This is a genomic window from Streptomyces exfoliatus, assembly GCF_000725545.1.
Lineage (GTDB): Bacteria > Actinomycetota > Actinomycetes > Streptomycetales > Streptomycetaceae > Streptomyces > Streptomyces exfoliatus.
Genome location: NZ_JNZP01000002.1, coordinates 340,254 through 390,961, shown reverse-complemented (window position 1 = coordinate 390,961; position 50,708 = coordinate 340,254). Strand labels below are relative to the sequence as shown.

51 protein-coding genes, 1 pseudogene and 1 riboswitch (1 of these 53 only partly in view) are annotated in these 50,708 nt (G+C 72.4%); of the genes and pseudogenes, 34 read left to right on the top strand and 18 right to left on the bottom strand.

Annotated features, from left to right (window positions below; translation table 11 throughout):
• Positions 1-192 precede the first annotated feature (192 nt).
• The 10 genes from clsA (at position 193) to IO20_RS0104920 (ending at position 10,388) form a co-directional block, all read left to right on the top strand.
• Positions 193-801 (top strand): cardiolipin synthase ClsA, encoded by a 609-nt coding sequence (clsA, locus tag IO20_RS0104965; protein ID WP_030545714.1) that lies wholly within the window; start codon positions 193-195, stop codon positions 799-801.
• A gap of 116 nt (positions 802-917) precedes the next feature.
• Positions 918-3,413 (top strand): mannose-1-phosphate guanyltransferase, encoded by a 2,496-nt coding sequence (locus IO20_RS0104960; RefSeq protein ID WP_030545716.1) that lies wholly within the window; start codon positions 918-920, stop codon positions 3,411-3,413.
• 98 nt (positions 3,414-3,511) lie between these two features.
• Complete coding sequence (locus IO20_RS0104955) at positions 3,512-4,441, top strand: DUF881 domain-containing protein (protein ID WP_037634586.1); 930 nt, start codon at positions 3,512-3,514, stop codon at positions 4,439-4,441.
• Positions 4,438-4,770: a small basic family protein gene (locus IO20_RS0104950; RefSeq protein WP_015032176.1), complete on the top strand. Its 333-nt coding sequence runs from the start codon at positions 4,438-4,440 to the stop codon at positions 4,768-4,770. The genes IO20_RS0104955 and IO20_RS0104950 overlap by 4 nt, the downstream gene beginning before the upstream one ends.
• Positions 4,771-4,775: 5 nt before the next feature.
• A complete protein-coding gene (locus IO20_RS0104945; RefSeq protein ID WP_078945802.1) occupies positions 4,776-5,705 on the top strand; it encodes a DUF881 domain-containing protein in 930 nt (309 codons plus the stop codon).
• An 81-nt stretch (positions 5,706-5,786) separates the two neighbouring features.
• Complete coding sequence (locus tag IO20_RS38285) at positions 5,787-6,728, top strand: FHA domain-containing protein (protein WP_078945803.1); 942 nt, start codon at positions 5,787-5,789, stop codon at positions 6,726-6,728.
• A gap of 29 nt (positions 6,729-6,757) precedes the next feature.
• The gene (ftsR, locus tag IO20_RS0104935) at positions 6,758-7,498 is read left to right on the top strand and encodes a transcriptional regulator FtsR (protein WP_030545725.1); all 741 of its coding nucleotides are present in this window, start codon (positions 6,758-6,760) and stop codon (positions 7,496-7,498) included.
• Between the two features lie 65 nt (positions 7,499-7,563).
• Positions 7,564-8,037 (top strand): bifunctional nuclease family protein, encoded by a 474-nt coding sequence (locus tag IO20_RS0104930; RefSeq protein ID WP_017238433.1) that lies wholly within the window; start codon positions 7,564-7,566, stop codon positions 8,035-8,037.
• Positions 8,038-8,229: 192 nt separating this feature from the next.
• Positions 8,230-8,886 carry a MerR family transcriptional regulator gene (locus IO20_RS0104925; RefSeq protein WP_211270341.1) on the top strand — a complete coding sequence of 219 codons (657 nt, stop codon included), beginning with the start codon at positions 8,230-8,232 and terminating at the stop codon, positions 8,884-8,886.
• A 65-nt stretch (positions 8,887-8,951) separates the two neighbouring features.
• Positions 8,952-10,388 (top strand): DNA polymerase IV, encoded by a 1,437-nt coding sequence (locus IO20_RS0104920; RefSeq protein WP_051874234.1) that lies wholly within the window; start codon positions 8,952-8,954, stop codon positions 10,386-10,388.
• A gap of 39 nt (positions 10,389-10,427) precedes the next feature.
• Here the strand turns inward: IO20_RS0104920 and IO20_RS0104915 are convergent, their stop codons facing one another.
• Positions 10,428-10,793: a PRC-barrel domain-containing protein gene (locus IO20_RS0104915; RefSeq protein WP_030209680.1), complete on the bottom strand. Its 366-nt coding sequence runs from the start codon at positions 10,791-10,793 to the stop codon at positions 10,428-10,430.
• Between the two features lie 113 nt (positions 10,794-10,906).
• Positions 10,907-11,005, top strand: a riboswitch (glycine riboswitch).
• A gap of 177 nt (positions 11,006-11,182) precedes the next feature.
• Here IO20_RS0104915 and gcvP point away from each other — a divergent pair.
• On the top strand, positions 11,183-14,068 hold the full coding sequence (gene gcvP, locus IO20_RS0104910; RefSeq protein ID WP_030545734.1) for an aminomethyl-transferring glycine dehydrogenase: 2,886 nt from the start codon (positions 11,183-11,185) through the stop codon (positions 14,066-14,068).
• 139 nt (positions 14,069-14,207) lie between these two features.
• On the opposite strand, the gene IO20_RS0104905 is transcribed toward gcvP, so the two are convergent.
• Both IO20_RS0104905 and IO20_RS0104900 read right to left on the bottom strand, forming a co-directional pair.
• Positions 14,208-14,414 (bottom strand): DUF5999 family protein, encoded by a 207-nt coding sequence (locus tag IO20_RS0104905; RefSeq protein ID WP_030209668.1) that lies wholly within the window; start codon positions 14,412-14,414, stop codon positions 14,208-14,210.
• 332 nt (positions 14,415-14,746) lie between these two features.
• Positions 14,747-15,337 (bottom strand): hypothetical protein, encoded by a 591-nt coding sequence (locus tag IO20_RS0104900; RefSeq protein WP_030545736.1) that lies wholly within the window; start codon positions 15,335-15,337, stop codon positions 14,747-14,749.
• Between the two features lie 483 nt (positions 15,338-15,820).
• On the opposite strand from IO20_RS0104900, the gene IO20_RS0104895 reads away from it, so the two are divergent.
• Positions 15,821-17,320 carry a glutamate-cysteine ligase family protein gene (locus tag IO20_RS0104895; RefSeq protein WP_030545738.1) on the top strand — a complete coding sequence of 500 codons (1,500 nt, stop codon included), beginning with the start codon at positions 15,821-15,823 and terminating at the stop codon, positions 17,318-17,320.
• 175 nt (positions 17,321-17,495) lie between these two features.
• Entirely contained in the window at positions 17,496-18,221 is a 726-nt protein-coding gene (locus IO20_RS0104890; protein ID WP_245684869.1) for a CPBP family intramembrane glutamic endopeptidase, read from the top strand.
• A gap of 73 nt (positions 18,222-18,294) precedes the next feature.
• Here the strand turns inward: IO20_RS0104890 and IO20_RS0104885 are convergent, their stop codons facing one another.
• Entirely contained in the window at positions 18,295-19,104 is an 810-nt protein-coding gene (locus IO20_RS0104885; protein ID WP_030545742.1) for a PhzF family phenazine biosynthesis protein, read from the bottom strand.
• A gap of 386 nt (positions 19,105-19,490) precedes the next feature.
• Between IO20_RS0104885 and IO20_RS0104880 the strand changes: the two genes are divergently transcribed.
• Complete coding sequence (locus tag IO20_RS0104880) at positions 19,491-19,913, top strand: PadR family transcriptional regulator (protein WP_030545744.1); 423 nt, start codon at positions 19,491-19,493, stop codon at positions 19,911-19,913.
• 112 nt (positions 19,914-20,025) lie between these two features.
• Here IO20_RS0104880 and IO20_RS0104875 read toward each other — a convergent pair whose 3' ends face one another.
• Entirely contained in the window at positions 20,026-20,454 is a 429-nt protein-coding gene (locus tag IO20_RS0104875) for a type II toxin-antitoxin system Rv0910 family toxin (protein WP_030545746.1), read from the bottom strand.
• Positions 20,455-20,522: 68 nt separating this feature from the next.
• Entirely contained in the window at positions 20,523-20,747 is a 225-nt protein-coding gene (locus IO20_RS36255; protein ID WP_037634576.1) for a hypothetical protein, read from the bottom strand.
• Between the two features lie 196 nt (positions 20,748-20,943).
• On the opposite strand from IO20_RS36255, the gene IO20_RS0104865 reads away from it, so the two are divergent.
• The 3 genes from IO20_RS0104865 (at position 20,944) to IO20_RS0104855 (ending at position 23,722) form a co-directional block, all read left to right on the top strand.
• Positions 20,944-21,540 (top strand): Clp protease N-terminal domain-containing protein, encoded by a 597-nt coding sequence (locus tag IO20_RS0104865; RefSeq protein ID WP_051874236.1) that lies wholly within the window; start codon positions 20,944-20,946, stop codon positions 21,538-21,540.
• A 41-nt stretch (positions 21,541-21,581) separates the two neighbouring features.
• Positions 21,582-22,580, top strand: a complete 999-nt coding sequence (locus IO20_RS0104860; protein ID WP_030545750.1) for an EamA family transporter — start codon at positions 21,582-21,584, stop codon at positions 22,578-22,580.
• Positions 22,581-22,756: 176 nt separating this feature from the next.
• A complete protein-coding gene (locus tag IO20_RS0104855) occupies positions 22,757-23,722 on the top strand; it encodes a DMT family transporter (RefSeq protein WP_030545752.1) in 966 nt (321 codons plus the stop codon).
• Positions 23,723-23,798: 76 nt separating this feature from the next.
• Here IO20_RS0104855 and IO20_RS0104850 read toward each other — a convergent pair whose 3' ends face one another.
• Entirely contained in the window at positions 23,799-24,470 is a 672-nt protein-coding gene (locus tag IO20_RS0104850) for a pyridoxamine 5'-phosphate oxidase family protein (protein ID WP_211270340.1), read from the bottom strand.
• 35 nt (positions 24,471-24,505) lie between these two features.
• Here IO20_RS0104850 and IO20_RS0104845 point away from each other — a divergent pair, with 35 nt between their 5' ends.
• Entirely contained in the window at positions 24,506-25,840 is a 1,335-nt protein-coding gene (locus IO20_RS0104845) for an aminotransferase class I/II-fold pyridoxal phosphate-dependent enzyme (protein ID WP_078945805.1), read from the top strand.
• 42 nt (positions 25,841-25,882) lie between these two features.
• Here IO20_RS0104845 and IO20_RS0104840 read toward each other — a convergent pair whose 3' ends face one another.
• Positions 25,883-26,893 (bottom strand): DMT family transporter, encoded by a 1,011-nt coding sequence (locus IO20_RS0104840; protein WP_030545758.1) that lies wholly within the window; start codon positions 26,891-26,893, stop codon positions 25,883-25,885.
• Positions 26,894-26,966: 73 nt separating this feature from the next.
• On the opposite strand from IO20_RS0104840, the gene IO20_RS0104835 reads away from it, so the two are divergent.
• A complete protein-coding gene (locus tag IO20_RS0104835; protein WP_030545760.1) occupies positions 26,967-27,869 on the top strand; it encodes a LysR family transcriptional regulator in 903 nt (300 codons plus the stop codon).
• Between the two features lie 66 nt (positions 27,870-27,935).
• Here the strand turns inward: IO20_RS0104835 and IO20_RS0104830 are convergent, their stop codons facing one another.
• Positions 27,936-28,403 carry a pyridoxamine 5'-phosphate oxidase family protein gene (locus tag IO20_RS0104830; RefSeq protein ID WP_030545762.1) on the bottom strand — a complete coding sequence of 156 codons (468 nt, stop codon included), beginning with the start codon at positions 28,401-28,403 and terminating at the stop codon, positions 27,936-27,938.
• 81 nt (positions 28,404-28,484) lie between these two features.
• Between IO20_RS0104830 and IO20_RS0104825 the strand changes: the two genes are divergently transcribed.
• Entirely contained in the window at positions 28,485-29,228 is a 744-nt protein-coding gene (locus tag IO20_RS0104825) for a cysteine hydrolase family protein (RefSeq protein WP_245684860.1), read from the top strand.
• On the opposite strand, the gene IO20_RS0104820 is transcribed toward IO20_RS0104825, so the two are convergent.
• Positions 29,215-29,619, bottom strand: coding sequence for a Rieske (2Fe-2S) protein (locus IO20_RS0104820; RefSeq protein WP_030545766.1), 405 nt, complete (start codon positions 29,617-29,619; stop codon positions 29,215-29,217). The genes IO20_RS0104825 and IO20_RS0104820 overlap by 14 nt on opposite strands.
• 262 nt (positions 29,620-29,881) lie before the next feature.
• Here IO20_RS0104820 and IO20_RS0104815 point away from each other — a divergent pair, with 262 nt between their 5' ends.
• Both IO20_RS0104815 and lepB read left to right on the top strand, forming a co-directional pair.
• Positions 29,882-30,922: an AraC family transcriptional regulator gene (locus IO20_RS0104815; protein ID WP_030545768.1), complete on the top strand. Its 1,041-nt coding sequence runs from the start codon at positions 29,882-29,884 to the stop codon at positions 30,920-30,922.
• A 175-nt stretch (positions 30,923-31,097) separates the two neighbouring features.
• Positions 31,098-31,631 (top strand): annotated as a pseudogene (gene lepB, locus IO20_RS0104810) (signal peptidase I); the annotation flags it as partial.
• A 71-nt stretch (positions 31,632-31,702) separates the two neighbouring features.
• On the opposite strand, the gene IO20_RS41205 reads toward lepB, so the two are convergent.
• The gene (locus IO20_RS41205) at positions 31,703-32,332 is read right to left on the bottom strand and encodes a TetR/AcrR family transcriptional regulator (RefSeq protein WP_030545772.1); all 630 of its coding nucleotides are present in this window, start codon (positions 32,330-32,332) and stop codon (positions 31,703-31,705) included.
• Positions 32,333-32,467: 135 nt separating this feature from the next.
• On the opposite strand from IO20_RS41205, the gene IO20_RS0104800 reads away from it, so the two are divergent.
• The 6 genes from IO20_RS0104800 to IO20_RS0104775 all read left to right on the top strand — a co-directional run bounded on the left by IO20_RS0104800 (position 32,468) and on the right by IO20_RS0104775 (position 36,241).
• Complete coding sequence (locus IO20_RS0104800; protein WP_030209617.1) at positions 32,468-33,148, top strand: DUF6230 family protein; 681 nt, start codon at positions 32,468-32,470, stop codon at positions 33,146-33,148.
• A gap of 139 nt (positions 33,149-33,287) precedes the next feature.
• A complete protein-coding gene (locus IO20_RS0104795; RefSeq protein ID WP_030545775.1) occupies positions 33,288-33,794 on the top strand; it encodes a DUF6114 domain-containing protein in 507 nt (168 codons plus the stop codon).
• Positions 33,791-34,531, top strand: coding sequence for a DUF6230 family protein (locus tag IO20_RS0104790; RefSeq protein WP_051874237.1), 741 nt, complete (start codon positions 33,791-33,793; stop codon positions 34,529-34,531). The genes IO20_RS0104795 and IO20_RS0104790 overlap by 4 nt, the downstream gene beginning before the upstream one ends.
• Entirely contained in the window at positions 34,525-34,920 is a 396-nt protein-coding gene (locus IO20_RS0104785) for a DUF6114 domain-containing protein (protein ID WP_031126883.1), read from the top strand. Before IO20_RS0104790 ends, IO20_RS0104785 begins: the two co-directional genes overlap by 7 nt.
• Positions 34,917-35,543, top strand: coding sequence for a hypothetical protein (locus IO20_RS0104780; RefSeq protein WP_030545779.1), 627 nt, complete (start codon positions 34,917-34,919; stop codon positions 35,541-35,543). The genes IO20_RS0104785 and IO20_RS0104780 overlap by 4 nt, the downstream gene beginning before the upstream one ends.
• Entirely contained in the window at positions 35,540-36,241 is a 702-nt protein-coding gene (locus IO20_RS0104775) for a DUF6230 family protein (RefSeq protein ID WP_030545781.1), read from the top strand. The genes IO20_RS0104780 and IO20_RS0104775 overlap by 4 nt, the downstream gene beginning before the upstream one ends.
• Positions 36,242-36,283: 42 nt before the next feature.
• On the opposite strand, the gene IO20_RS0104770 is transcribed toward IO20_RS0104775, so the two are convergent.
• The 4 genes from IO20_RS0104770 to IO20_RS0104755 form a co-directional block, all read right to left on the bottom strand.
• On the bottom strand, positions 36,284-37,042 hold the full coding sequence (locus tag IO20_RS0104770; RefSeq protein WP_030545782.1) for an anti-sigma factor: 759 nt from the start codon (positions 37,040-37,042) through the stop codon (positions 36,284-36,286).
• The gene (locus IO20_RS0104765) at positions 37,039-37,590 is read right to left on the bottom strand and encodes a sigma-70 family RNA polymerase sigma factor (RefSeq protein WP_281181574.1); all 552 of its coding nucleotides are present in this window, start codon (positions 37,588-37,590) and stop codon (positions 37,039-37,041) included. The genes IO20_RS0104770 and IO20_RS0104765 overlap by 4 nt, the downstream gene beginning before the upstream one ends.
• Positions 37,591-37,708: 118 nt before the next feature.
• Positions 37,709-39,931 carry an MMPL family transporter gene (locus IO20_RS0104760; protein WP_030545786.1) on the bottom strand — a complete coding sequence of 741 codons (2,223 nt, stop codon included), beginning with the start codon at positions 39,929-39,931 and terminating at the stop codon, positions 37,709-37,711.
• Positions 39,932-40,051: 120 nt separating this feature from the next.
• Entirely contained in the window at positions 40,052-40,543 is a 492-nt protein-coding gene (locus IO20_RS0104755) for a MarR family winged helix-turn-helix transcriptional regulator (protein ID WP_030545788.1), read from the bottom strand.
• Between the two features lie 157 nt (positions 40,544-40,700).
• On the opposite strand from IO20_RS0104755, the gene IO20_RS0104750 reads away from it, so the two are divergent.
• The 4 genes from IO20_RS0104750 (at position 40,701) to IO20_RS0104730 (ending at position 45,743) form a co-directional block, all read left to right on the top strand.
• The gene (locus IO20_RS0104750) at positions 40,701-42,329 is read left to right on the top strand and encodes an SDR family oxidoreductase (protein ID WP_051874238.1); all 1,629 of its coding nucleotides are present in this window, start codon (positions 40,701-40,703) and stop codon (positions 42,327-42,329) included.
• Between the two features lie 302 nt (positions 42,330-42,631).
• A complete protein-coding gene (locus IO20_RS0104740; protein WP_030545792.1) occupies positions 42,632-44,005 on the top strand; it encodes a cryptochrome/photolyase family protein in 1,374 nt (457 codons plus the stop codon).
• Positions 44,006-44,124: 119 nt separating this feature from the next.
• Positions 44,125-44,823, top strand: coding sequence for a sigma-70 family RNA polymerase sigma factor (locus IO20_RS0104735; protein WP_078945807.1), 699 nt, complete (start codon positions 44,125-44,127; stop codon positions 44,821-44,823).
• A gap of 263 nt (positions 44,824-45,086) precedes the next feature.
• The gene (locus IO20_RS0104730) at positions 45,087-45,743 is read left to right on the top strand and encodes an alpha/beta fold hydrolase (protein WP_078945808.1); all 657 of its coding nucleotides are present in this window, start codon (positions 45,087-45,089) and stop codon (positions 45,741-45,743) included.
• Between the two features lie 81 nt (positions 45,744-45,824).
• Here the strand turns inward: IO20_RS0104730 and IO20_RS0104725 are convergent, their stop codons facing one another.
• Positions 45,825-46,877, bottom strand: a complete 1,053-nt coding sequence (locus tag IO20_RS0104725) for a MerR family transcriptional regulator (RefSeq protein WP_051874239.1) — start codon at positions 46,875-46,877, stop codon at positions 45,825-45,827.
• A 56-nt stretch (positions 46,878-46,933) separates the two neighbouring features.
• On the bottom strand, positions 46,934-47,638 hold the full coding sequence (locus tag IO20_RS0104720; RefSeq protein ID WP_030545800.1) for an adenosylcobinamide amidohydrolase: 705 nt from the start codon (positions 47,636-47,638) through the stop codon (positions 46,934-46,936).
• Positions 47,639-47,874: 236 nt separating this feature from the next.
• On the opposite strand from IO20_RS0104720, the gene IO20_RS0104715 reads away from it, so the two are divergent.
• A complete protein-coding gene (locus IO20_RS0104715) occupies positions 47,875-48,531 on the top strand; it encodes a fasciclin domain-containing protein (RefSeq protein ID WP_030545802.1) in 657 nt (218 codons plus the stop codon).
• A gap of 27 nt (positions 48,532-48,558) precedes the next feature.
• Here IO20_RS0104715 and IO20_RS0104710 read toward each other — a convergent pair whose 3' ends face one another.
• A complete protein-coding gene (locus IO20_RS0104710) occupies positions 48,559-49,611 on the bottom strand; it encodes a LacI family DNA-binding transcriptional regulator (protein WP_030545804.1) in 1,053 nt (350 codons plus the stop codon).
• A gap of 149 nt (positions 49,612-49,760) precedes the next feature.
• Here IO20_RS0104710 and IO20_RS0104705 point away from each other — a divergent pair, with 149 nt between their 5' ends.
• Positions 49,761-50,708, top strand: partial view of an ABC transporter substrate-binding protein gene (locus IO20_RS0104705; protein ID WP_030545807.1) — the 5' portion only. The gene runs 360 nt beyond the window's last position; only the first 948 of its 1,308 coding nucleotides appear in the window; it begins with the start codon at positions 49,761-49,763; the stop codon falls past the right edge of the window.

Here is a 50,708-nt window from a genome sequence, read left to right as displayed (position 1 = left end):
TACTGCAGGGGGGACCCTGTGGGAGAGTAGGACGCCGCCGAACAATTTTTAGCCTCAACCCCCGGACTCTGTCCGGGGGTTGAGGCATTTTTGCGTTCTGGAGCGGGTGGCGGCCCCCTGTGTGCCGGGGGGGTCGTGGCTGCGGGTAAGGTCAGGGGGCATCGTCCGTACGTTCCCAGCAGGAGGCCCCGGGTGGAGGTCCAGGAGACTCGCGTTCAGACCGACCGGGTCCTCACCATCCCCAACATTCTCAGCATGGCGCGCCTCCTCGGCGTGCCGCTGTTTCTGTGGCTGATTCTCCGGCCGGAGTTCGGCGGGCCCAAGAGTGATGGCTGGGCGCTTCTCGTCCTGATGCTCAGCGGCGTCAGCGACTATCTCGACGGCAAGCTGGCCAGGCGCTGGAACCAGATCAGCAACCTCGGCCGGCTGCTCGACCCGGCCGCTGACCGGTTGTACATCCTGTCCACCCTGGTCGGGCTCACATGGCGGGAGATCCTGCCCTGGTGGGTGGCTGCCGCTCTGCTGGCGCGCGAGGCCATGCTCCTCGTGATGGTCGGAATCCTTCGCCGGCACGGCTACCCGCCGCCGCAAGTGAACTTCCTCGGCAAAGCTGCGACATTCAACTTGATGTACGCGTTCCCGTTGCTGCTTCTCAGTGACGGAACGGGTTGGCTTTCGTCACTCGCTGAAGTTTTCGGATGGGCTTTCGCCGGATGGGGTACAACTCTGTATTGGTGGGCAGGGATCCTCTACGTGGTCCAGGTCCGTCGACTCGTGAAGGCGGATACCTCGGCCGATTGAGCCCGTCCGTCCTGTGCCGAGCAGCGTCGCCGGCAACAACGAGGACCTCTGAGGGCCGCTGAGCGGACAGGTGAAGTCGGCAGGACCGTCGTCTCTTCAAGGAGGACGCTTCCGACATGAAGGCCGTCGTGATGGCCGGTGGCGAAGGAACTCGACTTCGCCCCATGACCTCGAGCATGCCCAAGCCTCTACTGCCGGTGGTGAACCGGCCGATCATGGAGCACGTCCTACGACTGCTCAAGAGGCACGGTCTCAACGAGACCGTCGTCACCGTGCAGTTTCTCGCCTCTCTCGTCAGGAACTACTTCGGCGACGGCGAGGAGCTCGGGATGGAGCTCACGTATGCCAACGAGGAGAAGCCGCTCGGTACAGCGGGCAGTGTGAAGAACGCCGAGGAAGCGTTGAAGGACGACGCCTTTCTCGTCATTTCGGGGGACGCGCTCACCGATTTCGATCTCACCGATCTCATCGCCTTCCACAAGGAGAAGGGCGCCCTCGTCACGGTCTGCCTCGCCCGGGTGCCGAATCCACTGGAATTCGGCATCACGATCGTCGACGAAGAGGGGAAGGTGGAGCGCTTCCTGGAGAAGCCCACGTGGGGCCAGGTCTTCTCTGACACCGTGAACACGGGCATCTACGTGATGGAGCCCGAGGTCTTCGACTACGTCGAGGCGGATGTTCCGGTCGACTGGTCGGGTGATGTGTTCCCGCAGCTCATGAAGGAAGGCAAGCCGATCTACGGCTATGTCGCCGAGGGCTACTGGGAGGACGTGGGCACCCACGAGAGCTATGTGAAGGCCCAGGCGGACGTCCTGGAGGGCAAGGTCCAGGTCGACATCGACGGCTTCGAGATCTCGCCCGGCGTGTGGGTCGCCGAAGGGGCCGAGGTGCACCACGACGCCGTGCTCCGCGGGCCGCTCTACATCGGCGACTACGCCAAGGTCGAAGCCGGTGCCGAGATCCGTGAGCACACCGTCGTCGGCTCCAACGTGGTCGTCAAGAGCGGCGCCTTCCTGCACAAGGCCGTCGTCCACGACAACGTCTACATCGGTCCGCAGAGCAATCTGCGCGGCTGCGTGATCGGCAAGAACACCGACATCATGCGGGCCGCCCGGATCGAGGACGGAGCCGTCATCGGGGACGAGTGCCTGGTCGGTGAGGAATCGATCGTGCAGGGCAACGTGCGGGTCTACCCGTTCAAGACGATCGAGGCCGGCGCCTTCGTCAACACCTCGGTCATCTGGGAGTCCCGTGGTCAGGCCCATCTCTTCGGGGCCCGGGGCGTCTCCGGCATCCTCAACGTGGAGATCACCCCTGAGCTGGCCGTACGCCTCGCCGGGGCGTACGCCACGACCCTGAAGAAGGGCTCGACCGTCACCACGGCCCGCGACCACTCCCGCGGTGCGCGGGCTCTGAAGCGGGCGGTGATCTCGGCGCTGCAGGCCAGTGCCATCGACGTACGAGACCTGGAGAACGTACCGCTGCCTGTGGCGCGGCAGCAGACCGCCCGGGGAAGTGCCGGCGGCATCATGGTGCGGACCTCGCCCGGGGTGCCCGACTCCGTGGACATCATGTTCTTCGACGAACGCGGGGCGGACCTCTCCCAGGGCGGGCAGCGGAAACTCGACCGGGTGTTCGCACGGCAGGAGTACCGGCGGGCCTTCCCCGGGGAGATCGGTGACCTCTCCTTCCCGGCGAGCGTCTTCGACTCGTACACCGGCTCGTTGCTGCGGAACGTCGACACCACCGGGATCGCCGAAGCAGGGCTCAAGGTCGTCGTCGACGCCTCCAACGGAAGTGCCGGGCTCGTGCTGCCCAGCCTGCTGGGACGGCTCCAGGTCGACTCGCTGACGATCAACCCCGGTCTCGACGAGTCGCGGCCCACCGAGTCGGTGGAGAGCCGGCGGGCCGGCCTGGTGAGACTGGGGGAGATCGTGGCCTCGGCACGGGCGGCGTTCGGGGTGCGGTTCGACCCCGTCGGCGAACGGCTCTCGCTCGTGGACGAGCGCGGGCGGATCATCGAGGACGACCGGGCGCTCCTGGTCCTCCTCGACCTGGTGGCGGCCGAGCGGCGCTCCGGACGGGTCGCGCTGCCGGTGACCACGACCCGGATCGCCGAACAGGTCGCCGCCTACCACGGCACCCAGGTGGAGTGGACGACCACCTCGCCCGACGACCTCACACGGGTCGGACGCGAGGAGTCGACGATCTTCGGCGGGGACGGGCGCGGCGGGTTCATCGTGCCCGAGTTCAGCAGCGTCTTCGACGGTGCCGCCGCCTTCGTGCGGCTCATCGGGCTCGTCGCGCGGACCCAGCTCACGCTGAGCCAGATCGACGCGCGGATTCCGCGGGCGCACGTCCTCAAGAGGGACATCGCGACCCCGTGGGCCGTCAAGGGTCTCGTGATGCGCCGAGTGGTCGAGGCGGCGGGCAGCCGCTCCGTGGACACCACCGACGGCGTGCGCGTGGTCGAGGCCGACGGGCGGTGGGTGATGGTGCTGCCCGACCCCGCGGAGGCCGTCACCCATCTGTGGGCGGAGGGGCCCGACGACGCCTCCGCACAGGCCCTGCTCGACGAGTGGGCCGCGGTGGTCGACAGCGCGGGCAACTGACGCGACAACCGTCCGGCGGGGGGGGGCCCCAGGGGGCCTCCCCGCCAGTCGGAGGGGCCATTCGGCGGTAGGTCGTGCGACGTGCGACGATGTGCGGCATGTCGCAGCAGCCCCCCGTTCGGAGCACCGGATCACCGCCGCCACGCCCGGACGCGTCCATGTCGCTGCTGAACAACGTGATCGACCACGCGCTCGACGACGGCTACGCGGAGGCGACCGCGCGGCGCGCTGCCGACGGTGGCGGGCTGCCCCGGAGCCTGCGGACCAAGCTCGGCGTGGCCGGGGGTCTGCTGCTCGCCGCCGCCGTGGTGACCGTGGGCGCGGCCGAGGCGCGGATCTCCGCGCCGGTCGTCGCCAAGGAGCGGCAGGAGCTCATCGACCGGATCGAGGCGGAGACGTCGGCGGCCGATCAGCTGGAGCGCGACGTCGAACGCATCAGTACCGAGGTCGGGGAGCGTCAGCGGCAGGCCCTGCAACAGCACGGCGGTGATCAGGGCGAGCTCGTGGGGCTGCTCTCGGGCGCGACGCCGGTGCACGGGCCCGGGGTGAAGCTCGTCGTCGACGACGCCAAGGACACCGACACCGGTGGCGGCGGGCCGCGTGAGAGCAGTGGCTTCTCCGACACGGGCCGGGTGCGCGACCGGGACATGCAGCGAGTGGTCAACGGGCTCTGGGAGTCCGGCGCCGAGGCGGTCGCCATCAACGGCCAGCGGTTGACATCGCTGTCCGCGATCCGGGCCGCGGGTGACGCCATACTGGTCGACAACAAGCCGCTGGTGCCGCCGTACACCGTCCTCGCTATCGGGGACGGGCAGCGGTTGAGCACCGCGTTCCAGGACAGCGCCGACGGGCAGTACCTGCACGCGCTGGTGGAGAACTTCGGGATCAGGAGCGGTATCTCGGCCGAGGGCGACGTACGCCTGCCGGCCGCGCCGAGCCTGACCGTACGTACCGCAGAGCCGAGGGGGGCCGGGGCGGCGACGCCCTCCGGTCGGGCCACGGCCGACACAGGGAAGGGCACATCGTGATCGCCGTACTGGGCCTGATCGTCGGAGTCGTGGTCGGACTGTTGGTCCGCCCCGAAGTTCCGGCGGTGGTCGAGCCCTATCTTCCGATCGCCGTGGTCGCCGCCCTCGACGCGGTCTTCGGCGGCCTGCGGGCCATGCTCGACGGCATCTTCGTCGACAAGGTCTTCGTGGTGTCGTTCCTCTCGAACGTGGTCGTGGCCGCGTTGATCGTCTTCCTGGGTGACAAGCTGGGCGTGGGCGCGCAGCTGTCGACCGGTGTGGTCGTCGTGCTCGGCATCCGGATCTTCTCCAACGCGGCCGCCATCCGGCGCCATGTCTTCCGGGCGTGAGGCCGATGAGCGAGAACCCTGAGAACGCCGCGAACTCCGAGAACCCCGAGAACCCCGAGAACCCCGAGAACCCCGAGAACCCCCCGAACCCCGACTCCCGGAAGCCCGAGAGTTCCGAGAGCGCCGAGGGTTCCAAGAGCTCCGAAGGTGCCGCCAAGGCCGCGCCCACGACGTCCGGGACGCGGCGCGAGGACGCGCCCGCGCCCGCGGCCGAGCCGAGTGGGCGCCGGAGGCTGGTCTCCGCGCTGTGGCCGCTTCGGGTGACCCGGGCGCAACTCATCGTGGCCCTGCTGCTGTTCGTGCTCGGTCTGGGCCTGGCCATCCAGGTCTCCTCGACCAGCGACAACAGCGCGCTGCGCGGGGCGCGCCAGGAGGACCTGGTGCGGATCCTCGACGAGCTCGACGACCGTACGCAGCGCCTGGAGGACGAGAAGGCGCGGCTGGAGAAGCAGCGCACCGAGCTGGAGTCCAGCTCCGACCAGGCCGAGGAGGCCCGGAAGCAGACCCAGGAGAAGGAGCAGCAGCTCGGCATCCTGGCCGGCACCGTGGCCGCCGAGGGTCCGGGCATCACCCTGACCGTCGGCGATCCCACCGGGGCCGTCGAGTCGGACATGCTGCTGGACGCCATCCAGGAGCTGCGTGCCGCGGGCGCCGAGGCGATCCAGGTCAACGGTGTGCGGGTGGTCGCGGACAGTTATTTCACCGGTAGCGGCAATGACATGCGGATCGATGGAACGAAGGTGGCCGCTCCGTACGTCTTCAAGGTCATCGGCAAGCCGGAGGACCTCGAGCCCGCGCTCAACATCCCCGGCGGTGTCGTGCAGACCCTGGAGAAGGAGCAGGCCACGGCCACGGTGGAGCGGTCGGCGAAGATCGTCGTCGACGCCTTGCGACCCGCGAAGCGGCCTGACTACGCTCAGTCGTCCTCCCAGTGAGAGGGGGACGAGGGGGGTCCCGCGACAAGGGCATGGCGTTGCGGGGGGTCGGCGCACCACAACGGTGGTGCGTGGTGGAAACTGTCCGGAGGATACGGACGTTGTGAAGGTGTCCGGGTCGGCAGGTGTGATGGATCTCGGTTCGTCCTGCCCCACGGGCGGGTCTGTTTCGGTCAAGGGGAATCGCCCGTGAAGTTGTTTGCGAAGTTGTTCGGCAAGAGCGCACGCGAGGACGGCGGCAACGCCAGGCACCGCGCGCCGCGCCATGCCCAGAGTGAGGAGCAGGGCGGCGAGCGCCCGCTCTTCCGCGACGAGGTCGAGGGTCAGGGCGGTGACATTCCGGGCACTCCGGGCGCGTCGTCTGTTGACCCCGCCGGGGCCGCCCGCATAGGTTTCGGAGAACCATCAACCTCAGGTATGGGTGGAGGGTTTACCTCTGATCCGTACGCGACACAGACCTCGGCGGGGCAGCCGCGGCAGGAGGATGCGTCCATGCCGGTGTGTACGAGGTGCGGTCACCGCAACACGGCGGACAGCCGCTTCTGCTCCCACTGCGGCACGCCGCTGCGGGGCGGGGCCGCCGCCGAGCGTCCGTCGGAGACGACGTCCACGATCTCCATCTCGGGCCTCGAGGCCTACGACGCGGAGGTCACCGGCCAGACCCAGCTGCCCGCGCTCTCTCCCGAGGCGCTGGCGGCCGTCGAGGCCCTGCCGTTGGGTTCCGCGCTCCTCGTGGTGCGCCGTGGGCCGAACTCGGGCAGCCGGTTCCTGCTCGACAGCGAGCTGACGACGGCCGGCCGTCACCCCCAGAGCGACATCTTCCTGGACGACTTCACGGTCTCCCGGCGGCATGTCGAGTTCCGGCGGGGCCAGGACGGCAGCTTCACCGTTTCCGATGTCGGCAGCCTCAACGGCACGTACGTCAACCGTGAGCCGATCGACTCGGTCGTTCTGTCCAACGGCGACGAGGTGCAGATCGGCAAGTACCGGCTGGTCTTCCACTCGAGCCGGCGGGGCGTCTGACGCCTCGGAGAAGCCTTCAGGGAAGGTCCATGCTGCGAACACCGACGGGCGGCGCCGGAACCGGCGCCGCCGCGGGCGACAGGCTGGTCAGCATCGGCACGGTGCTGAACCAGTTGCGCGACGAATTTCCCGAAGTGACCATCTCCAAGATCCGGTTCCTGGAGGCCGAGGGGCTCGTGGAGCCCCGGCGTACGGCCTCCGGGTACCGGAAGTTCAGCCCGCAGGACGTGGAGCGGCTCGCCCAGATCCTGCGGATGCAGCGGGACCACTACCTTCCGCTGAAGGTCATCCGCGAACACCTCGACGCCCTCGCCAGGGGAGAGCAGATCAAGCTCCCGGCCCCGGGGCGCCGGTCCAACCTGCTCGAGGGTGCCTGGGAGCAGGACGCGGAGCCGCCCACCGCCGCCCGGATCGGGCGCGCCGAGCTGCTGGCCGCGGCCGAGGTCACCGAGACCGAGCTGGCGGAGTGGGAGTCGTACGGGCTGATCTCCGAGGCGGACAGCGGCGGCTACGACCCCGAGAGCGTGACCGTCGCGCGGCTTGTCGCGGATCTGGGGAGATTCGGTCTCGAACCCCGGCACCTGCGGGCCGTCAAGGCGGCCGCGGACCGGGAGGCCGGACTGATCGAACAGGTCGTCGCGCCGCTCCGCCGGCACCGTAATCCGCAGACCAGAGCGCATGCGGAGGCCACCGCCCAGGAGCTGGCCGCGCAGTCGGTGAGGCTGCACGCGGCCCTCGTACAGACCGCTCTGGGCATCCGTCTCCAGTGACGTCCAGGGCGGCCTTGGAGGGGCCCGACTATCCAAACCGGTCGGGCACGTCCTAGGGTTGCTGTGTGAACGAGCTCGACGTTGTGGGTGTCCGGGTGGAAATGCCCTCCAACCAGCCGATCGTGCTCCTGCGTGAAGTGGGAGGCGATCGGTACCTCCCCATCTGGATCGGACCGGGGGAGGCGACCGCGATCGCCTTCGCCCAGCAGGGGATGGCCCCGCCGCGGCCGCTGACGCACGACCTGTTCAAGGACGTGCTGGAGGCTGTGGGACAGGAACTCACCGAAGTCCGCATCACGGATCTGCGTGACGGGGTCTTCTACGCCGAACTGGTCTTCGCCAGCGGCGTCGAGGTGAGTGCGCGGCCGTCGGACGCGATAGCGCTCGCCCTTCGGACCGGAACGCCGATCTTCGGCAGTGACGGTGTGCTGGACGACGCCGGTATCGCGATTCCGGACGAGCAGGAGGACGAGGTGGAGAAGTTCCGCGAGTTCCTCGACCAGATCTCACCGGAGGATTTCGGGACCAACAGTCAGTGACGCGGAGCGACGCGGCCGCGCGCCGTTCGCGGGGTGCCGTCAGAGCATTCGAGTAGCCTTTCCCCGGCGAGAGATACGGGAAACCACTCTCAGGGTGATTATCACTCGGCGTGCCGAGTGTGGCGATCGTTGACGCACCCCGAGTGACTGCCTACCTTCGTGTGGGCAGGTCAAGGACGGAGGGTCGGCGTGATGAGCAGCGCGGACGGTACGGCAGGGAGCTCGCTCGGACGCGCGTCCGGAGAGAGCGGCCCGTATCCGCTTCACGGCAGTGTGGGCGACTTCGGTACGGGCACCGGTGCGGGCACCGGACTGAGCGGCACAGAACCGGGCGAGGGCCCGGGCGCGGCGGGCGAGGTGGTCGGCTACCGGGGCCCGACGGCCTGCGCCGCGGCCGGGATCACCTATCGCCAGTTGGACTACTGGGCGCGTACGGGGCTCGTGGAGCCGAGCGTGCGGCCCGCCTACGGGTCGGGGACACAGCGGCTCTACAGCTTCCGCGACGTCGTCGTGCTGAAGATCGTCAAGCGCTTCCTCGACACCGGCGTGGCCCTGCAGAACATCCGGGCCGCCGTGCAGCATCTGCGCGCGCGGGGCTTCCGCGATCTGGAGCGGATGACGCTCATGAGCGACGGGGCCACGGTGTACGAGTGCTCCTCGCCGGACGAGGTCGTCGACCTGCTCCAGGGTGGCCAGGGCGTCTTCGGCATCGCCGTCGGCGTGGTCTGGCGGGATGTCGAGGCGGCGCTCTCGCAGCTGCACGGGGAGCGGGTCGACACGGGCGAGACGCTCGTGGGGCACAACCCCGGGGACGAGCTGGCCAGGCGGCGGCGGGACAAGGCGGTCTGAGGAGCCTCTCGCTCCTCGATGCGTCCCGTGCGGCGTTGTCAGTGGCGTAAGGCAGCATCGGATACGTGAGAGCCGCGCCGACGATCCTGCATCTCGACATGGATGCGTTCTTCGCCGCCGCCGAGCAGGCGGCGAAGCCCAGCCTGCGCGGAAAACCCGTGATCGTCGGCGGTCTCGGTCCGAGGGGCGTGGTGGCCACCGCGTCGTACGAGGCGCGCAGGTTCGGAGTGCACTCGGCCATGCCGATGGGGCAGGCGCGGCGGCTCGCACCCAACGCGGCCTTCCTCGTCCCGCGCTTCTCCTTCTACCGGTCGATCAGCGAGCAGGTCATGGAGCTGCTCGGACGGCTCTCCCCGCTCGTGGAGCCGCTCAGCCTCGACGAGGCGTTCGTGGACCTGGAGGCGGGTGAGGTGGCCGACGACAGCCTGAGCGCCCGGGCCGCCGGGGAGCGGCTGCGCGTCGAGATCCTCGCGGCGACCGGTCTGACCGGGTCCGTGGGGCTCGCCGGGTCCAAGATGATCGCGAAGATCGCCTCAGAGGAGGCCAAACCCGACGGGCTCGTCCTGATCGAACCCGGCACCGAGCGGGAGCTCCTCGGGCCGCGGTCGGTGCGGATCCTGCCGGGTGTCGGCCCGGCGACCGGGGAGCACCTGCGGCGGGCCGGCATGACCACCGTCGCCGACCTCGCCGAAGCGGGCGAGGACGAGCTCGTACGGCTCCTCGGACGGTCGCACGGGGCCTCCCTGTACCGGATGGCCCAGGGGTACGACGATCGGCCCGTGGTGGCCGAGCGGGACGCCAAGTCGGTGTCCGTCGAGGACACCTTCGACGTGGACCTGCACGACCGCGTGCGGATCAGGACCGAGGTGGATCGGCTCGCGGAGCGGTGCGTGGGCCGGCTGCGGGCCTCGGGGCACTCGGGGCGGACCATCGTCCTGAAGGTGCGGCGGTACGACTTCTCGACCCTGACACGGTCCGAGACGCTGCGGGGCCCGACGGACGACGTGGTCGTGGTGCGCGAGGCGGCGGGACGGCTCCTGGAGGCGGTGGACACGACGGGTGGCGTGCGGTTGCTCGGGGTCGGGGTGAGCGGGCTCGCGGACTACACGCAGGAGGACCTGTTCGCGCAGGCGGAGGCCAGGGCGGAGGCGGAGGCCAGGGCGGAGGCGGAGGGCCAGGCCGGCGATGCGGGGGAGGTCGCCGTGGCCGCGGCCGAGACCTCCGTCGTGCCCGAGCCCGCGGTCGAGCCCGAGGCCGAGGGGGCGGTGGAGCGGCACTGGGCGCCGGGGAACGACGTACGGCACGCCGTGTACGGGGCGGGGTGGGTGCAGGGCAGCGGGGTCGGGAGGGTCACCGTGCGGTTCGAGGAGCCGACGTGGTCGGAGCCGGGGCGGGTGCGGACGTTCGCGGTGGACGATCCGGAGCTGGTGCCGGGGGAGGCGTTGCCGCTGGTGGACAGGGGGGTCGACGCCGGGGGCGTCGGGGTGGCCGGAACGGGGTGAGCCCGGCCCCTGGGGGCCGGGCTCGTGGTGGCACGGGTCCTACTGGCCCGCCAGGCGGCCGAAGTCCGTGTCCGGGGTGTCCGTGGGAGGTGGGGGCAGGGTCAGGCTGTAGTGCCGGTAGAGCTGGAGTTCCTGCTCGGGGGAGAGGTGGCGGCCCACGCCGAAGTCGGGGGCGTCCTTGATGAGCGCCCGTTCGTACGGGATGTGGAGTCCGTCGGCGAGCAGCTCGCTCGGGTCCAGGGGGACGAAGGCGTCCCGGCTGAAGAGGCCGGTGCGGACCGCCGCCCACTCCGGGATGCCGGTCGCGTCGTCCAGGTACACCTCGTCCACGGTTCCGATCTTGTGTCCGTTACGGTCGAACGCCTTGCGGCCGATCAGGCTGCGCGGATCGATATCGGTCTGCACGGTCCCTCCAACTGGTCGCAACTGCTCTACACCCCTACGAAAGTGCACATCTGGGATGTCGGCCACTTGAGCGATGGGAGCCGCAACCTCGCTGGTAGGCTGGCTGTGGCTGTCGACCCTGTGCGGGAGAGTCCCCGGAGAAACCTTCCGGTGGACGCCGAAGGAGCAAATCCTCCCCGGAATCTCTCAGGCCCCTGTACCGCACGGACGAGGTCACTCTGGAAAGCAGAGCGGTGTCCGACGGCATGCGCTCTCACCGACGGTGAAAGCCGGCGTGCCGCGAGGCGTGCCGGTGAAACTCTCAGGTTGAGATGACAGAGGGGGAGGCCGTCCGGGTACCCGCGCCGTGGTGCCCCTCGCAGGTCGTGACGACCAGGAGGCCTCCGTACATGACCGCCAACCGTATTCCGCTCTCCGAGCTCGAACAGGGCATCCCGTTCGAGCAGCGGCACATCGGGCCCGACGCCGAGGCGCGCGCCAAGATGCTCGCCCAGGTCGGCTACGGCTCGCTCGACGAGCTCACGGCCGCCGCGGTGCCGGACGTCATCAAGAACACCGAGGCGCTGGACCTGCCGGCCGCGCGCACGGAGGCCGAGGTCCTCGCCGAGCTGCGTACGCTCGCCGACCGCAACCAGGTCCTCGCGCCGATGATCGGCCTCGGCTACTACGGGACGTTCACCCCGCCCGTCATTCTCCGGAACGTCATGGAGAACCCGGCCTGGTACACCGCGTACACGCCGTACCAGCCGGAGATCTCCCAGGGCCGCCTCGAGGCCCTGCTGAACTTCCAGACGGTCGTCGCCGACCTCACCGGGCTGCCGACCTCCGGCGCCTCCCTGCTCGACGAGGGCACCGCCGCCGCCGAGGCCATGGCGCTGTCCCGCCGTGTCGGCAAGGTCAAGAACGGTGTCTTCCTCGTCGACGCCGACGCCCTGCCGCAGACGATCGCCGTCATCGAGACGCGCGCAGAGCCGACCGGTGTCGAGGTCGTCGTCGCCGATCTGAGCGAGGGCATCCCCGCCGAGGTCGCCGAGCGCGGTGTCTTCGGCGTGCTCGTCCAGTACCCGGGCGCCTCCGGCGCCGTCCGCGACATCAAGCCGCTGGTCGACGCCGCCCACGAGCTCGGCGCCATCGTCACCGTCGCCGCCGACCTGCTCGCGCTCACCCTGCTCACCTCGCCCGGCGAGCTGGGCGCGGACATCGCCGTCGGCACCACCCAGCGCTTCGGCGTCCCGATGGGCTTCGGCGGTCCCCACGCCGGCTACATGGCCGTCCAGGACAAGCACGCCCGCTCCCTGCCCGGCCGACTGGTGGGCGTCTCCGTCGACGCCGACGGCAACCGCGCGTACCGCCTCGCCCTCCAGACCCGCGAGCAGCACATCCGCCGCGAGAAGGCCACCAGCAACATCTGTACGGCGCAGGTGCTGCTCGCCGTCATGGCCGGCATGTACGCCGTCTACCACGGCCCCGAGGGCCTCAAGGGCATCGCGCGCCGCACCCACCGGTACGCCGCGATCCTCGCCGCGGGTCTGACGGCCGGAGGCGTGGAGCTCACCCAGGGCGCCTTCTTCGACACCCTCACCGCCCGCGTGCCCGGCAAGGCCGACGCCGTCGTGGCCGCGGCCCGTGAGGCCGGTGTCAACCTCTACCGCGTCGACGCCGACCACGTGTCCATGTCGTGCGACGAGACCACCGGGCGAGCCCAGCTCGCCGCCGTGTGGGGAGCCTTCGGCGTCACCGCCGACGTGGAGGCGCTCGACGCCGCCACCGAGGACGGGCTGCCCGCCGGTCTGCTGCGCTCCGACGCGTACATGACCCACCCGGTCTTCCACGCGCACCGCTCCGAGACCTCGATGCTGCGCTACCTGCGCAAGCTCGCCGACCGCGACTACGCGCTCGACCGCGGCATGATCCCGCTCGGCTCCTGCACGATGAAGCTGAACGCGACGACGGAGATGGAGGCGGTGACCTGGCCCGAGTTCGGTCAGATGCACCCCTTCGCCCCGGTCGACCAGGCGCAGGGCTACCTCACGCTCATCACCGAGCTGGAGGAGCGCCTCTCCGAGGTCACCGGCTACGACAAGGTGTCGATCCAGCCCAACGCCGGTTCGCAGGGTGAGCTGGCCGGTCTGCTCGCCGTCCGCGCCTACCACCGCGCCAACGGCGACCTCCAGCGCACGGTCTGCCTCATCCCGTCCTCAGCGCACGGCACCAACGCCGCCTCCGCGGTGATGGCCGGCATGAAGGTCGTCGTCGTCAAGACCGCCGACGACGGCGAGGTCGACGTGGCCGACCTGCGCGCCAAGATCGAGCAGTACCGCGACGAGCTGTCCGTGCTGATGATCACCTACCCGTCGACGCACGGCGTCTTCGAGGAGCACGTCGCCGACATCTGCGCCGAGGTGCACGACGCCGGTGGCCAGGTGTACGTCGACGGCGCCAACCTCAACGCGCTCGTCGGTCTGGCCAAGCCGGGCCACTTCGGCGGCGACGTCTCGCACCTGAACCTGCACAAGACCTTCTGCATCCCGCACGGCGGCGGCGGTCCCGGCGTCGGCCCGGTCGGCGTCCGCGCCCACCTCGCCCCGTACCTCCCGAACCACCCGCTCCAGCCCACCGCGGGCCCGGAGACCGGTGTCGGCCCGATCTCGGCCGCCCCGTGGGGCAGCGCCGGCATCCTGCCGATCTCGTGGTCCTACGTGCGTCTGATGGGCGGCGAGGGCCTCAAGCGCGCCACCCAGGTCGCCGTGCTCGCGGCGAACTACATCGCCAAGCGCCTGGAGCCGCACTTCCCGGTGCTCTACACCGGCCCGGCCGGTCTCGTCGCGCACGAGTGCATCGTGGACCTGCGTCCGCTGTCCAAGGCGACGGGCGTCACGGTCGACGACATCGCGAAGCGCCTCATCGACTACGGCTTCCACGCGCCGACGATGTCGTTCCCGGTGGCCGGCACGCTGATGATCGAGCCGACCGAGTCCGAGGACCTGACCGAGCTGGACCGTTTCTGCGACACGATGATCGCGATCCGGGCCGAGATCGAGAAGGTCGCCTCCGGCCAGTGGCCCGCCGACGACAACCCGCTGCACAACGCCCCGCACACCGCGGCCGCGCTGGGCGGCGAGTGGAACCACGCGTACACCCGCGACGAGGCGGTCTTCCCGGCCGGGGTCTCGGCCGCCGACAAGTACTGGCCGCCGGTGCGCCGGATCGACGGTGCCTTCGGTGACCGGAACCTCGTCTGCTCCTGCCCGCCGATGGACGAGTACGACAACTGAGCATGACGGTGGCCCCGGGTCGCCTTCAGGCATGAGGTGAGGGCCGGTCCGGAGATCTTCTCCGGGCCGGCCCTCGGCGTCTCTCGGGTGTCCCTCGGATGTCTCGCGCTGTCCCTCGTACGGTGACTGCCCCGTGCCCTCAGGCGGCGGTCGCCACCTGCCCCGCCGTCAGCGGCCGGTGCGGGGCGATGATCTGCCCGTCCGGCAGCAGTTCACCGGTGTCCTCGAAGAGCAGGACGCCGTTGCACAGCAGGCTCCAGCCCTGCTCCGGGTGGTGTGCCGTCAGTCGGGCCGCCTCACGGTCGGCGGAGTCGGCGGTGGGACAGGCGGGCTGGTGCTGGCACATGGGTGGGTTCTCTCGCTGCGTCGTAGTGGATGTCCTGCGGCTCTTCGCGCTCATCGCCGCCCCCGTAGGTCGGTTCGGTCCGGTCCCAGTCTTGCCCCATGGACGGCCTTCCGCAGGTATTTCGCGGCAGCTCGTCCTTTCCTGGGAAGACGCATCACCCGCAGGGGCGGTTCAGGTCAACTGCACCGTCCCTTCGGGTGGTTCGGGGTGGTCCCAGCGGGCTAGTCCGTCCGGGAGGAGTGTTCGGGCGAGGCGTTCGACAGGGTGTGCTCGGACAGCAGTGCACCCCGTGACCCGGACGGGTCACGGGGCGGTGGTGCGCGGGGGGTGGATCAGGCGGGCGCCGCCGAGCCCAGGAGGGGCGGCGGCGCGAGACGCATCCGGAGGACGGGCAGGAGATCGGCGGCCTGGTACGCGTGGTGGGCCGCGATCCCCGGCGGCGCGGGGGCGAGCGGCACCATCAGGTCGGCCGCGCCCGGGGTGGTCGTGGCGCCGTGGTCCCCGGGCTCGGCGTGCAGCCAGAGGGTCTGCATGTACAGCTCGGGCACCGAGAGCAGCCGCGGCTGGTAAGCGGTGGGCAGCCCCTCCGCCTGGAGCAGCGCCCGCTCGGTGGCGACGACGTAGGGCCCCTCGAAGAAGTGCGAGAAGGACCAGCCGTCGGGGGTGAGCATGGTGTCCGCGGCGGCGATGGCTCGGCCCCCGCTCCTGATCAGGAAACGCCAGCCGATGAGCCGGGTGCCGGGCGTGTGCCCCGGTGCCGCGGCGACGCCCAGGACGTGGACGGGCAGGGGGAGTTCGGGGCTCAGTGGTCCCTGCGCTGCCCGCAGGGCGGGGGTTCGCGCCTCGCGGACGGCGGTCGGCGAGCCGAGGGCCGCGAGGACACTACGGAGGGCCGGCGCGGGGGCCGGGGAGTTTCGGAGCATGGTGGGTCGCCTCTCGCTCAGGAGACACGGTGACGCGTGGGCAGGTACGACGGCGCTGTCGGCGGCGGGGCCGGAGGTGGGGCCGTAAGGGGCCGTGGCCGGGCGCCAACACTCTGCCTCGTCCGCGGAGTTTATACGACACGTGTTCACACAGTGTTTCCGCTAGACGTCGCCCATATTCCTGGCAAGGCGTCATCGAGCCGTAAAACATGGGGCGTAGAAGCGGAATCGTACGGGTCGCACCGTCCTCACCTGCGTATTCCTCGCGCAGTCGGACGGCTGAATTGCGACCCGGGTTTCCCGGACAATAGGACATTGGTATATGTCGTTTGTCCTTGCCTTCGGGGTGTGCCGGTGGGGTACCGCATCAAGCCTATCCTCCGACAGCCTTCTTCCGCAGGCGTTGTGGATCAGCGGGGTGGGCATCATCGTCCGTGACGCGCGGCCGTCATGGCGGCTGCCCACTCGCGGAGGGACGCTTCGATGGGGGACAAGGTCGCGGCCGACGGGTTCGGCCCGTCCGACCGGCAGCAGTACCGGAGAAAGCTCCAGCAGTGTCTGGCGGGGCTCGCGAGACTCCTGGCGGAGAAGCGGTTCGACCGTCCGCGCAATCTCATGGGCGTGGAGATCGAACTCAATCTCGCCGGTGCCGACGGGCTGCCGCGCATGCTCAACGCGCCGGTGCTCGAAAAGATCGCGAGCCCCGATTTCCAGACGGAACTCGGAATGTTCAATCTCGAAGTGAACATCGCTCCCCACCAGCTCGACGGGCGTGTATTCGACCGGCTCGCCGAGGAGATCGGAACCGGAATCGGATATGCCGACCGCAAGGCCGCGGAACTCGACGCGGGGGTCGTCATGATCGGCATACTCCCCACGCTCACCCAGGACGACCTGGTCTTCGAGAACCTGTCGGCCGCCGACCGCTACACGCTGCTCAACGACCAGATCCTCGCGGCGCGCGGCGAGGACTTCACGCTCGACATCCACGGTGTCGAACGCCTCCTGTGCACATCGGAGTCGATCGTGCCCGAGGCGGCCTGCACCTCGGTCCAGCTCCACCTCCAGGTCACGCCCGCCCGCTTCGCCGCCGTGTGGAACGCCTCGCAGGCGGTGGCCGGCGTCCAGATCGCGCTCGGCGCCAACGCGCCCTTCGTCTTCGGCCGCGAACTGTGGCGGGAGTCGAGGCCGCCGCTCTTCCAGCAGGCCACCGACACCCGCCCGCCCGAGCTGCAGTCCCAGGGCGTCCGGCCGCGCACCTGGTTCGGGGAGCGGTGGGTCGACTCGGTGTACGACCTCTTCGAGGAGAACCTCCGCTACTTCCCCGCGCTGCTGCCGATCTGCGACGAGGAGGACCCGCTGCTCGTCCTCGACGAGGGCGGGGTGCCGCGCCTCCAGGAACTCGTCCTGCACAACGGCACCGTCTACCGCTGGAACCGGCCCGTGTACGGCTGGGTCGACGGCGTCCCGCACCTCCGCGTCGAGAACCGGGTGCTGCCGGCCGGGCCGACCGTCACCGACGTCATCGCCAACGCGGCCTTCTACTACGGGCTCGTGCGTTCGCTCGCCGACGACCCCAGGCCGATCTGGAAGCGGATGGCCTTCGAGGACGCCGAGGCCAACTTCGACACCGCATGCCGGCACGGCATCGAGGCGGAGCTGCGCTGGCCCCGCTCGGGCCGCACGGGCGGCATCGCGACCGTCCCCGCGGTCCGGCTGGTCCTCGACGAGCTGCTGCCGATGGCCGCGGCCGGGCTCGACGGCTGGCACATCGAGCCCGCCGACCGGGACTTCTACCTCGGGGTGATCGAGCAGCGCTGTCTGCGGCGGGTGAACGGTGCCTCCTGGCAGGCCGACACCTTCCACCTGGCGCTGGATTCGGGCCTCGACCGCGCGGCGGCGCTCGCGGCGACCACCCGCCGCTACCGGACCCTCATGCACGCGGGCGAACCGGTCCACACCTGGCCGGTGGGGATCGACTGATCTCGCTTCCCGGCGGCGTGGGCGGGGCGGCGGCCGATCATGACACAGTGGTCGGGCCGCAGCGGCGGCGTCCGTCCGCGACCGGGAAGTGGAGACAGGTGTGGTGTCGGAGCAACGAGTGAGTGATGCCGCCCTGCCCCCCGACGGTCTGCCGCGCCGGGTGTTGCGCTCCGAGATGCTGATCGTCCTGGCGCTCTCGCTCGGCGCGAGCGCGGTGTCGTCGCTCATCAGCTTCACCGGCTCGATCACCAGGTCCGGGCCGCTGAAGGAGCAGGCGGCGTCGCTCAACGGCTCGTACGCGCTGGGTCGGCCGTGGCTCGACCTGTCCTGGCAGCTCTTCGGCATCGCCTCGGCCCTCGTGCCGGTCGTCCTGGTCGCCCATCTGCTGCTGCGCGAGGGTTCGGGGCTGCGGGCCATCGGTTTCGACCGGAGCCGGCCGTGGCCGGACCTCGGGCGCGGGACGGTGGTCGCGGCGGTCATCGGGAGCGCCGGACTCGCCTTCTACCTGGCGGCGCAGGCGACCGGGTTCAACCTGACCGTGGTCCCCGAGTCGCTGCCCGACGTGTGGTGGAAGTACCCGGTGCTGATCCTGTCGGCGATCCAGAACTCCGTCCTGGAGGAGGTCATCGTCGTCGGTTATCTGCTTCGCCGCCTTGGGCAGTTGGGGTGGACGCCGATGGCCGCCCTGATGGCGAGCGCGGTGCTGCGCGGCTCGTACCACCTGTACCAGGGGATCGGCGGCTTCGTGGGCAACGTGGTGATGGGCGTGGTCTTCGTCCTGTTGTACCGGCGCTGGGGCCGGGTCGGGCCGCTGGTCGTGGCGCACTCCCTCCTCGACATCGTGGCCTTCGTCGGTTACGGGTTGCTCGCGGGCAGGGTGGGCTGGCTGCCGACGGTGTGACGCGGCATGGGTGAGGGGCCGTACGGCGATTGCCGTACGGCCCCTTCGTGTGTGTGCCGGCGGTCGGGGCCGGTCAGGCGTGCAGCTCGCCCTCGATGACCGTCACCGCGTGGCCGTTCAGCAGGGTGCGCTCGCCGCGCAGGCGCGTACGGACGAGACCCGTACGGGCGCCGCCCTGGAATCCGACGAGGTCGTCGCGGCCGAGCCGGGCCGACCAGTAGGGGGCGAGCGCGGTGTGGGCGCTGCCCGTCACCGGGTCCTCGTCGATGCCGACGGCGGGGAAGAAACCGCGGGAGACGAAGTCGTAGCCCAGCTCGGGGCGTTCGGCGGCGGCGGTCACGATGACGCCGCGCGAGGAGAGGCCCTTCAGGGCGGCGAAGTCCGGGGCGAGCGCACGCACGGTGTACTCGTCGTGCAGCTCGACGACGAGGTCGCCGATGTGGGCGGCCGTGTCGTGGACGGCGAGGACATCGGCGCCGAGCGCCTTCTCCAGGCCTTCGGGGACGGCGACCGGGGCGAGGGACGAGGTCGGGAAGTCCATCGTGATCGTGCCGTCGGTCTCGGCGGTGGCGGTGAGGACGCCGCAGCGGGCGGAGAAGCGGACGGTGCCGCTCGCCGTGCCCGTGGAGTGCAGGACGTGTGCCGTGGCGAGGGTGGCGTGTCCGCACATGTCGACCTCGGTGGTCGGGGTGAGCCAGCGCAGCGCCCAGTCCGCCTCGCCGCCGGCCGGCAGGGGGTGGGCGAAGGCGGTCTCGGAGAGGTTGACCTCCGCGGCGACCTTCTGGAGCCACGCGTCGTCCGGGAAGGAGTCGAGGAGCACGACTCCGGCCGGGTTTCCGGAGAAGGGCTGGTCGGTGAAGGCGTCGACGATTCGGATGCGCATGGCGCCGTACGTTACCGGGCGCGGACTTCGGCGGAACAAGGCCAATCGGGGGGCACTGGACCGGGCCGATGCCCCGTGGCCCCCCGTTCCGGTAGGTCGGCATGCTTGCTCGGTGAACAGTTCCGATATATCGTTGAGGCATCGCGACCGTTCAACGATGTAATCCCGATGGAAGGAGCGTTGCGATGCGTTCACACGGACACGAGTACGGAAACGGACACGGAGCCGGCCGTGGAGGCTGCGGCCCCGGCCCCCGTGGTGACTTCGAGGGGCGGCGTGCCGCGTTCGGTCCTTTCGGCCCGGGTTTCGGCGGCGGGCCCCTCGGTGGCGGACCCTTCGGGGGGCGTGGCCACGGCGGGGGCCGGGGAAGGGCGCGGCGCGGTGACGTGCGCGCCTCGATCCTGGCGCTCCTGAAGGACCGCCCGATGCACGGCTACGAGATGATCCGCGAGATCGGCGAGCGGAGCGACGGGGCCTGGAAGCCCAGCCCCGGCTCGGTCTACCCGACCCTCCAAATGCTGGAGGACGAGGGGCTGATCACCAGCGCGAGCGAGGGCGGCAAGAAGCTCTTCACGCTCACCGACACCGGACGCGCCGAGGCCGAGGGCGGGCCCGACGCCCCCTGGGAGGAGGCCGGGCGCGGGGTCGACTGGGAGGCGCTGAACGAGGTGCGTCAGGCCGGTTTCGGTCTGATGGAGGCCTTCGGGCAGGTCTGGAAGAGCGGCACTCCCGAGCAGCGTCAGAAGGCGGTCGCCGTGATCGGCGAGGCCCGCAAGAAGCTGTATCTGATCCTGGCCGACGAGGACTGATCCTGGCCGACGAGGACTGAGCCGTGTCGGCGGCGACCGAGCCGTGTCGGCCGGTACCTGGTGTGCGGATGAGGGCCCCGTGGTCGCCGCGGGGCCCTCATCCGCGCCCGCGTCAGGTGACCAGGTCCGAGAGCTTGCGCAGGGACTCCGTCAGCGCCGCCGTCGCCGAGTCCTTCAGCTTGCCCGCCATCAGGGAGACGGCCGCCCCGGTGAACCCGCCGTCGATCCGTACGGTCGTCGCCTCCCCGTCCGGCGTCAGCGAGTAGCGCGTCGTGACGACGACGCCCATCGGGCCCTTGCCCTTGATGGCGAGGGCCCGCTCGGACTCCAGCTCCTCGACGGTCCAGAGCACCTCGGCGGGGAAGCCCATCAGCTTCATGTTCTCGGTGAAGGTGGCGCCCGCCTCCAGGGCCTCCGGGCCGCCGTTCGGGAAGCTGGTGTGGGTGGCGTTCCACTCGCCGTACGAGGGGAAGTCCGTGAGGCGCGCCCAGACCTTCCCGGTCGGCGCCTCGATCCGTGCCTCCGCGCTGACTTCGGCCATGAGACCACCCCTTCACGCGTGCCCACTGGTTCCGGTGTCGCGGAACGTAGCCGGGCGGCCGTGAACATTCAATACTGATGAACCGTCAGTTCTGCGGTGGTCGGTCCCGCGCCGTCCCCGATCCACCAGATCTCGGCCGCGTCGAAGCTGTCGGAGGCCCGGGGCGCCCCGTCCTCCTCGTGGCAGTGGAACGCGGCCCAGAACAGATCGGCCGGCAGTGCCTCCCGGGGTGCGTACACCCGGTAGACGTACTGCCGCCCGTCGAGCGCGAGCAGAGCCACCATCCAGAACACGACCGGAGGACGTACGGGGAAGGGGCTTCGGTTGCGTGAGGGGCGCAAAGCAAGGCGGCGCGCGCCCCACGGGCGCAACGCGCGTGATCTCATCCGTAAGGAGGAGGAACCGCGCGCGCGTGCCCAACTCCGGTGGGATGCGGACATGCTTCTCCCCGGCGATGCTCCGGACGCCAGGGCCTGATGAGGTGGGAGGGTGCACCATCCCGTCCCGATTCCCCAGCCGTACCGGCAGCCCGTCGCCCCGCGCGCGGAGCTCGCGCACCTCCTCACACCGTCCCTCATGACGGTGCTGGCGGGCGCGCGCCGCAGAGCCCTCCGGGACGGGGACCGTCAGATCGACACCGCCCACCTCCTCCACTCGCTCATCGAGTCCGACCCCGAGGCCGGCGCCGCCTTCGAAGGCGGACACCAGCTCGCCCGCGTCCTCGGCTACCTCGCCCAGCGGTCCATCGGCTACGGCCTGCGCTGGCAGCGCTCGGTCGAGGAATCGGGTGCCGGGCGCCCGCTGCCGGCCGTGCACGGGGCGCCGCCGCGGGACGCCAAGGGCTCCGGCTGGTCACCGGCCGCCTCCGCCGCCCTGGAGGAGGCCTTCCGGCGGGCCGCGGAGCGCGGCGACGCCCAGGTCCGCGGCGTCGACCTGCTGGCCGTCATCACCGCCGCCCCCGAGAGCCGGGCCGTCGAGGTGCTGCGCCGCGCGGGGGTCGATCCGGCCGCCCTGGCCGACCGCATCGCCACGATGCCGGAAGGGGTGATTCCGGAGGTCTGCGGCGAGCCGTCTCAACAGGTGTAACGGGGGTTACGCGCCTGACCGCTCCCTGCCATCATGGCCCGATGCACGCGACTCAGGGGAGAAGCGCCGGCCTGGGGATCGCCCTGGTCTCGGCCTGCGCATTCGGTGGTTCAGGAGTGGCGGCCAAGCCACTCATCGAAGCGGGACTCGACCCGCTGCACGTGGTGTGGCTCCGGGTCGCCGGCGCCGCGCTCGTCATGCTCCCGGTGGCCTGGCGCCACCGGGACCTCGTGCGCCGCAAACCCGCCCTCCTCGCGGGCTTCGGACTGCTCGCCGTCGCCGGAGTCCAGGCCTTCTACTTCGCCTCGATCTCCCGCATCCCCGTCGGCGTCGCCCTGCTCATCGAATACCTCGCCCCCGCCCTCGTCCTCGGCTGGGTCCGCTTCGTCCAGCGCCGTCCCGTCACCCGCGCGGCGGCCCTCGGCGTCGTCCTGGCCGCGGGCGGTCTCGCCTGTGTCGTCCAGGTCTGGTCCGGGCTCACCTTCGACCTCGTCGGTCTGCTCCTGGCACTGGCCGCCGCCTGCTGCCAGGTCGGCTACTTCGTCCTCTCCGACCAGGGCGCGGGCGAGGACGGGCAGGCCGACCCGCTCGGAGTCATCGCGTACGGCCTGCTCGTCGGCGCACTCGTCCTCACCGTCGTCGCCCGCCCGTGGGGCATGGACTGGGCGCTCCTCGGCGGCAGCGCCGACATGGACGGCACCGCCGTGCCCGCGTGGCTGCTGCTCGGCTGGATCGTGCTGATCGCCACCGTGCTCGCCTACGTCACCGGCGTCGTCTCGGTGCGCCGGCTCTCCCCGCAGGTGGCCGGTGTCGTGGCCTGTCTGGAGGCCGTCATCGCGACCGTCCTCGCCTGGGTCCTGCTCGGAGAGCACCTGGCCGCTCCGCAGATCATCGGCGGCGCGGTGGTGCTGGTCGGCGCCTTCATCGCCCAGTCCTCGACGCCGAAGGCTCCCGCTGCCGGACCCGTGGCGGGGTCCGCCGCGGAGGGGGACCCGGAGGCCCGGGACACCGAGTTGTCCTCCGGACGGACCGCCCCGTAGGGTGCCGATCATGCATTCGACCGTCCTTCCGCCGCCCGCCGCCTAGCGCGCGCGGCGACTCTCCTCGACGAAGACCGGGCTCGGCCGGGCGACTCCTCGCCCCCGAGCGGTTCGTCGCTGCCCGCGCGCGGAGCCGAGCGACCACCTTTCCCTCCTGTCTTCCACGGAGAAGTCACGTGTCGAACTCTTCGGAATCCGCCCTGTCCGTCGGGCGGAGCCTGCTCTATCTGATCGTCGCCGGGATCGCCTGGGGCACGGCCGGCGCCGCCGCCTCGCTGATCTTCCGCGTCAGCGACATGGGCCCGCTGGCCCTCTCCTTCTGGCGCTGCGTCGGCGGCCTCGTCCTGCTGCTCGCAGCACTGGCCCTGAGGCCCCGGCGCGGTGCCGCCCCGGTGGCCAGGGAGCCGCGCCGTCGGAGGACGCTCCGCGTCCTCGGTACGGGGATCGGGCTCACCCTCTTCCAGAGCGCCTACTTCGCCGCCGTCCAGGCCACCGGCCTCGCCGTCGCCACCGTCATCACCCTCGGTGCCGGGCCCGTGCTCATCGCGGTCGGCGCCCGGCTCGCCATGGGCGAGCGCCTCGGTCGCGGCGGCATCGCCGCCGTCACGGGGGCACTCGCCGGACTCTTCGTCCTCGTCCTTGGCGGCGGGGCCGCGGAGGTACGCCCGCTGGGCGTCGTCCTCGCGGTCGTCTCTGCGGCCGGATACGCGGCCATCACCGTGCTCACCCGTTGGCTCGGCAGGGACGGCGGCCGTACGGACGCCCTCTCCACCACCACCTGGGCCTTCGCCATCGGGGCGGTCGGACTGCTGCCCGCCGCGCTCGCGGAGGGCCTCGTACCGCACACGGACGCGCCGGTGACCGTGCTTCTGCTGCTCGTGTACGTGGCGGCCGTGCCGACCGCCCTCGCGTACGCGCTGTACTTCGCGGGTGCCGCGGTCGTCCGGGCCGCCACGGTCTCCGTGATCATGCTCCTGGAGCCGGTGAGCGCGGCGGTGATCGCCGTCTCGCTGCTCGGCGAGCAGCTCACCGCCGCCGTCGTGCTCGGCACGCTGCTGCTGCTCACCGCCGTCACGGGCCTGGCCTACACCGAGGCGCGTACGGCGGCGGAGCGCAGGCGGGAGGCGGTCGCCGCGGTGTAGGGGGACGTGGCGGTGGAGTGGGCCGGGCGGCCGGGCGATGTCCTCGCCCGGCCACCCGGGTCGTCCTCCGTACGTCTCAGAGCGCGGTCAGGTAGTCCGGCACGGCGACGGCCGGGTCGAGGTCGTCCGCCGGGACCGGCGTTCCGTAGCCGCCGCGCACCGGGACCACGCCGGACCAGTGGGGGAGCGACCGGTCCTCGGGGTCGTCGTTGGGGCCGCCGGCGCGGACCTTCGCCGAGACCTCGTCCAGGTCCAGCCGGATGACGGCCGTGGCGGCCAGCTCCTTGGTGTTCGCGGGGCGCGAGTCGGCGGAGCGGCCGGGGACGACCTGGTCGACGAGCGCGTCGAGTGCCGTGCGCAGTTCCTCGGGGTCGGTCACCTGGTGCGCCGTGCCGTGGGCCACGACCGAGCGGTAGTTGAGGGAGTGGTGGAAGGCGGAGCGGGCGAGCACCAGGCCGTCGACGTGGGTCACGGTCAGGCAGACGGGCAGGCCGGGGGACGCGACGCCGTCGCCGGTGGCGCGCAGGGGCCGGGAGCCGGTGGAGCCGTGCACGTAGAGGCGGTCGCCGACACGGGCGAAGAGCGTCGGGAGGACGACGGGCGCGCCGTCGCGGACGAAGCCGAGGTGGCAGATGTAGGCCTCGTCGAGTATCGAGTGGACCAGTGCCTTGTCGTACGAGGCGCGCTCGCGGGAGCGCGTGGGCACGGTCCGGTCGGTCGGCGTGTACGTGTCGGCGGCGGTGGTCATTGCGTACTCCATTGCACTAGTGCATACTCGTGTTTGTGCTAGGAGAGTATCGGATCGAAGGTCGTCGCGCATCGGACATCGCCGCGAGCGTGGAGCGAGGGGTCGGCACCGGGGCCTTGCAGCCCGGCCAACTTCTGCCGCCCATGCGGGAGTTGGCGGTGATGCTCGGCGTGAACCCCAATACCGTCGCCGCGGCGTACCGCACCCTGCGCGAGCGCGGGGTCATCGAGACCGACGGGCGGCGCGGCAGCCGGGTGCGGCCGCGCCCCGCCACGACCGCGCGCGGCTCGATCAGGGTGGAGGCCCCGGAGGGGGTCCGCGACGTGAGCAACGGCAGCCCCGACCCCGCCCTGCTGCCGCCCCTCGGCGAGGCCTTCGCCGAGGTGGCGCGGCGGTACGCCGAGAAGCCCGGCATGTACGGGGAGGCCCCGCTCGACGAGGAGTTCGGACGGCTCGCGCGCGCCGCGTTCGACGCGGACGGCGTCCCCGACGGGCCCATCGGCGTCGCATCGGGCTCCCTCGACGCCGTCGAGCGCGTGCTCGCCGTCCACCTCCGGCCGGGCGACGCCGTGGCCGTCGAGGACCCCGGCTGGGGCAGCCTCCTCGACCTGGTGCCCGCGCTCGGGCTGCGCCCCGTACCCCTCGCCGTCGACGACGAGGGACCGCTGCCGGCGGAGGTCGAGCGCGCGATCCGGCAGGACGGGGCACGGGCCGTCATCGTCACCGACCGGGCGCAGAACCCGACGGGCGCCTGTGTGACCGACGCCAGGGCACGGGAGCTGCGCCAGGTCCTCGACAGGCATCCCGGCGTCCTGCTCATCGAGGACGACCACGGGCACGGCATCGTCGCGCAGCCGCTGCACCCGCTGGCCGGAGGAACCGACCACTGGGTGCTGGTCCGTTCGGTCGCCAAGGCCTACGGGCCCGATCTGCGCATCGCGGCCTTCACCGGTGACGCCGAGACCGTGGACCGGGTCCTGGGGAGGCAGCGGCTCGGCCCCGGCTGGGTCAGCCGCCTGCTCCAGCAGACGGTCGCGCACCTCTGGGCCGCGGAGGCGGTGGACCCCGCCGTCGTCGCGCGTTCGTACGGGAAGCGGCGCGACGGACTCGTGCGGGCCCTGGCCCGGCGGGGCGTCGAGGCCCACGGGCGGGGCGGCATGAACGTATGGGTCCCCGTCCCCGACGAGACGGGCGCGGTGGCCCGGCTCCTCGCCTCGGGCTGGGCGGTGGCGCCGGGCGCCCGCTTCCGGATGAACGCCGGGCAGGCCGTGCGGCTCACCGTCTCCGGACTCGCCGTCGCGGACGTGGAGCCGCTGGCCGACGCGGTCGCGCGGGCGGTGGGGCCGGTGGTGGCGCGGAGTTATGGGTAGGGGTGGTGCCGGTCCGGTGGTCGGGCCGGCCCGTCCCCGCAGTCAGGCCTTGGCCCCGGACCGTTCCCGTGATGCCGTGGCGGGGGCGGCGGCCGGTTCCCTCGGCGGCGGGTTCGTGGTGGCGCGGCGGGAGGTGCGGGTCTGGGTGAGGGCGGCGCCCGCGAGGACCACGACGGCGCCGAGCGGGGTGTTCCAGGTGATCTGCTCGTCGAGGAGGGCGACGCCCGCAGCCGTGGCGATGACGGGAACGAAGTACGTGACCATGGAGGCCGTCGTCGGGCCGACCTCCGCGACCACGCCGTACTGGAGCAGCATCGCGTACCCCGTACCGAGTGCTCCGAGCGCGATCACGGCCAGGAGCGGCATCAGCTCCACGGACTCGGGGGCCGAGGTGAACAGGGGTGTCACCACGGCCAGTTGCAGGGCCGCGAGCCCTACCTGGGAACCGGCGAGCGAGAGGTTCGAAGCTCCGGTGCCGGTCAGCGTCCTACGGACGTAGATCCAGCCGACCGCGTAACTGAAGGAGGCGAGCAGAGCCAGCGCGGTGCCCGTCACGTCGAGTCCGGAGAACCCCTGCCACGCGCCGAGGACGGTCAGCACCCCCATGAAGCCGATGCCCAGGCCGGCGGCGCGGACCCGGGTCGGGCGGTCCTCGGACAGGGCGACGAGGGAGAGCAGCATGCCCCACAGCGGGGTCGTCGCGTTGCAGATTCCCGCCAGGGTCGACGAGATCGTCAGCTCCGCGTACGCGAAGAGGGAGAAGGGCAGCGCGTTCAGGAGGAAGGCCGCGACCGCCAGATGACCCCAGACGCGAGCGCCGCGCGGCAGCCGGTCGCGCTTCACCACCAGGGCGACCGCGAGCACCGCCGTACCGAAGAAGAGCCGGCCGAAGGCGACCTGGAGCGGCGCGAAGCCCTCCGTACCCACCTTGATCAGGAGAAAGCTGAAGCCCCAGATGAGGGCCAGTACGCCGAAGCGGACGCGCCAGTCGAGCAGACGTGAGGTGAGGGCGGTGGGCGAAGCGGAGGGCGAGGGCGGCGATGCGGGGCTCATGCACTCAGGGTGACGGTCCCGATCTCGTAGAACAAGCGAGAATTCCTCGACCCTTCCCCTTAGTATCGCTTACATGTTGAACCTCGAGCGCCTGCGCACCCTCGATGCCGTCGCCCGGCACGGCTCGGTCAGCGGCGCGGCCGACGGACTCCACGTCACCACCTCGGCCGTCTCCCAGCAGCTCTCCAAGCTGGAGCGCGAGGTGGGGCAGCAGCTGCTCTCCAAGCACGGCCGGGGCGTGCGGCTCACCGACGCGGGGACGCTGCTCGCCGAGCACGCCGCCCGGATCCTCTCCCAGGTCCAGCTGGCCCAGGCCGACATCGAGGCCCAGCGCGGCCAGGTGGTGGGCGAGGTACGGGCGGCGGCCTTCCCGACGGCGGCCCGCGGCCTCTTCCCGGCCGCGCTCACCACCCTGCGCGCGGGGCATCCCGACCTCCGGGTCCGCACGGCGGAACTGGAGCCCGAGCAGGGCGTACGCGCGGTACTGCGCGGCGACGCGGACCTCGCGATCGTCCTGGACTGGAGCAACAAGCGCGCGCCGGTCCCCGGCGGGCTCGAACGGGCCCATCTCCTCGACGACTTCGCCGACGTCGCCCTGCCCGCCGGGCATCGGCTGGCCGGGCGGGAGGCGGTGGACCTGGTGGACTTCGCCGACGAGGAGTGGGTGTCCTGGCCCGAGGGCGAGTTCTGTCACGACTGGCTGATGTTCACGCTGCGCTCGCAGGGCATCGAACCGCGCATCGGGCACCTGGCGGGGGAGCACCACACCCAGCTGGCGCTCGTCGCCGCCGGACTCGGGGTCTGCGTGACGCCCCGGCTCGGCCGTCCGGTGCCCGACGGGGTCGTCTTCGTTCCCGTACGGCAGCAGATGCGGCGCCACATCCACGCCACCTGGCGCGCAGACGCGGGACGCCGCCCCTCGGTGCGCGCGGTCGTCGCGGCGCTCCGGGCGGCGGCCGGGTCGCTGGCGGGCTGAGGAGGGGGCGGGTTCGGTCGGGGCGGCTCGGTGGTGCCGGGGCCGGTGGCGTCGGGGTGGCGCCCGTCAGAGTCCGGCGAGCTTGCGGAAGTCCCAGGAGGCGACGGCGTCCGGGGTGAGCCGCATCCAGGCGTGCCGGCCGTCGTGGGGCATCGTGTCCAGGCCGAAGTTCTTGGCCGCGAAGAGCTGCTCGGGCGCGTCGAGTTCGGGGCACGGCTCTCCGGTGCGCGGGGCCTCGCCGACGAAGGTGACCGTGCCCGACAGCTCGACGCCGCGCAGCTCGCCGTACTCCTCGCCGTCGTCGACCACGATCGCGACCCTCGGGTCGGCGCGCAGCTCCGCCCAGCGGCGGCTGCGTGTCAGCGAGTACAGCCACAGCGAGGAGCCGTCCCAGGCGAACCAGAGCGCGCTCACGTGCGGGCGTCCGTCGGCCGACACGGTCGCGACCCGGCAGGTGCGCTGTTCGGTGAGGAAGGAGTCGAGCTCGGCCGGGGTCATCATGATCCGGCGTCCATGGCGCTGTGCGACGGTCATCGTCCGCACCCTTCTGGATTTCTGATGAGACGTCAGAAAGCATGGGGGGCCATGCGCGTGCGTGCAAGGGGAGGGACGGTCATGGGGCAAGGGCGAGAGTCGGCGTCGGGTTCGGGTTCTGGATCGGGTTCGGGTGCGAGGTGGAGCTCCAAGGAGCGCATCGGGGAGCTGATCCGGCCGGACGGCGGTGTGGTGCTCCTCACCGTCGAGTGTCAGCAGGGCGTCGTCGGTCCCGACAGCGCGCTGCCCGAACTGGCCGCCGTCGCCCGCGCGTCGGGAGCCCTGCGGAACGTCGCCCGGCTCGTGGCCGCCGCGCACGGGGCGGACGTCCAGGTGATGCACGCCGTCGCCGAGCGGCGCCCCGACGGACGGGGCGCCAACAGCAACGCCCGGCTCTTCCGGGCCGCCGCCCGGCTGCCCGTACAGCAGCACAGCGGGAGCACGGCGGTACGGATCGCCGAGCCGATCCAGGTCGCCGACGAGGACCTCGTCGTGCGGCGACTGCACGGCCTCTCGCCGCTCGCCGGCACCGACGTCGACCCGCTGCTCCGCAACCTCGGCTGCCGGACGCTGATCGTCACCGGCGTCTCCGCCAACGTGGCCGTGCCCAACGCGGTCTTCGACGCGGTGAACCTCGGCTACCGGGTGGTCGTGCCCGGGGACGCCATCGCGGGGGTGCCGGCCGACTACACGCCCGCGATGATCCGCCACACCCTCGCCCTCGTCGCCACGATCACCACCACCGACGAGATCCTGGGCTGCTGGAAGTTCCCCAGGCGTTCCGGCGCCACCGGTGCGGCAGGGGGTGCCGTCAGCCGAGGCTGATCTCCTCGCCCACCACCTGGATCGGCTCCGGCGGCAGCGGGGCGGGCGCCGGTCCCGACTTGACGCTGCCGTCCGCGATGTCGAAGTGGCTCTGGTGGCACGGGCAGACGATGACGCCGTCCTTGACGCTGCTCACGGCGCAGCCCGCGTGGGTGCACTTCGAGGAGAAGGCCAGGAACTCGCCGGCCTTCGGCTGGGTGATCACCAGGCCCTTGTCGGCGAGGACCTTTCCGCCGCCCACCGGGATGTCACCGGTCCGCGCGAGCGTGCCGCCCCCCTCCGGCGCCGGGCCCTCGTCGTCGGTGCCGCCGCCCCCGCACGCGGTGAGCGCCGCCGCGAGGCCCGCCCCGCCCGCCGCCGCGACCACCGTCCGGCGTGCCACTCCGCTCATGTGCTGCCCCTCTTTCCTCGGTGCGCCCGATGCGCGCGGTGTGCTCGACCGAGGCACTGGGCGTGCCCGATGTGGCCGCGTGCTCGGCGCGTGGGTGTGTGGCATCCGACGGTACGGCTGTGACCTGTGTCCCGTTCACAGGATCGGGTCTTCGGTCGCCTTACAGTTCCCAGTAGAGTGTCGGAACTTGGACAACCTTCGATGAAAGTGTCCAGCTCCGGTGAACCCGGGGCGCGATGCTGCCGGAACGGAGGCGACGCGCATGCCGGCACGGTCCGTCAGTGCCCATCACGTACGGGCCGTGCTGCTGGGCGCCGAGCGCCACGGGCTCGCCACCGGCCCCCTCCTCGCCCGCGCCGGCCTCGACCCCGAGCTCGTCGGGGCGACCCATGCCCGCGTCCCCGCCGAGCAGTTCGGCGAACTCGTCAGGATGCTGTGGGCCGCCCTCGACGACGAGCTCATCGGCTTCGGAGGTGCGCCCAGCAAGGTCGGGACGTTCGCGATGATGGCCCATGTCGTGGTCCACGGGAGCCGGGACCTGCGCGAGGCCCTCCGGCGCGCCCAGACGTTCTACTCCCTCTTCCCGGCCGGGCCGCGCTTCCGACTGCTGGAACCCGTCCCCGGTGTGACCGGGGGTGACGGCGCCGACGAGGCCCGGATGGAGTTCGACGTCTCCGGATACGACGACCCCCTCCACTTCGGGGCCGAGTCCACCGTCCTCGTGGCCCACCGCTTCGCGGGCTGGCTCATCCGGCGCCGTATCGGCCTGCGCCGGGTCGAGTTCGTCCACCCCGAGCCCCGGCACGCCCGCGAGTACGCCCTCCTGTTCGGGGCGCCCTGCGTCTTCGGCGCCGCGCGTACGGCGGCCGTCTTCGACCGGACCGACCTCGACGAACCCGTGCTGCGGGACGCGGCGGCGCTCAAGGCCTTCCTCCGCCACGCCCCCGTCGACGTGCTCCTTCGTGACGACCACGGCAGTACGGTGACCGGTCGCGTACGGCACCTGATGGCGCGCGCCCTGCCTCCCGGGCCGGTGCCGACGCCCGGGGAACTCGCCGAACGGCTCTCCGTCAGCCCGCAGACGCTGCGCCGGCAACTGGCCGCCGAGGGGGCGACGTACCAGCGCCTGCGTGACCAGGTGCGGCGCGACCACGCCATCGCCGAGCTGGCCGGCGGACGGGTCTCCATCGAACTGCTCTCCCGGCGGCTCGGCTTCTCCGAACCGAGCGCCTTCCACCGGGCCTTCCGGCGCTGGACCGGCGAGACGCCCCGGGCGTACCAGGCCCGCGGCCGATGGTCGTGAACGCCCCCGCCGGCCGCGGCCCGTGGCCGTTCCCCGCTCGCGGTCCTGGTCGCCCGCGGTCAACAACCCCGAGCGGTACGGTCACAGCGGCCGTCCGCCGCCCGTCCTACCGTCCCGCCATGACCGAAAGCGATCGGTCCGGAGCCGCGCGGCCGCCGGACCCCACCCGACGCCGATGACCATGCGCCGGGCGGCCGGTGCCGCCCTCGCCACCGGGTTCCTGCTCTGCCTCGTCGCGGCCGTGGCCGTGACGGCCCTCGGCGTCCGGATCGACGGAACCAGCATGGCGCCCACCCTCCACCAGGGCGACCGGATCCTCGTCGCGCCGGGCTCCGCCGGCCAGGTGGGCCGGTTCGACGTGGTGCTGCTGCGAGCCACCGGGAAGGAGACCCTCCTGGTCAAGAGGGTGATCGGCCTGCCGGGCGACCGGGTCGCCATCGTCTCCACCCCCGAGGAACCCTTCCTGGTCCTGCTCCAGAAGGGCGGTGAGGGCCCCGTCTACCGGGTGGTCGCAGGCCAGTGGGAGGACCGGGCCCGCCGTACGGGCGCGTGCTGCGGGCCGGACGGCACCCGGTCGGCACGGTCCGGACTGCGGGCCGTGCCGGAGGGCTCCTTCTTCTACCTGGGCGACAACCCCGACCTCTCGGACGACTCGCGGACGTACGGCTGGGGCGACATCGCGCGGGTCGAGGGCCGGGTCGGTGTCCGCGCCTTCCCGGTCTCCGCGTCACCGGACATCGGCAACCGGCCCGTACTGGAGGAGTACCGGGGTCCCGGCCCTCAGGATCTCCGGTTCCCTGATCCCGGTGGCGGCGGGAGCTTCTCGCGGCCGGTGCTCAGTGCGACCCGGACCACGGTGTCCGCGATGCGGCGGGCCGACTCCCCGGGGGACGAGGCGGACTGGACGATGTGACTCGCGGTCAGCCGGACCGCCGCGTCCACGGCCAGTTCGCGCGCCACGGGATCGACGGTGGGCCAGGCCTCCGTGACGTACGCGTCCGCCATCGCCGTCGCCGTGTCGAACGCCGCCGCGGAGCGGGTCGTGAGGTACGAGAGGAGTCCGTCCTCGCCGGTGCTGGTCAGCATCGCCCTGATCAGCGGGTTCCGGGCGGCCAGGGTGAGGGTGAAGCCGACGGCCGCCTCGACGGCGGCGCCCAGGTCGTCCCGGTGGGCGTCCAGGCCCTGCTGGATGCCGACGAGACAGCGCTCCAACTCGCGCTGGAAGAGGGCCTCGCCGATCGCCTCCTTGGAGGGGAACTCCGTGTACACGGTCTGGCGGCTGACCCCGACCGCGCCGGCCAGGTGCGCCATGCGCAGCTTGTCGAAGCCGCGGTCGGCGACCGCCTCGTACGCGGCGTCCAGGAGGCGCTCGCGCAGCAGTGTCCGGACCGTCTCCCTGAAGCGTGGCATCGGCCAAGCCTAGTCCAGCCGGAATTCGACCCAGGATTGTCAGAAGTGTTGACACTTATGATGAGAGTGTCCAATTCTCGAACATGAAGCCGCAAAGTGTCATTCGGCCGGTGCGGCACGACGGTTGGAGATCACATGCAGGAAGAGACCAGAGGGGTCACCCGCTGGCGCAGATCGGCGTTCCTCGCCGTGCCCGCCACGGCGGCCGTCGCCGCCATGGCCACGGCCATGGTGCAGGGCGCGCTCGCCGCGAACCTCTCGCTGACCAGCGTCCCCTTCACCCTCAGCTCGAAGACCGTGGCGGCCCCGCAGGGCATCGGCGCGGTCATGCACACCATCGACGCCGGCGGGGCCAAGGGGGCCGCCGAGGTCGGCATCGCCAAGGCCGGCCTCGACGGCATCTGCGTCCACGCCGTCCAGTCCGTCAACCTCCCGGTGATCGGCAGCCTCGGCACCTGGTCACTGAACATCTCCTCGCCCGCCGCGGCGACCCCGCTCACCAGCGACCAGCTCGTCGCGGGCGCGGGACTCCAGGCCAACAAGCTGGTCCTGGACGCCCAGTCGCTCAAGGCCGCCACGGCCACGCTCAACGCGAGCGACGCCACTCCGAACGTCATCGGCGCCGCCGCCGACGGCGCCGGCATCAAGGGCACCGGCATCACCGACGGCACGCCCGGCCAGTTCGGCCTGGACGCCACCGGCGGCCGGACCGACATCAAGAACCTCAACGCCGACGCCAACGGCGCCACGATCTCCGGCGCGATCACCCTGCCGGACCTCGCCATCGCCATCGCCCACGGCGACAAGGCCTGCTGAGCCGGGCGGCAGCAGCACCGCACGCACCGACGGTGCCACCAGGGACCGGCGGCCCGTGCCGGGGGGAGCGCCCCTCCGCGCGGGCCCCGGTCCCACCCGCAGGAACCCTTCCTCTCCGACTCCCGCTGTGAGGCCCCTCATGACCACCGATCCGCCGCCCGAGCCGAACGCCGTGTCCGACCCGGCCGACCCGCCCGGCCGCCCCGGCGGCGCGCGGGCCGCCTTCCGCCGCTGGCGCCGTACCCGGCCGTTCTGGGCGACCGTCTGGACCGGGCTCGGCGGCTTCGTCATCTTCTTCCTGCCGATGGCGCCGCTCGGCAAGATCCTCCAGGTCGGCGTCGGCGGGATCGCGGGCATGGCCGGCGGTGTCGTCCTGATGGCGATGGCCCTGCTCATGCTGCTGTTGCCCGGTCAGCGCCACTCCGCCGGCGTCATCGCGGTGATCGCGGGCGTCGCGTCCTTCCCGCTGTCCAACCTCGGCGGCCTCTTCGTGGGCATGGTCCTCTCGGTCCTCGGCGGGTCCATGGCCTTCGCCTGGCTCCCCGAGAAGCCCGCCAAGCGGCGCGGCCGCCGCATGCGCCGTGCCGGGACGGCCGCCGAGGCGCCCTCCGCACCCGCCGCGTCCCTGGGGAGCGGATCCGTATGACGATGCGTACGACCGGCATGCGTGCCGCTGCCGACTGGAACGCCCGGATGATCGCCGAGGCGGCCGACGGCACCCGCCGTGGCACCCGCTGGGGGCGCGGCGCGTTCACCCTGGTGCCCGCCGCCCTCGCCGTCGGCGCCCTCGCCACCGCGATGACGCAGGGCGCGCTCGCCGCCAACTTCAGCGTCACCGGACAGCCCTTCACGCTGACTTCCAACGGGGTCGCCGGCAGCGGCTTCGGCGCCATCGTCAACACCCCGGCCGTCGGCCGCCCGGACGGCACCACGACCACGACCACGGCCATGGCGCGCGTCGGTTTCGCCAGCGCCGGGCTCGCCGGGCTCTGCGGAATCGTCCACCAGACGATCGCGGGAGTCCCGTACTCGCTGCTCCTGACGGGCGGCCAGAAGGTGACGGCCACCCCGCCCGCCGCCTTCACCACCGACATCGACGCCTCGAACCTGTACATCCAGGCGACCGAGCTCCAGGCGTACGGGCCCACCACCCTGCAGAACGCCGTACTCGGCCAGTCCGCCGACCAGGTCACCGTGGCGGGCAAGCCGCTCACGGGCGCGCTGCCCGGCGGGTTCGGGCTCGGTTCCGCGGGCGGCGAGGGCGGCAGCTCCATCAGACTGCACGGACTGAACGCCACCGCCTACGACGCGGAGATGGCCGGGGCGCTCGTCCTGCCCGACCTGAAGATCAGGGTCGTCGCGGGAACGGCCACCGCATGCTGAGCCGGCTGAGGTCCGCGTACGGATGGTTCCGGGCCTTCCGCCGCACCCGCCCCTTCTGGGGCGGGGTGTGGCTGGTCGCCGGCGGCTGGACCGTCCTCAAGTTCTCCCTCAGCTCCCTGCAGTTGATCGTGAGCACCGGCTTCGGGGGAGTGGCCGGCTACCTCGTCGGCGGCGGGATGATCCTCTGCGGGCTCGTCCCGCTGGCGCTGCCCGCCCAGCGGTACACCTTCGGACTCATCGGCACGGTCCTCGCGGTCGTCTCGCTCGTCGTCTCCAACCTCGGCGGATTCCTGCTCGGCATGACGCTCGGAGTCCTCGGCGGATCCATGATGGTGGGCTGGGGCGCCAAGCGGCCACGCCGCCGGGCGGCGGTGGAGGTGGAAGGGTGACGCCGGGCGTCGTCCGTACGCGGCCGACCAGGGCGCTCGCCGTGACCGTGGCCCTCGCCCTCGCCGTCGTCACCGCCGTCTGGTCCGGGCAGCCGAGCCGCGCCGCGGGGACGACCGCGGCGGTGGAACCGCTGGGCGTGCCCTTCCTGCCCTCCCCGGACCCCTTGCACGTCACCATCGCCAGCATGGTCGCCGTCTCCATGACCGTCCAGAAGAACGTCACCATCCGGCTCTCCGACGGCACGACGCGCGTCACCAACCAGTACACCTTCACCAAGCTCAAGATCCGCTCGCACATGAACGTGAGCCAGCGGGCCGCCGGGCACACCGTCACCATCGACGTGCCCGGCGAAGGCTCCCTCGGCGGCTACGACAGCGCGGGGAAGCCCGAGACGACCACGATGTGGGGCACCATCTCCAACGTCTGCGTCCGCGTCCTCGTCAAGATCTGCGGGGTGCAGGGCCTGCTCGACTTCTTCGGCTCCCTCATCCCGCTCACGGCGGGCGCCGAGGACTTCGCCGGCGACATCTACGCGATCCGGACGGTCGACGACCACGCGGCCCTCGACTCCACCGACAACCCCGTCCACCTGCCGGGAACCATCACGGTGACCACCCCATGAGCCACGAACGCCGCCCCCCGGAGGGGCGCACCCACTGGCGCCGCTCCCTCGCCGTCGCCCTTCCCGCGCTCCTGGCGGCCGGCGGACTCGGCTCCGCCATGGCGAGCGGCGCACTGGCCGTCGGGCTCCGGATCCAGGACCGGCCCGTCGACTTCACCACCAGCAGCCTGTACGGGACGCAGTACGGCGCCGCCGTCGTCGACCAGGCCGTCGTACGGCCCGACGGCTCCGCGGGAACCGTCCGCGTGCTGCGCATGGGATTCGCGGACGGGGTGCTCAACGGCCTCTGCCTGAGCCAGCGGCAGCAGATCGCGGGAGCCACGTACACGCTGCTGCTCACCCTCGGCGACGACAATCCGGGCTCCTGGGAGATCCGGACCCAGAACACCGTCCTCGACCTGCGGAACGCCACCGGCGTCCTCGACATGGACGGCGTCGTCGACCTCAACACCAACGGAGCCGACGTGAAGACCGTCAAGGACGCGAGCGGCGCGTACGTCCTCAACCCGCTCGGCAGCCCGCAGCACCGGTTCGGCATCCAGGCGCGCTACGCCAAGTTCGACCGGATCGTCGGCACCGCCCAGGACTTCCAGATCCCGGGCCTGCTGACCACTCCCAGGCTCACGCTCTCCGTACGGCCGGGCACGGTCGCCTGCCCGGCTCCGGCCGCGCCCGTGGGGACGCCGGGGACGCCGTAGAGCCGTGGCCGGGGCAGGGGACGTGAGGGGGTGTCTTGTCGATCAGGCCTTCGGCATGGCCATGGTGGCGATCGGCGCCGACGTCGGACGGGGGGAGCCGCCCTCCGGTTCCACGGTGATGCCGATGCCGCTCGACCGGTTCGCGGGCCCCTCCAGAAGGGTGGTCGAGGACGTCGTACCCGAGGCCATCAGGCCGGCCGAGCGCATCGTCCCGGAATCGTCGTACCAGAGCTGGTAGACCTTTCCGGCCGGTGGTGCGGGCATCCCGGCCGCGGCGAACACCGCCCGGTCCAGGGACGGGGCGTGGACGAGCGTGCCCACCACGCCGTCCGCCAGGCGCGCGGTGGAGACCCGGGCGTCGGGCGCCGCGAGCACCACCGCGACGGCCTCGGCGCTCGCCTCGGCCCGGACCGCCCGGTCTCGGGCCTCCTCGGCGCGCTGGTACTGCAGGCCCGCGAGACCCGCGAGCGTCACCGCCCCGGCGAGCGAGGCGGCCAGCGCCCAGCGAGGCAGCCGGCGCGGCCCGCGGCCCGTGCCGAACGCCCGGCCTGCCCCCACGGTCACCGGCGGCAGCTGGCGGACGTCCGCGATCCGGCGCAGCACCTCGGCGCGCAGCTCCTGGCCGACCGGCTCGGCGACGGCGAGACCGAGGCGCGCGGCCGTCTCCGAGAGCTCCCGGACCTCATGGGCGCACGCGGCGCAGTGGGCGAGGTGCCGCTCGACGGCCTCCCGCTCCTCGTCCGTGTCCAGCGCGTCCAGCACGTAGGCGCCGGTCAGCGTGTGCAGCTCACCGCTGGTCATGCCGTCACCCCCAGGCAGTCGCGGAGCCGGATGAGCCCGTCGCGCATCCGGGTCTTCACCGTGCCCAGCGGCAGGGAGAGCAGCTCGGCGACCTCACGGTAGGTCAGGCCCCGGTAGTAGGCGAGGGTGACGGACTGGCGCTGGCGCTCGGTGAGGCCCCGCAGACAGCGCCGTACCCGCTCGCGGTCGAGACGGTTCTCGACCTCCTCCGTCACCTCGTCGTACGCGGGAGTGTGATCGAGGAGGGCGACGCGCCGGGCCCGGTCCGAGGACGCCTGCTCCGAGCGCACCCGGTCCACCGCGCGGCGGTGGGCGAGGGTGAGCGCCCAGTTCAGGACGGAGCCGCGGTCCGGGCGGTAACGCGCCGCGGAGCGCCAGAGGTCGACCATCACCTCCTGGGTGACCTCCTCGGACTGCGCGGGATCACGCACCACCGAGCGGACGACTCCGAGGACGGGTCCCGAGACCTGGTCGAAGACGGCCGAGAAGGCGTCGCGGTCCCCGCGGGCGACCTGGAGCATCAGCGCGGTCAGACCGTCGCCGTCCAGGTCGTCCGGGGGCGAACCCTCGTCGACGCGTGCGCGCTCTCTCACCGGATGTGTCCTCCTGGTCGTCCGCGCCCGTGCGTGCGCCGCTGCCTGTGCCTGCGTGTCCTCGCTTACGCCCCTACTTCGGAGCACCGGCCTCCACGGATTGGTCCGCGCGGCCCCGATCCGCGGGAAGACGGCTCAGGGCTCCCGGCCACCACGCCACCGGGCCGAGGTCCCGGACGAGCGCCGGAACGAGGAGCGAGCGGACGACCAGGGTGTCGAGCAGCACGCCGAACGCGACGATGAAGGCGATCTGCACGAGGAACGCCAGCGGAATGACGCCCAGCGCGGCGAAGGTCGCGGCGAGCACCACGCCGGCCGAGGTGATCACACCGCCGGTGGCGGTCAGCCCGATGCGGACGCCCTCCCGCACGCCGTGGCGCGCCGTCTCCTCGCGGACCCGGGACATCAGGAAGATGTTGTAGTCGACCCCGAGTGCGACGAGGAAGACGAAGCCGTACAGCGGTACCGACGCGTCCGTACCGGTGAAGCCGAGGACGTGCTCGAACACCAGACTCGAAACGCCCAGAGTGGCGGCGAAGTTGAGGGCCACCGTCGCGACGAGGATCAGCGGCAGCACGAGGGAGCGCAGCAGCGCCACCAGGATCAGCAGGATGATCGCCAGCACGACCGGGACGATGAGCGTCCGGTCCCGGGCCGCCGTGCGCTGGGTGTCGTACTGCTGGGCGGTCGAGCCGCCGACCAGGGCGTCCGCCCCGGGCACCGCGTGGACGGCGGTACGGAGCCTGGCGATCGTGTCGCGCGCCGCGTCGCTGTCGGCGGCGGCGGACAGGGTGGCGTCGACGCGGACCCTGCCGTCGACCACGAGCGGCTCGCCGGGGGCGGGGCGGCCCGTGGCGCCGACCGGGAAGGCCGAGTCGACGCCGGGGACGGCCTCGGCGGCCGCGACCACCCGCGTGACCGCTCCGGCGTCCGCGATGATCACCGCGGGGTTGCCCGCGCCGCCGGGGAAGTGGCGGCCGAGGGTCTCCTGGGCGGCGACGGAGGGCGCGTCGTTCACGAAGATCTCGTCGAAGGGCACGCCGCGGGAGTTCAGGGCCGGTGCGAAGGCGGCGCAGGCCAGGAGGGCGGCGAGGGTGACCGCCCACACCTTGCGGGGTGCGCGGTCGACCAGGGCGGCGATCCGGTGCCAGACGGCCGGGCCGCCGGCCGTGGTGGCGGTGGTTGTGGGCTGGGTTGTGGTGGCGGTGGTTGTGGGTTCGGCTGTGGTCGTGCCGGTGTCAGCGGGCGTTCCCGTGCCTTCGGGAAGGGCCTTCGGCCGGGCCGGCCAGTACGCGGCGCGCCCCGTGAGGACGAGGGCGGCCGGCAGGAAGGTCAGGGCGCTGAGGACCGCGCACACGATGCCGATGGCGCCGACGGGCCCGAGCGCCCGGTTGTTGGCCAGGTCGCTGACGAGCAGGGCGAGCAGGCCGAGGGCGACGGTCGCGGCACTGGCGACGATCGGCTCGAAGGAGCGGCGCAGGGCGCGGTTCATCGCGGCGAAGCGGTCCGCGCCGGGCGCGGTGAGCTCCTCGCGGTAGCGGGCGGCGAGCAGCAGGGCGTAGTCCGTCGCGGCACCGATCACCAGGATGGACAGGATGCCCTGCACCTGGCCGTCGACCCTGAGCACCCCGGCGTCGGCGAGCACGTACACGACGGCGCAGGCGAGGCCGAGGGCGAAGACCGCCCCCAGGATGATCATGAGGGGCAGCAGGACGCTCCGGTAGACGACCAGCAGGATGAGCAGCACGGCGATCAGGGCGACCCCGAGCAGCAGCCCGTCGATCCCCGAGAAGGCGCCGGAGAGATCGGCCTGGGTGGCGGCCGGACCGGCGAGATGGACGGTCGTTCCCGGAACCGTGGCAGCCGCCTTCCGGATCGTGTCGAGCGTCGTCGGCAGCTCCTCGCCCAGGTCCGGCTCCAGGGCGACGACGGCGCGCAGCGCCTCGCCGTCCTCGGAGGGCAGCGCGGGGGAGGGCGGGCCTACGATCCCCTCGCGCCCGGTGAGCGAGGTGAGTGCGCGGGTCGCCTCGGCCGTCGAACCGGCGGCCACCGGTCCGCCGTCCCGTGCGGTCCACACCACGATCGCGGGCACGGTCTCGGAGCCGCGGAACGCCTTCTGCTCCTCGATGACACGGGTGGACTCGGCACTGCGCGGGAGGAAGGCCGCCTGGTCGTTGGCCGCGACCTCGCCGAGGCGTCCGGCGAAGGGGCCCAGACCGCCGCCCACGGCGAGCCAGGCGACGAGGAGGACCAGGGGTAGCAGAAGGCGGGTCCTGCGGGCGGCGCTGGGCGGCATCGGGGCTCCGAACTATATCTCAGGCATTGACTATCTCAATGAATGAGAGATTTTCTATCATGCGGGTACCACGGCTCTCCACACCCCTTCGGTTTCAGCCTGCCGGACGGATGCGCCGCTTCAGCGGCGCGGCACGCGCAGGGCTCCGAGCTCGTCGTTCAGCGTGTTCAGGAAGCGCAGCGCGGCCGAGAGCTCGGCCGGGCCGAACTGCTCCCTGGCCCGGTCCGCCGCCTCCGCGAGCGGCATGAAGTACCGCCGGGCCGCGGCCCTCGCCCCGTCCTCGTAACGGATGTGCACGACACGGCGGTCCGCGCTCTCCCGGGTCCTGCGGATGTGTCCCGCCTTCTCCAGGCGGTCGAGGCAGGCCGTGACCGCGCCGGACGTGAGCCCGAGATGCTCCCGCAGCCGCCCCGGCGTCAGCGGTTCCGGGCTGTCCAGGACGACGGCCAGCGCCTGGACGTCCGTGGGGTGCAGGCCCTGCGCCTGCGCGAAACCGTGCACCAGCCGATTGAGCTCGCCCTGGGTCCGGCGCAGCGCGACGGCGAAGCTCTGCAGGTCACCCACGGTGTCCTCGGGGGCGGCGGTGGCGTCTCGGTCTTCATGGCGGGGCACGCGTTCAGCCTATAGACATCGCTCCCGAGCATCCGCCCGGACCGCGCACGGGGAAGCATGACGGGAGAGCCCCGCTCGCTCACTCGCGAGAGCCCCTGCGCGCTCGTGACAGATCCAGGGCGCTCGCGCCAGACCCCCGTACGGAACGGAGCACCCCATGGCGACGCACGACCCCGTGGAGACGCACCCCCGGCCCGCGTCCGACCGTCCGCTCTGCCTCGTGACCGGCGCCGGCGGGTACATCGGCGGCCGGCTCGTCCCCGAGTTGCTCGACGCCGGATTCCGCGTGCGCTGCCTCGCCCGCACCCCCGCCAACCTGCGCGACCACCCCTGGGCGGACCGGGTCGAGGTGGTCCGTGGGGACGTCACCGACGCCGCCACCCTGCGCCCCGCCTTCCGCGACGTGCGGGTGGCCTACTACCTGGTGCACTCCCTGAGCTCCGGGCACGGCTTCGAGGAGACCGACCGGAAGGCGGCCCGGACCTTCGCCGAGGAGGCCCGCGCCGCCGGGGTGCGCCGCATCGTCTACCTCGGCGGCCTCGAACCCGCGGACGTCCCCGAGCGGGAACTCTCCCCGCACCTGCGGTCCCGGGCCGAGGTCGGCCGGATCCTGCTGGCATCCGGTGTCCCCACCACCGTGCTGCGGGCCGCCGTCGTCATCGGCTCGGGCTCCGCCTCCTTCGAGATGCTCCGCCATCTGACCGAACGGCTCCCCGTGATGGTGACGCCGCGCTGGGTCGGCACCCGCGTCCAGCCCATCGCCGTACGCGACGTGCTCCGCTATCTCGTCGGCAGCGCGCGGATGCCGGAGGACGTCAACCGCGCGTTCGACATCGGCGGCCCGGACGTCCTCACCTACCACGACATGATGGTCCGTTACGCGCAGGTCGCAGGACTGCGCCGACGGCTCATCCTGCCCGTCCCCATGCTCACCCCGCGCCTGTCCGGCCTCTGGGTCGGACTCGTCACGCCCGTCCCCGCCTCCCTGGCCCGCCCGCTCGCCGAGTCGTTGCGGTACGAGGTGGTGTGCGCCGACCACGACATCGCCGACCACGTCCCCGACCCGCCCGGCACCCCCATCTCCTTCGACGAGGCCCTCCGGCTCGCCCTGCAGCGGGTCCAGGAGGCCCGGGTCGCCACCCGGTGGAGTTCCGCCTCGTTCCCAGGGGCCCCCAGCGATCCCCTGCCCACCGACCCCGACTGGGCGGGCGGCAGCCTCTACACCGACGAACGCGAGCGGATCGTCGACGCGGGGCAGCGGGAGCTCTGGCAGGTCGTCGAGGGGATCGGCGGCGCGAACGGCTGGTACTCCTTCCCGCTGGCCTGGGCTGTACGGGGCTGGCTCGACCGGCTCATCGGCGGGGTGGGCCTTCGCCGGGGCCGGCGCGACGCCCAGCGGCTCAGGGCGGGCGACGCGCTCGACTTCTGGCGGGTCGAGGAGATCGAGCCCGGCACCCTGCTGCGGCTGCGCGCCGAGATGCGGCTGCCGGGGCTCGCCTGGCTGGAGATGCGGGTCGAGCGGGACGACCTGGGGCGGACCCGATACCGCCAGCGCGCCCTGTTCCACCCGCGCGGGCTCGCGGGGCAGGCGTACTGGTGGAGCGTGTCGCCGTTCCACGCCGTCGTCTTCGGCGGGATGGCGCGGAACATCGCGCGGGCGGCGGAGCGGGCGGCGCACCGCCCGCCCACGGGCACGGCGGACCCCGCCGGGAAGCCCGAGCCCGTCGGCGCTTCCCGCCCGTCAGGGACCGGTCCCACCGGGGACCCGGGACCGCCCCGGGCGTGAGCGGGGCGCCGCAGCCATGATCCGGGCCGTCGGCCACGCGCCGTGGCCGGAGCCCAAGGCCGGGCGGTCCGCGTCCACGGCCGGGCGGCCGGAGTCCACGGGGTGGCGGCCGGCGTTCATGGGCGGGCGGATGCCGTCCACGGACGGGCGGTCGCCGTCCACGCGTCGGCGGCCGCCGACGCATCCGCGGGCCGGTCGCACGCCGAAGGGGACACGGGGCCGCAGCACACGTCTCCCCGCAGCCGCCGGGCGCCCGGCCCCGCACGGCCCGCCCCTGACCCACCCTCCCGAGGAAGCGCGCCATGACCGTCTCCGTCGTCCTCTTCACCTCCGACCTCCGCCTGCACGACCATCCCCCGCTCCACGCGGCCGCGGAGGCGGCGCACGAGGTGGTGCCGCTGTTCGTCCGCGACCCCGCCGTGGACCGGGCGGGGTTCGCGGCGCCCAACCGGCTCGCCTTCCTCGCCGACTGCCTGGCCGACCTCGACGCCGGGCTGCGGGAGCGCGGCGGGCGCCTCGTCGTGCGCGACGGCGACACCGTCGCCGAGGTGTGCCGGGTGGTGCGGCAGGCCGACGCCGATGAGGTCCACATGGCCGCGGGGCACTCCGCCTTCGCCCGAGCCCGGGAGGCACGGCTGCGCGACGCCCTGGAGTCCGACGGGCGCCGTCTGTACGTGCACGACGCCGTGACCACCGTCGTACCGCCCGGCGACGTCACCCCGCAGGGCTCCGACCACTTCGCGGTGTTCACCCCGTACTTCAGGCGCTGGACCTCCGAGCCGCTGCGCACGCCCCTCGCGGCCCCCCGGTCGGTGCCGGTGCCGCAGGACCTCCGCTCCGAGCGCCCGCCGGCCCGCGCGTCCGTCGCGGACGTGTCGCCGGGCCTCGCCACGGGAGGCGAGAGCGAGGGGCGCCGGAGGCTCGGCGCCTGGCTGTCCCGCCACGCCGACGCCTACGAAACCGGCCACGACGACCTCGCGGGCGACGTGACCTCGCGCCTCTCGCCGTACCTGCACTTCGGCGCGGTCTCGGCGACCGAGGCCGTGCACCGGGCACGGGCCCGGGGCGGCGCGGGGGCCGAGGCCTTCGTACGGCAGCTGTGCTGGCGGGACTTCCACCAGCAGGTGCTCGCCGCGCGGCCGGACACGGCGGCCGAGGACTACCGGCCCCGCCACGACCGCTGGCGGCGGGGCGAGGAGGCCGAGGAGGACCTGAGGGCCTGGCGGGAGGGCAGGACCGGCTACCCCGTGGTGGACGCGGCCCTGCGCCAACTCGCGCACGAGGGCTGGATGCACAACCGGGGCCGGCTGCTCACCGCGTCCTTCCTCACCAAGACGCTCTACCTCGACTGGCGCGAGGGGGCCCGGCACTTCCTCTCCCTGCTCGTGGACGGCGACATCGCGAACAACCAGCTGAACTGGCAGTGGGTGGCGGGGACGGGCACCGACTCCCGGCCGAACCGTGTCCTCAACCCCGTACTCCAGGGGAAGCGCTACGACCCCGACGGTGCCTACGTCCGGAACTGGGTCCCGGAACTCGCGGCTCTGCCCGGTCCCTCGGTCCACGAACCCTGGCGTCTGAAGGGGCTGGACCGGGCCGAGTACGACTACCCCGACCCGATCGTCGACCTCGCCGACGGCCTCAGCCGCTTCCGGCACGCCCGGGGGCGCGACTGACCCCCGGTCGGGGTCCGCCAAACCGATACGACGCACGATCGACGCGTGTTGAAGCGACTCCTCCGGACGCCGGACGCTGGGGACCTGGGAGCACCGGCCCCGGAGCAGGAGGACCCGTCATGACCGTGACCAGCACCGCCGTCCGGCCCGACCCCGGCACGCTGTCCGACCCGCGGTCCGACGCGCTGTCCGACACAGGGGCCGACACGCGGTCCGACGCGCTGAGCGACCCCCTGTCGGACGCGCTGTCGGACGAGGAGATCGGCCGGGGTCTCGTTCGGGGCGACGAACACTGTCTCGCCGTCGCCCACCGCCGCTGGGCCCGCCTCGTGCACACCCTCGCGGTCCGCTCGCTGGGCGACCCGCGCGAGGCGGAGGACGTCACCCAGCAGGTCTTCCTCGCCGCCTGGCGCGGCCGGGCGGGCTACCGCCCCGAGCGTGGCTCGGTACCCGCCTGGCTCGTCGGCATCACGCGACGGAAGACCGCGGACGCGCTCACCGCCAGGACGCGCCGGCTCGACCTCGCCGCCGCCGCTGCCCTGATGCCGGCCACCGTCACGGACGAGGGCCCCGAGCACGTCCTCGACCGGATCGTGGTCACCCGTGAACTGGCCCGCCTGCCGCGGGACCAGCGGGACGTGCTCACCCTCGCGTACTTCGCGGACCTGACCCAGGCGCAGATCGCCGACCGGACCGGCCTCCCCCTCGGCACCGTCAAGAGCCACGCCCGCCGGGGCCTCCAGCGGATGCGCCGCAGCCTGGCCACCACGCCGACGGCCCCCGACCGGGCGCGCGCCGGCGGCGAGATTCCGGACTGAACACCCGGGCCGCGATCCCACCCCTCGTACCGGTGGTCCATGGATGACGGGGCTCCGTACCCGGCGGACACGTCGACCTGGCAGACTGCGGCCCTCACGGTCACCTCCCCTCGGCATGAGCGTCCCGCTCGCCCGGGGAAGCGGGCCCGCGACGACTCCTGGAGGCCACACATGCCGCAGCGGCCCGGTTACGCGGCCCACCCGGCCCGCACCCGCGGGTTCCGTCGGCCGGCGCGCCGGCACACGAACCCGGCGGCCGCGCGATGACCTGCCGCACCCGGCGCGCCGCCCGCCCGGACACCCCTGGCGCCCTCGTCGTCCGCAGCGCTCCTCCCGTGCCGACCGCGGCCGTGCTGCTGCTCCACGGCGGTCGCGCCGACGGGCCGGAGCCGCCGCCGGCCCTCAACCTCCCGGCGCTGCGCATGCGCCCCTTCGCCACGGCCGTGACCCGGGCCGTACGGGGCAGGAACGTGCTGGTCGCCGACGTGCGGTACCGCCACCGCGGCTGGAACGGCCCGCGCGCCGACGCCGCCAGGGACGCGGAAGCCGCCCTCGCGAGCCTCCGGGAACAGGCCGGGCCCGTGCCCGTCGTGCTCCTGGGCCACTCCATGGGAGGCCGCGCGGCCCTCCGCGCCGCCGGCGACCCGCACGTCCGCGGTGTCGTGGCGCTCGCACCCTGGTGTCCCGCCGGCGAGCCCGTGGAGCACCTCGGCGGCCGGCGGCTCTACCTGCTCCACGACGAGACCGACCGCGTCACGGCCGCCCGCGACTCCTGGGACTTCGTCCGCAGGGCACGGGCGGCGGGCGCCGACGCGGCGGGCATCCCGATGCCGACCGGAGGTCACGCCATGCTCCGTGGCGCGGACCTGTGGCACCGCCGCGCGGCAGAACTCACGGCGGCACTGCTCTCGCACGGCTGAGGCGGAGGGAAGCCGTCGGGCGGCGCGACCGGCCGGCCTTCCCGCCGGAATCGGGGAACGGTACGGCCCCGCCCTCCGGTGTCATCCGACGGTCGGATGCGGTTCCCCGTAGAGCCGGGTGAGGCTGTCGAGCGCTTCGCGCAGACCGCCGGGGCGCAGCATCCCCGGCTGTACGGACCGGCCGGCCCAGCCCGGTCCCGCGAGCATCACCAAGGGGTGCGTCCTCGCCCCCCTGACGCCGAACGACCGCGCGGCGACGTGCTGGGCCAGGGCGTGGTGCGCGGTCGAGCGTGCCTGCGACCAGAGCACGACCGCGACCGGACCCGTGCGCCGCACGGCGGCGTCGAGCGCCTCGGCGGGGACGGCCCCGCCGAACATCCGGGCGGGCAGGCCGCGTTCGGCGAGACCCGCGGCCAACGCCTCCAGCGGGAGCGTGTGCTGCTCGGCGGGCACGCACGCGAGGAGGACCGGCGGCAGGGAGGTCACGGCGACGGGCCCGGCGGGCGCGACCTGCCGGAGCGCGGTCGACACGTGCCAGGACAGCAGGTGCTCCACCTCGACGTAACGGTCCCCGGACGACTCCCACTTGCGCCCCACCGCGTGCAGGGTGGGCACCATCACCTCCTCCCAGGCGGTGACGAGACCGTGGTCCGCCACGACCTCGCGGAGCAGGACGTCGAGCGTGGGCCCGTCGAGCCGCACGGCGGCGCGCGCCAGCCCACGACACTCCAGGCGTACGTCACCGAGCGGGAGACCGCTGCCCGATCCCGGCCGGCGGGCGGCCGGGGCGCGGGGGAGGGGTGCCCGAGGAGCCGACCGCGCCGGGAGGGCCGCCCGCGTCGACAGGCCAGACCGCGCCGACAGGCCGGACCGCGCCGACAGGGCCGACCGGGCCGCTTCCGCGGGAGGCAGACCGGAGGCCGTGAGCCGGCACATCTCCTCCAGCATGGCGACGTCACCCGGGGCCCACCGCCGGTGCCGCCCCTCCGCCCGCGAGGCGGGCCCGATGCCGTACCGCTGGTCCCATGAGCGCAGCGTGGTCGGCGACACCCCGAGACGCCGGGCGACGGCGCCGGTCGTGAGGCCGTGCTCCGTATCGGAACCCGTCTCGTCACCCCTGTCGGAATCGGACATGCCCCCAGCGTACGACGCACAATCGATGCGAAGCCGACCGTCCCGGCCTCCACGACTCAGACGAGCAGCCCCTCGCAGGCCGCTCTCGTCGCCGCGTGCACCGCGCGGGCGAGCCGCGCACCCCAGAGCGAGCGCGGACCGGCGAACGGCTCGGCGGGCAGTCCTGCGGTCGGCCCGGTGGCGTGGCCGGTCGGGCAAGGCGCGGCCACGCACACGGCGTCCGTCGGCGTCCCCGAGGCGTCCGCCCCGAGTTCGACCAGGGCCTGGGTCTTCGCCTCGGTGGCGGTGGCCACCGCGTTCACGAGCGCGGCGTCGGTGAGGGCCACGGGCAGCGACACGATGATGTTGATGGTCCCCGGGCGCGGGGCCGCGACGGAACCGCGCCCCGGTGCGGCGGCCCAGCCCCGTACCCCGATCCCCGCGGTGACCACCGCCCGCACGCCGCCGTCGGCCGCGTGCCGCCGGTCCGCGACCGAGGCCGCCGTCATCAGGCCCACGCCGGGCCCCGAGAGCCCCGCACCGGAGGCCAGTTCGCGCAGGTGCGTCTCCGGGTCGCTCCGGTCGTAGCCGGGCGGGACCTGGGCGTTGAGCACCCACGCGCGCGTACCGATGCCTCCGCCGAGCACGGCGCTCGACACCATGCGCACGCCCGGTCCCGGGGCCCACACGAGGAGCGGCCACTCCCGGCCCTGCTCCATATGCGTGAGAAGGCCGGCGTCCGAGAGGGAAGCGCTGGTGAGGAGGGGGGTTCGCGGAAGCACCCCCCACCTTACCGCGCGGCTCTCCTCACTCGGACGGGTGAAAGACCCCTCCGGATCGGCTCCGGACCCATCCGGACGGCACGCCGCTCCGAAACACCTGTGACAGACAACAGGGCCGCGGCGGGGGAGACCCCGCCGGTGGTCCGGACGCGTCACCGCACTCCCGGCCGGGGTGGTCGTGCCGTTCGCTCTCCGTGCGCCTTCCACCGCGCACCCGATACAAGGGGTTCCTCCTCATGAACGCTCTTCGCCTCCGCCGCGCCGCCGTCGTCGTGGCAGCCGCGGCAGCGCTGCCCTTCTCCCTGGCCGCCTGTTCGGACTCCGGCTCGGACACCAGGTCCGAGGCCGGTGCAGAGGCCTCGGCGCCGGCGGCGCAGGAGAACACGCCCACGACCGGGACGGCCACGGCCACGGCCGCCGACGGTCCGTTCGGTCCGGGCTGCGCCTCGGTGCCGAAGGACGGCGCCGGCTCCTTCGACGGCATGGCCAAGGACCCCGTCGCCACCGCCGCCTCCAACAACCCGGCGCTGTCCACGCTGGTCGCCGCCGTCAAGCAGGCGGGGCTCGTCGACACCCTCAACAACGCCGAGAACATCACGGTGTTCGCGCCGACCGACGACGCCTTCGCGAAGATCCCGAAGGCCGACCTGGACAAGGTGCTGGCCGACAAGGACATGCTGACCAAGATCCTCACCTACCACGTCGTGGGCCAGAAGCTGACGCCGAAGCAGCTGGAGAACGGCTCCTTCGAGACCCTGCAGACGGGCACGCTCACCACGGAGGGCTCGGGCGAGGCGTACACCGTCAACGACTCCTCGAAGGTCGTCTGCGGCAACGTCCCCACGGCCAACGCCACCGTGTACATCGTCGACACCGTCCTGATGCCCAAGTAGCGGTCGGCGGAGGGGTAAGGCGCGGCCCTACCCGCCCGAGGACGCCGGCGAAGCCGGCACCGTCTCCTCGGGCGGGGGGGCCGTGCTGTTTCTGACGACCAGGCTGGTCGCGAGTTCCATGCGGGTCACGGACAGCTCCCCCGCCCGCAGCCGGAGCAGCATCTGCACGGCCTCCTCGCCCATCTGACGCAGCGGCTGGTGCACCGTCGTCAGGGCCGGGCTGGACCACCGCGCGATCATCACGTCGTCGTACCCCACGACGGACAGGTCCTCGGGCACGCGCAGCCCGCACACCCTGGCCGCCTCCATCACCCCGAGCGCCTGCAGGTCGCTTCCCGCGAAGATGGCGGTGGGCCGGTCCGGCAGCCGCAGCAGTTCCATCGCGTGCGCGTAGCCGCCTTCGACGTGGAAGTCGCCGAACCGGACGAGGGAGGCGTCGCCGGCCAGGCCCGCGATGTTCATCGCCGACCGGTAGCCGTCCAGCCGGGCGAGGGAGCAGAGCATGTCCTCGGGGCCGGTGACGATCCCGATGCGCCGGTGCCCCAGTTCGATGAGGTGCCGGGTCGCGGCGACCCCGCCGCTCCAGTTCGCCGAGCCCACGGACGGTACGTCCGGCTCCGGGTCGCCCGCCGGGTCGACGATGACGAACGGGATGGAGCGGGCGCCGAGTTGCTGCTTGACGGCGTCGGGCAGGGCCGAGAACACGAGGACCACGCCGATCGGCCGGCGCTGCAGCACCCCTTCGATCCAGTCGCTCGCCGGTGCGTGGCGGGTGCCGCTCTCGGTCAGCACCACGCTCGCCTGGTGGGCCTTGGCGAGGTTCTCCACGCCCCGGATCAGCTCCATCGACCACACGCTGTCCAGCTCGTGGAAGACGAGCTCGATGAGCGGGGCCTCCCGCGCCGCCCGGGTGGTCCGCCGGTAGGAGTGCGTCTCCAGCAGGCGTTCCACCTTGCCGCGGGTGACGGACGACACGTCCTGCCGCCCGTTGAGCACCTTCGAAACTGTCGAAAGCGAGACCCCGGCTTTCTCGGCCACCTCGGCCAGGGTGATCCGCCTGCTCTCCTCGTCATCTCGCATCTGAGCAGCATAAAGCGGCGGCGGACCGCAGCAGGGTCACGCTTTGGTAACTCGCCGCCAGTGGGTTGACCCGCCTGCTTCCGCAACCCTAGCGTCCCGACCCGTGAAGTTTCGGTAACTGGATCGCAACTCTTTCGAAAGGTGAGGCGATGAAGCGACCCGCACAGCTCCTGAGGACCGCTGTCGTCGGCGGAGTGACGCTGACCCTGTCCCTGTCCCTGGCGGCCTGCGGCAACTCCGGGGACTCCGCCGACGGGGGCTCGGACAAGATCCACATACTGGTGTACGGCGACGCGGCCAACAAGGTGGAGAAGCAGCTCGTCGAGACCTTCAACAAGACCTCGAAGGTGAAGGCCGTCCTCGACACCATCCCGGGCGCCGACTACCAGGCCAAGCTGCAGACGATCATCAGCGGCAAGCAGGCCCCCGACGTCTTCTTCAACTGGGGCGGCGGCAGCATCAAGCCCTACGTCGACGCGGGGCTCCTCATGCCGCTCGACGACTTCATCGCCAAGGACCCCGGCCTGCAGTCCAACTTCCTGCCGTCGGTCTTCAACACCGCCGTCGTGGACGGCAAGCCCTACGGCGTGCCCATGCGCGGCACCCAGCCCGTCCTGCTGTTCAGCAACAAGAAGGTCCTCGCGGACGCCGGCGTCGCCGCCCCCCGCACCTGGAGCGAACTGCTGACCGCCGTCAAGACCCTCAAGGCCAAGGGCGTCACCCCCATAGCCCTGGGCGGCGGCGACAAGTGGCCCACCCAGATGTGGTTCCAGTACATGTACGACCGGGTCGCGGGCCCCGACCTCTTCCAGAAGGCCGTCGGCGGGGACAAGAGCGCCTGGGCGAGCCCCGACAGCAAGAAGGCGCTCGTCATGCTCAAGGAGCTGATCGACACCGGCGCCTTCGGCAGCAACTACGACTCGGTCAAGTTCACCGACGGGGGTTCGCCCGCCCTGCTCGCCACCGGCAAGGCCGCCTTCGAGCTCATGGGCTCCTGGGAGTACTCCACCCTGCAGGACGCCTACCCGGACTTCGTGAAGAAGGACCTCGGTTACGGCAGCTTCCCGACCGTCGAGGGAGGCAAGGGGGACCCGAAC

Bases quoted from the DNA above. Each gene is read 5' to 3' on its own strand.
- IO20_RS0104960 (WP_030545716.1), top strand. From the start codon at position 918: ATGAAGGCCGTCGTGATGGCCGGTGGCGAAGGAACTCGACTTCGCCCC.
- IO20_RS0104955 (WP_037634586.1), top strand. From the start codon at position 3,512: ATGTCGCAGCAGCCCCCCGTTCGGAGCACCGGATCACCGCCGCCACGC.
- IO20_RS0104945 (WP_078945802.1), top strand. From the start codon at position 4,776: ATGAGCGAGAACCCTGAGAACGCCGCGAACTCCGAGAACCCCGAGAAC.
- ftsR (WP_030545725.1), top strand. From the start codon at position 6,758: ATGCTGCGAACACCGACGGGCGGCGCCGGAACCGGCGCCGCCGCGGGC.
- IO20_RS0104925 (WP_211270341.1), top strand. From the start codon at position 8,230: ATGAGCAGCGCGGACGGTACGGCAGGGAGCTCGCTCGGACGCGCGTCC.
- gcvP (WP_030545734.1), top strand. From the start codon at position 11,183: ATGACCGCCAACCGTATTCCGCTCTCCGAGCTCGAACAGGGCATCCCG.
- IO20_RS0104905 (WP_030209668.1), bottom strand. From the start codon at position 14,414: ATGTGCCAGCACCAGCCCGCCTGTCCCACCGCCGACTCCGCCGACCGT.
- IO20_RS0104900 (WP_030545736.1), bottom strand. From the start codon at position 15,337: ATGCTCCGAAACTCCCCGGCCCCCGCGCCGGCCCTCCGTAGTGTCCTC.
- IO20_RS0104895 (WP_030545738.1), top strand. From the start codon at position 15,821: ATGGGGGACAAGGTCGCGGCCGACGGGTTCGGCCCGTCCGACCGGCAG.
- IO20_RS0104890 (WP_245684869.1), top strand. From the start codon at position 17,496: ATGCTGATCGTCCTGGCGCTCTCGCTCGGCGCGAGCGCGGTGTCGTCG.
- IO20_RS0104885 (WP_030545742.1), bottom strand. From the start codon at position 19,104: ATGCGCATCCGAATCGTCGACGCCTTCACCGACCAGCCCTTCTCCGGA.
- IO20_RS0104875 (WP_030545746.1), bottom strand. From the start codon at position 20,454: ATGGCCGAAGTCAGCGCGGAGGCACGGATCGAGGCGCCGACCGGGAAG.
- IO20_RS0104860 (WP_030545750.1), top strand. From the start codon at position 21,582: ATGCACGCGACTCAGGGGAGAAGCGCCGGCCTGGGGATCGCCCTGGTC.
- IO20_RS0104850 (WP_211270340.1), bottom strand. From the start codon at position 24,470: ATGACCACCGCCGCCGACACGTACACGCCGACCGACCGGACCGTGCCC.
- IO20_RS0104840 (WP_030545758.1), bottom strand. From the start codon at position 26,893: ATGAGCCCCGCATCGCCGCCCTCGCCCTCCGCTTCGCCCACCGCCCTC.
- IO20_RS0104835 (WP_030545760.1), top strand. From the start codon at position 26,967: ATGTTGAACCTCGAGCGCCTGCGCACCCTCGATGCCGTCGCCCGGCAC.
- IO20_RS0104830 (WP_030545762.1), bottom strand. From the start codon at position 28,403: ATGACCGTCGCACAGCGCCATGGACGCCGGATCATGATGACCCCGGCC.
- IO20_RS0104825 (WP_245684860.1), top strand. From the start codon at position 28,485: ATGGGGCAAGGGCGAGAGTCGGCGTCGGGTTCGGGTTCTGGATCGGGT.
- IO20_RS0104820 (WP_030545766.1), bottom strand. From the start codon at position 29,619: ATGAGCGGAGTGGCACGCCGGACGGTGGTCGCGGCGGCGGGCGGGGCG.
- IO20_RS0104815 (WP_030545768.1), top strand. From the start codon at position 29,882: ATGCCGGCACGGTCCGTCAGTGCCCATCACGTACGGGCCGTGCTGCTG.
- IO20_RS41205 (WP_030545772.1), bottom strand. From the start codon at position 32,332: ATGCCACGCTTCAGGGAGACGGTCCGGACACTGCTGCGCGAGCGCCTC.
- IO20_RS0104800 (WP_030209617.1), top strand. From the start codon at position 32,468: ATGCAGGAAGAGACCAGAGGGGTCACCCGCTGGCGCAGATCGGCGTTC.
- IO20_RS0104795 (WP_030545775.1), top strand. From the start codon at position 33,288: ATGACCACCGATCCGCCGCCCGAGCCGAACGCCGTGTCCGACCCGGCC.
- IO20_RS0104790 (WP_051874237.1), top strand. From the start codon at position 33,791: ATGACGATGCGTACGACCGGCATGCGTGCCGCTGCCGACTGGAACGCC.
- IO20_RS0104785 (WP_031126883.1), top strand. From the start codon at position 34,525: ATGCTGAGCCGGCTGAGGTCCGCGTACGGATGGTTCCGGGCCTTCCGC.
- IO20_RS0104775 (WP_030545781.1), top strand. From the start codon at position 35,540: ATGAGCCACGAACGCCGCCCCCCGGAGGGGCGCACCCACTGGCGCCGC.
- IO20_RS0104770 (WP_030545782.1), bottom strand. From the start codon at position 37,042: ATGACCAGCGGTGAGCTGCACACGCTGACCGGCGCCTACGTGCTGGAC.
- IO20_RS0104760 (WP_030545786.1), bottom strand. From the start codon at position 39,931: ATGCCGCCCAGCGCCGCCCGCAGGACCCGCCTTCTGCTACCCCTGGTC.
- IO20_RS0104750 (WP_051874238.1), top strand. From the start codon at position 40,701: ATGGCGACGCACGACCCCGTGGAGACGCACCCCCGGCCCGCGTCCGAC.
- IO20_RS0104740 (WP_030545792.1), top strand. From the start codon at position 42,632: ATGACCGTCTCCGTCGTCCTCTTCACCTCCGACCTCCGCCTGCACGAC.
- IO20_RS0104735 (WP_078945807.1), top strand. From the start codon at position 44,125: ATGACCGTGACCAGCACCGCCGTCCGGCCCGACCCCGGCACGCTGTCC.
- IO20_RS0104730 (WP_078945808.1), top strand. From the start codon at position 45,087: ATGACCTGCCGCACCCGGCGCGCCGCCCGCCCGGACACCCCTGGCGCC.
- IO20_RS0104725 (WP_051874239.1), bottom strand. From the start codon at position 46,877: ATGTCCGATTCCGACAGGGGTGACGAGACGGGTTCCGATACGGAGCAC.
- IO20_RS0104715 (WP_030545802.1), top strand. From the start codon at position 47,875: ATGAACGCTCTTCGCCTCCGCCGCGCCGCCGTCGTCGTGGCAGCCGCG.
- IO20_RS0104710 (WP_030545804.1), bottom strand. From the start codon at position 49,611: ATGCGAGATGACGAGGAGAGCAGGCGGATCACCCTGGCCGAGGTGGCC.